The 57,671-nt window shown below is 45.4% G+C and carries 36 protein-coding genes and 1 CRISPR repeat array (2 of these 37 only partly in view); of the genes, 14 read left to right on the top strand and 22 right to left on the bottom strand.

Features of this window, described 5'->3' with window-relative positions:
* The 6 genes from ABQ275_RS04725 to ABQ275_RS04700 form a co-directional block, all read right to left on the bottom strand.
* On the bottom strand, positions 1–19 hold the start of the coding sequence (locus ABQ275_RS04725; RefSeq protein WP_349317125.1) for a sialidase family protein. The gene continues 1,163 nt to the left of window position 1, outside the view; the window shows 19 of its 1,182 coding nt (coding positions 1–19); its start codon is at positions 17–19; the stop codon falls past the left edge of the window.
* 11 nt (positions 20–30) lie between these two features.
* Entirely contained in the window at positions 31–1,146 is a 1,116-nt protein-coding gene (locus tag ABQ275_RS04720) for a hypothetical protein (protein ID WP_349317124.1), read from the bottom strand.
* 12 nt (positions 1,147–1,158) lie between these two features.
* Positions 1,159–3,999, bottom strand: coding sequence for a VCBS repeat-containing protein (locus ABQ275_RS04715; RefSeq protein ID WP_349317123.1), 2,841 nt, complete (start codon positions 3,997–3,999; stop codon positions 1,159–1,161).
* A 116-nt stretch (positions 4,000–4,115) separates the two neighbouring features.
* Positions 4,116–5,288, bottom strand: a complete 1,173-nt coding sequence (locus ABQ275_RS04710) for a sialidase family protein (RefSeq protein WP_349317122.1) — start codon at positions 5,286–5,288, stop codon at positions 4,116–4,118.
* Positions 5,289–5,376: 88 nt separating this feature from the next.
* Positions 5,377–6,885, bottom strand: a complete 1,509-nt coding sequence (locus ABQ275_RS04705) for a RagB/SusD family nutrient uptake outer membrane protein (protein WP_349317121.1) — start codon at positions 6,883–6,885, stop codon at positions 5,377–5,379.
* Between the two features lie 21 nt (positions 6,886–6,906).
* Positions 6,907–10,125, bottom strand: a complete 3,219-nt coding sequence (locus ABQ275_RS04700; protein WP_349317120.1) for a TonB-dependent receptor — start codon at positions 10,123–10,125, stop codon at positions 6,907–6,909.
* A gap of 359 nt (positions 10,126–10,484) precedes the next feature.
* On the opposite strand from ABQ275_RS04700, the gene ABQ275_RS04695 reads away from it, so the two are divergent.
* A complete protein-coding gene (locus ABQ275_RS04695; RefSeq protein ID WP_349317119.1) occupies positions 10,485–11,162 on the top strand; it encodes a GntR family transcriptional regulator in 678 nt (225 codons plus the stop codon).
* 72 nt (positions 11,163–11,234) lie between these two features.
* Here the strand turns inward: ABQ275_RS04695 and ABQ275_RS04690 are convergent, their stop codons facing one another.
* The 6 genes from ABQ275_RS04690 to ABQ275_RS04665 form a co-directional block, all read right to left on the bottom strand.
* Complete coding sequence (locus ABQ275_RS04690; RefSeq protein WP_349317118.1) at positions 11,235–12,551, bottom strand: IPT/TIG domain-containing protein; 1,317 nt, start codon at positions 12,549–12,551, stop codon at positions 11,235–11,237.
* A gap of 37 nt (positions 12,552–12,588) precedes the next feature.
* Positions 12,589–13,500: a phosphodiester glycosidase family protein gene (locus ABQ275_RS04685; RefSeq protein WP_349317117.1), complete on the bottom strand. Its 912-nt coding sequence runs from the start codon at positions 13,498–13,500 to the stop codon at positions 12,589–12,591.
* Positions 13,501–13,536: 36 nt separating this feature from the next.
* Positions 13,537–14,823, bottom strand: a complete 1,287-nt coding sequence (locus ABQ275_RS04680) for a RagB/SusD family nutrient uptake outer membrane protein (protein ID WP_349317116.1) — start codon at positions 14,821–14,823, stop codon at positions 13,537–13,539.
* Between the two features lie 18 nt (positions 14,824–14,841).
* Positions 14,842–18,222: a TonB-dependent receptor gene (locus ABQ275_RS04675; protein ID WP_349317115.1), complete on the bottom strand. Its 3,381-nt coding sequence runs from the start codon at positions 18,220–18,222 to the stop codon at positions 14,842–14,844.
* Positions 18,223–18,316: 94 nt separating this feature from the next.
* Complete coding sequence (locus tag ABQ275_RS04670; protein WP_349317114.1) at positions 18,317–19,501, bottom strand: FecR domain-containing protein; 1,185 nt, start codon at positions 19,499–19,501, stop codon at positions 18,317–18,319.
* Positions 19,502–19,575: 74 nt separating this feature from the next.
* Positions 19,576–20,175, bottom strand: a complete 600-nt coding sequence (locus tag ABQ275_RS04665; RefSeq protein ID WP_349317113.1) for an RNA polymerase sigma-70 factor — start codon at positions 20,173–20,175, stop codon at positions 19,576–19,578.
* Between the two features lie 232 nt (positions 20,176–20,407).
* Between ABQ275_RS04665 and ABQ275_RS04660 the strand changes: the two genes are divergently transcribed.
* From ABQ275_RS04660 to ABQ275_RS04650, 3 genes are all read left to right on the top strand, one after another.
* A complete protein-coding gene (locus ABQ275_RS04660) occupies positions 20,408–20,776 on the top strand; it encodes a YccF domain-containing protein (protein WP_349317112.1) in 369 nt (122 codons plus the stop codon).
* 126 nt (positions 20,777–20,902) lie between these two features.
* Positions 20,903–25,786, top strand: coding sequence for a PKD domain-containing protein (locus ABQ275_RS04655; protein WP_349317111.1), 4,884 nt, complete (start codon positions 20,903–20,905; stop codon positions 25,784–25,786).
* A gap of 20 nt (positions 25,787–25,806) precedes the next feature.
* Positions 25,807–26,589 carry a nucleotidyltransferase domain-containing protein gene (locus ABQ275_RS04650; RefSeq protein ID WP_349317110.1) on the top strand — a complete coding sequence of 261 codons (783 nt, stop codon included), beginning with the start codon at positions 25,807–25,809 and terminating at the stop codon, positions 26,587–26,589.
* A gap of 39 nt (positions 26,590–26,628) precedes the next feature.
* Here the strand turns inward: ABQ275_RS04650 and ABQ275_RS04645 are convergent, their stop codons facing one another.
* The 9 genes from ABQ275_RS04645 to ABQ275_RS04605 form a co-directional block, all read right to left on the bottom strand.
* Positions 26,629–27,762, bottom strand: a complete 1,134-nt coding sequence (locus ABQ275_RS04645) for a hypothetical protein (RefSeq protein ID WP_349317109.1) — start codon at positions 27,760–27,762, stop codon at positions 26,629–26,631.
* Positions 27,763–27,793: 31 nt separating this feature from the next.
* A complete protein-coding gene (locus tag ABQ275_RS04640; RefSeq protein WP_349317108.1) occupies positions 27,794–29,227 on the bottom strand; it encodes a RagB/SusD family nutrient uptake outer membrane protein in 1,434 nt (477 codons plus the stop codon).
* Between the two features lie 65 nt (positions 29,228–29,292).
* Complete coding sequence (locus ABQ275_RS04635; protein ID WP_349317107.1) at positions 29,293–32,439, bottom strand: TonB-dependent receptor; 3,147 nt, start codon at positions 32,437–32,439, stop codon at positions 29,293–29,295.
* Between the two features lie 253 nt (positions 32,440–32,692).
* Positions 32,693–34,210, bottom strand: a complete 1,518-nt coding sequence (locus ABQ275_RS04630) for a M81 family metallopeptidase (protein WP_349317106.1) — start codon at positions 34,208–34,210, stop codon at positions 32,693–32,695.
* A 9-nt stretch (positions 34,211–34,219) separates the two neighbouring features.
* The gene (locus ABQ275_RS04625; protein ID WP_349317105.1) at positions 34,220–35,515 is read right to left on the bottom strand and encodes an aminotransferase class III-fold pyridoxal phosphate-dependent enzyme; all 1,296 of its coding nucleotides are present in this window, start codon (positions 35,513–35,515) and stop codon (positions 34,220–34,222) included.
* Between the two features lie 5 nt (positions 35,516–35,520).
* Entirely contained in the window at positions 35,521–36,762 is a 1,242-nt protein-coding gene (locus ABQ275_RS04620) for a mandelate racemase/muconate lactonizing enzyme family protein (RefSeq protein WP_349317104.1), read from the bottom strand.
* Positions 36,763–36,797: 35 nt separating this feature from the next.
* Positions 36,798–37,574: an SDR family oxidoreductase gene (locus tag ABQ275_RS04615; RefSeq protein ID WP_349317103.1), complete on the bottom strand. Its 777-nt coding sequence runs from the start codon at positions 37,572–37,574 to the stop codon at positions 36,798–36,800.
* Between the two features lie 180 nt (positions 37,575–37,754).
* Positions 37,755–39,179, bottom strand: a complete 1,425-nt coding sequence (locus ABQ275_RS04610; protein WP_349317102.1) for a hypothetical protein — start codon at positions 39,177–39,179, stop codon at positions 37,755–37,757.
* A gap of 175 nt (positions 39,180–39,354) precedes the next feature.
* The gene (locus tag ABQ275_RS04605; protein WP_349317101.1) at positions 39,355–40,764 is read right to left on the bottom strand and encodes a sugar porter family MFS transporter; all 1,410 of its coding nucleotides are present in this window, start codon (positions 40,762–40,764) and stop codon (positions 39,355–39,357) included.
* Positions 40,765–40,992: 228 nt separating this feature from the next.
* Between ABQ275_RS04605 and ABQ275_RS04600 the strand changes: the two genes are divergently transcribed.
* Positions 40,993–41,865: an AraC family transcriptional regulator gene (locus ABQ275_RS04600; RefSeq protein ID WP_349317100.1), complete on the top strand. Its 873-nt coding sequence runs from the start codon at positions 40,993–40,995 to the stop codon at positions 41,863–41,865.
* A gap of 82 nt (positions 41,866–41,947) precedes the next feature.
* On the opposite strand, the gene ABQ275_RS04595 is transcribed toward ABQ275_RS04600, so the two are convergent.
* On the bottom strand, positions 41,948–42,826 hold the full coding sequence (locus tag ABQ275_RS04595) for an AraC family transcriptional regulator (RefSeq protein WP_349317099.1): 879 nt from the start codon (positions 42,824–42,826) through the stop codon (positions 41,948–41,950).
* 118 nt (positions 42,827–42,944) lie between these two features.
* Between ABQ275_RS04595 and ABQ275_RS04590 the strand changes: the two genes are divergently transcribed.
* The 9 genes from ABQ275_RS04590 to ABQ275_RS04550 all read left to right on the top strand — a co-directional run bounded on the left by ABQ275_RS04590 (position 42,945) and on the right by ABQ275_RS04550 (position 56,066).
* Positions 42,945–43,712, top strand: coding sequence for an SDR family oxidoreductase (locus tag ABQ275_RS04590; protein ID WP_349317098.1), 768 nt, complete (start codon positions 42,945–42,947; stop codon positions 43,710–43,712).
* 11 nt (positions 43,713–43,723) lie between these two features.
* The gene (locus ABQ275_RS04585) at positions 43,724–45,067 is read left to right on the top strand and encodes an alpha-L-fucosidase (RefSeq protein WP_349317097.1); all 1,344 of its coding nucleotides are present in this window, start codon (positions 43,724–43,726) and stop codon (positions 45,065–45,067) included.
* Complete coding sequence (locus ABQ275_RS04580) at positions 45,064–46,305, top strand: enolase C-terminal domain-like protein (protein ID WP_349317096.1); 1,242 nt, start codon at positions 45,064–45,066, stop codon at positions 46,303–46,305. The genes ABQ275_RS04585 and ABQ275_RS04580 overlap by 4 nt, the downstream gene beginning before the upstream one ends.
* Positions 46,302–47,948 carry a sodium:solute symporter gene (locus tag ABQ275_RS04575; RefSeq protein WP_349317095.1) on the top strand — a complete coding sequence of 549 codons (1,647 nt, stop codon included), beginning with the start codon at positions 46,302–46,304 and terminating at the stop codon, positions 47,946–47,948. Before ABQ275_RS04580 ends, ABQ275_RS04575 begins: the two co-directional genes overlap by 4 nt.
* A gap of 10 nt (positions 47,949–47,958) precedes the next feature.
* On the top strand, positions 47,959–48,372 hold the full coding sequence (locus ABQ275_RS04570) for an L-rhamnose mutarotase (RefSeq protein WP_349317094.1): 414 nt from the start codon (positions 47,959–47,961) through the stop codon (positions 48,370–48,372).
* 297 nt (positions 48,373–48,669) lie between these two features.
* Positions 48,670–50,433 (top strand): ABC transporter ATP-binding protein, encoded by a 1,764-nt coding sequence (locus ABQ275_RS04565; RefSeq protein WP_349317093.1) that lies wholly within the window; start codon positions 48,670–48,672, stop codon positions 50,431–50,433.
* A gap of 178 nt (positions 50,434–50,611) precedes the next feature.
* Positions 50,612–51,661 (top strand): efflux RND transporter periplasmic adaptor subunit, encoded by a 1,050-nt coding sequence (locus tag ABQ275_RS04560; protein ID WP_349317092.1) that lies wholly within the window; start codon positions 50,612–50,614, stop codon positions 51,659–51,661.
* Between the two features lie 10 nt (positions 51,662–51,671).
* On the top strand, positions 51,672–54,743 hold the full coding sequence (locus tag ABQ275_RS04555; RefSeq protein WP_349317091.1) for an efflux RND transporter permease subunit: 3,072 nt from the start codon (positions 51,672–51,674) through the stop codon (positions 54,741–54,743).
* A gap of 24 nt (positions 54,744–54,767) precedes the next feature.
* Positions 54,768–56,066, top strand: coding sequence for a TolC family protein (locus tag ABQ275_RS04550; RefSeq protein WP_349317090.1), 1,299 nt, complete (start codon positions 54,768–54,770; stop codon positions 56,064–56,066).
* Between the two features lie 32 nt (positions 56,067–56,098).
* Positions 56,099–57,671: a CRISPR direct-repeat array (repeat unit 30 nt; unit sequence ATTTCAATTCCTCTATGGTACGATTAAAAC); it runs 5,280 nt beyond the window's last position.

Here is a 57,671-nt window from a genome sequence, read left to right as displayed (position 1 = left end):
TGTTTCTCTGGTATCGCATGCTAATTGATTTTATTTAATTGTAACAATTGTATTAATTCTTACACCTCCCCGAATTTCTCCACTGATATATGCCCATTCGTTATTCCAATGTACCGTTGGTAAGGTTACACGGGATCTGCTCTTTTGTTCTGCTCCCAGGTATTTCCAGGTATCAGTAGCAGGATCGTATAAAAACGTATTTTTGGAAAGTGCGTGCTCATTGTTGTGATCTGTATTCAGTGCCGTTAAAGCGTTTACACCACCCCAGAAAAAGAAGTGATCGCTTTTCAGGACAGGAACAGGACTGGCGCCGGCAGACATTCCTTCCGGCATAGGCGCCAGCTTTTCCCAGCTGCCGCACCATTTACCATTTACCTTCACAGGAGTGAGCCGGTAGGCATCCTGCAAAATTTCCCTGAACTTAACCTGCGCAGCACTCAGGCCCACCTTTTCACCACTGAAAACGTAAAATTTTCCATCAAAAGCAGTAACCAATGGCAATAAGCGTTCAGGTCCCGGCCAGGGATCAAATTCAAACCATCCCTGTTGTATATTTTCAAGATCAAGGGCATAACATTTTTTTAATGCTGTTCCGGTAGCCGCACTACTGCCGCCTGCAATAATGAACAGGTTCTGTAGCAAGGCACCCGACATGTTAGCCAGTGGCACCGGCAAGTCGGGATATGCAGTTGTTTGCAATCCTTTACCATTCCATTGAAAGCTGTATACTTTATCTGAATAGCTATCTGCATTATTTCCACCTGCAATGATCAGTTGTTGTTTATAAGAAACAGATGTCCCGTATCCCAACGGTACCGGGAGTTTCTCTTTTATCTTTATCCACTGTTTCCCTTTCTCCAGCATATAAATATCGTCGTACCATGTTTTCTTTCCTCCTTCCCATGGCGGCGCCACCGGGAAGTTTGCGCCACCCATACAAAACAACCTGTTGTTACTAACGCCTGCATACATCCCCGCCCAACCGGTTTCTCCGGGAAGAGCAGGTAAATCCGACCATTCAATTTTATCTTGTCCCATTACATTCGATATGGATAGTAAAAAAAACAATAACAAACCCGGCAGGATCCTCTCCAGCTGCGATCTTATCAGTTTACTGCCTGTCTGCATTTTTTTGTCTGCTACCATGTAGTAATCCGTTTATTTAAGTGTGACCGAAACTCTATCCAACACCGGATAACGATCTCCGTTATCAGAAATAAAGTTGACTTTATATTGAAGAAAACGATGCGCTTTTTCTACCTTAAACTGATCCGATTCTACCTGCTGCCAAGCTTTTGTGTCAAGGGTGGCTTTAGTATCCGCACTTCTTACTGCAAAAACAAGTTTTGTACCGGCAGGTATATCCGCTTTGTAATCAATTTTCCCTTCACTATTGTTCCGTTTCCAGTTAAAGACAGCAGAGGTATAAGATTGTTCAAATTTCCGGTTATAAACATGCCCCATGTCCACATTCCACATCCAGTGGCAACCCGGAGAAGGGATATCGTCTACCTTCATGGACTGGCTGGTGAAGCGTTGTCCGTCGTTATAGTATAATTTTGCCATGCCTTTACTATGAAAGCCGTTGGAGGTATGACTGGCAATTAACAGATCCATTTTGCCATCCTTGTTGAAATCGGCTGCCAAGGCATCCGCACCAGAATTGGCAAAGAGTACGGTTTTGCGGCCGGGGTCAAATCCGTTGGGACCGCCCCAATAGAGGTTCATGGGCAGATCTTCCCGTGTTACATCTCCGAGGTAAGCGGGGCAAAAGAGATCCAGGTAACCATCGTTATCAAAATCAGCTGCTACAGGACCCAATGGTGTGAAGCTGGGCAACCATTGTGCATTTGATGAATTAAAACCATCCGCACTGCCCCATAAAATTTCAAGCCCGGTATCGTGATGTTTATTCACTCTATCGTTGTAGCTGCATGCGATGATATCCAGCCACCCATCATTATTCAGATCAGCTGTTTCCAGGTCTATGATAGATGGTACATCCACTGTTTTCTGATGACCGGCATCAAATCCTTTTGGACCACCGTAAAAAATGCGCAACAGATCTTTGCTATAGGAAGCTACGGCAATATCCAGCCAGCCGTCCTTATTGTAGTCGCCGATGGTTGGACTGGTAGACCTGCCCTCACTGCTGATAGCAACGCGGTTCTTTGTTTCCAGCCCGTCTTTGGAACCATAGTAGATAACAAGATCCGTTGTACTGCCATCCATTTTATCAAAAAATCCGATCACGAGATCCAGGTATCCATCCTTGTTCAGGTCCGCAACATTGCCGTTAGCCGCATTTGCCTCTTTCAGTACGGTGTGCTTGTTTTTAAAATCATATCCATCCTTTCCTCCCCAGAAAATATTGGCGCCGGCAGACGGGTCCATCTCGCCGCCGCCATGCATGGAATTCATAGATACCAGGTCCGGATATCCATCCATGTTAAAGTCGGCTGCAAGAGAGTGGTAACCGCTGGTGAAAGGAATATCTGTACGGCGGTCTGTACTGAATCCATTTGCGCCGCCCCAATAGAGATAAAGCGGTACGTTCTCATATAAATTACCTACCATGCGGTTACAGATAACCGCATGTACGGACTTATTTTCCAGTTTATTATTTGCAGGGATGATGCCTATTTTATAAGCGCCTTTTGTTTGAATACCGGATTTATCCTGTTCAAATGTCCGGTTCCCTTTACCCAAAAAGATGGGTGATGTGGCCGCATAAGTTGTTTCGCCATGTTCTACTGCACAGATAATATCCAGCTGGCCATCGTTGTCCAGGTCTGCGATAGCAGTAGATACCGCATAGGGCGCATCCAGTTCCGTTGTACCGGAAGCTGAAAATTCCCCCTTATTACCCCACATAACAATACTGTTGCTCTTCACTGTTTTACTTTCACCCATGCCTGCACCACCCTGTGGGTTGAGCAGTGAGGAGGAAATAACTAAATCAGGGCTGCCATCATGATCCAGATCACCTGCTGTGATGGAGGAGGCATTCACAGGCATAGCGACCGTCTTAATATTTTTCCAGGTCTTGTTTTTACCAGACCCGATGATATGAATCTTTTTTGCTGTGCCGATAATCAGATCCGAAACGCCATCACCATCCGTATCAGCAGCGGTGAGGCAAAGGTTATCTGCTTCCGGTAATTTAATGCCGGAACTATTCAGCTGATCCTGCATGGCAGTTGTCTTTAGTTCTTCTTCACCTGCTTTGGCAGACCAAAGCACTTTAAGTACATCATCCGCCAGTACCGCTACGTCAGCAAATCCATTGGCATCGAAATCGCCGGCGGCCAGGCTCGTACCTTTATCTACGCCCACATCTTTATAACGGGTGAGCATATATCCTTTGGGGCTACCCCAATAAATGCGGATCACATTTCCTTCCGGCTGATTGGGCATCCAGGATGCTGAATTAAGCGTAACAATATCAGGCCAGCTGTCCTGATTAAGATCCGCTACCACTACTGATTTTGCGCCATTCACCGGCAAGAGGCCGTTGCTTCTGGCGGATGACCAGCCATCAGCAGCGCCCCATATAATGGTTAAGAAACGGCGGTCACTCTGCAACCCATTTGAATTGGGACAGAACACCATATCAGGATATCCATCACGGTTCAGATCAGCGATTTCTACTGAAATACTTCCGTCTACCGCCAGGTCTCCTACCTGGATATTCCTGTCTTTCGACATGCTCATTAAAGTGGCCGGAACGTAGTAGTCATAGTTATGGGTGCTATTGAACAACAGATCAATATAACCATCCGTATTGAGGTCGAAGCGGTGAATGTTCCGGATATCTCCTTGTTTTGTTATGTACAGGTTCTGCCCTGCTGCATCTGTTGATCCGGCAGAAAAACCGGCATAGGAATCCTGTGTCCAGGTTTGTGCCAACACCCTGTTGGAAAGAAAGGTCATGGCCAGAAAACAAAAACCACCCAGCAGTAATTTACAATAGGAAGATGTGCTCCTACCGACCTGCATATGCATCACATTTGAACAATCCCATTCAGTTTGTTTCACCGTTCTACTTTTATGAATGATCCGCATACATGTATATGCCGTGTTGAGTTTATATTTTCCAGCCATGATATTCCCTTTTATTTAGTACCTGTTTGTGCGGTTACAAAATCCTTTTCATTCAGTTTTATTCTCAGGTCACACTGCAGCATAGTGATCCACAGTTCTCCGGGTTTCACTTCAAAAATGTAGGGGTAAGACATCCATTTCTTTTTATCCGCGTGAGCCTTGGCAATGACTACCGGTTTGGTCCAGGTATTACCGTCATCATCAGACAGCATCATGGATACTTCTTCCCGTTGCCAGCTGGCAGGCACTTCTGCGAGATTATTATCACCCGGTCTCATCGTATATTCTTTTTTACCTTCCGGATAGAGGCGATTCCATATAAATACCAGGCGGCCACTGTTGAGCCGGTGAATAATGCCGGGAGATGAGCTGGCATCAATATTTGTAGGAGCAAATTCTTTCCAGGTCCAGCCTTCATCATTGGAAAATGCCTGCCAGAAGTTGCCCCAGTTGGTGCGCAGAATCATCCAGAGAGTGCCGTCTTTCAATTGTACCAATGTAGATTCCATTACACCGCTGTGATTACCGATGCCACCCAGATCAATGATATTGCTGGGTACCCATTTTACGCCGCCATTACTGGAGGTATAGGTCATCACCGTGTGGCGGCCCGGGTTATGCAGCATCTTCATAGAAGTGAATACAACACTTCCATCTTTCGTTTCTATAATATCCCTAATCATACCCGTCCATTCGGAATGAAGTTTCTGCAAATCCTGCCACGTTTTACCACCGTCCAGGCTGCGCACCACGTAAGTAGGCAATGTAGCGCCGGGCGAGTCATGCGTGGTATTGTTCCAGTTCCAGTTAGCCATTTCGGCGCCATTTGAGAAAGCAAGGATAATAATGTTCTTGGTGGTCCGGATCATTACCGGTGATCCAATACTGTATTTAGTGCTGTCTGTGAAAATGGCATGTTCTTCTGTCCATGTTTTCCCTTCATCCTTGCTGATCATGCTTTTGTTAGCATTTACAGTCAACAGGTTTCCATCTTCCAGACGGACATAAGGTCCCCAGCCTTTCATGTCTTTTATTTCTTCCACATGCTCCGGTATCCAATAACCTGTTGAGGTGATCGTACCTTCACCCGTACTTTTTTCACCGGCAACTTTTTCCTTTGCTACTTCTTTGCACCCACAAATGGCAAGAACAAATAGCAGCATTAATGAGATTCTAAAATTCATACTGATTGCATTTAAGTGATTAATTGTCCTCCGGGACATTTTGTATCAGAATACAGTTAATAATCTTTACGTATATGCTACACCGTTATCAGTAGCCATCATTTTGCTTCACTTTGGGATCGAGACTTAAAGTAGCTTCAGAAATCGGAAACAGCATGAGATACTTCTGTGCTGATTTCCCCTGTAGTGAAGGCACCAGGTCGAAGGCTTTATCAAACCGGATCAGATCCCACCAGCGTTTACCTTCGAATGCCAGTTCCAGCAATCTTTCTTTCAGAATGGCTGCATCATTATCTGCCGGGGACCCACCTACAAAAGTGTGACCGGACATATTTGATCCATATGCCCTGGCTCTCACTTTATTGATCTCGGTGGAAGGGTCCTGGTTCAATGCATTTTTGGCTTCAGCCTTCATCAATAATATATCCGCATAGCGATACAATATGTAGTCATCATAAAAAGCTCTTACCCCACCACTGATAACTCCCTTGTGTTTGAACTGCACAGAGTATCCATACTTGTCGGGCCCGCCGCCGGGCTCCTTCGTGTAGATGTCCACATAAGAAGCGGCTTTACGCTGATCATCCGTAGAAAACTGGTTGCGTAACAAAGCGGTAGGCATCCACCAAAAATCAGAGAAAGCGGTAAGTCCTACCCCACCCAACGCAGCTTTGGACGCATCCGTAATGTTAGCAGGCATTTTATTGGAGAACATGGTATTATACACGGTCTGTTGTGATTCCAGCTCCTGAAACCGCACTGCCATGATGACTTCCTTATTCCCCTTATTTGTATAATCAAAAACATCTACAAATTTTGGTAACAAGGCTACATCACTTTTTTCTACTTCATTCAGCGCATTTAATGCAGCTGTAAAATCTGTATTTCCACCTCCCAATCTTTTGCCGGTCCATAAATACACATCCGCTTTCAGGGCATTCGTTGCAGGCAATGTCCATAAATACCTGCCGGTTTGATAATTAGCATTCGGATACAATTTGATGGCTGCTTCCAGATCCTGTTTAATAAAGGCAAATATTTCTTCTACCGTTGCTTTTGGTTTTTGTGTGGTTGTTGGGCTATACCCTTCAGTAGGTTCGGTTACCAGCGGAACACCGCCCCAGGTTCTGGCCATTACAAAATAAGCAAAGGCACGCATAGCATAGGCTTGCGCCAGGATATTGTTTTGATCTGCCTCCGATTTGAAATTAATCCCGGGAACATATTTAAGGATCAGGTTTGCGTCGTGCACCAAAGTATACAATCCAAGCCAGGTCGGTGATATACCACCGTAGAGGGTAGCCACATTCACAGCGTTGAGGGTGTTATTATAATAAACTTCATAGCCGGCGGTACCGCCTACTGCGGGCCCCATTATTTCGCTTCTGGCTTCGCCCCAGAAGTAAAAATTCATGGCTGTTTCGTCTCTTAATTTAACATACATACCATATAAGCCACCTTTGGCATCTTCTTCTGTTTTCCAGAAAGAAGCGTTTGAGATCTGGCTTATTGGACTCAACCTGAGATCCCTGGTACAGGATGAGATTAAAAGCACCATCACCAGACTTATCGATAGTTGATTTATCTTCTTCATCATTATACAAAATTTATGATCAGGTTAAAGGGTCACGTTTAGTCCGAAAATAATATTGCGGGGCAGTGGATATCTACCATTGTCGGTTCCACCTTCTTCCGGATTCAGGCCCGTATAATTTGTGAAGTAGTGCAGGTTATGGCCCGACACATAACATCTCAGATTAGCCAGTTTCATCCGTCTCAGCATTTGTTGTGGAAAACTATAGGAGAGTGATACTTCCCTGACAGCCAGGAAATCCCCTTTCTCATAATACCGGGAATTGCCCCTGTATAAGTTATTATGCCATTGCTGGTCTGCCCAATAAAATTTGGGAACATCTGTGATATCGCCCTGCTCTTTCCAGGAACTTAAAACTTCTGTTGACAGGTTGTTGGATCCCTGGAACTGGCCTACACTCGTAGCGCCTGTGTAGTTGTAGATCGTATGACCGGAAGCATAGTCCAGGCGTACAGAAAGACTAAAGTTCTTATAACTGAAAGTGTTGGAGATACCACCGGTCCAGGTAGGATATATGTTACCCATGTAAAAGCGGTCGCGGGTATCAATGGTATCATTCCTATCGCCATCCAGCCAGTTTACATCGCCACCAGATTTGGATTTATCTGCTCTGGTCATGATAACATCCCATGGTGCTGTTGCAGCTTCTTTGTCGGTAGCATAGATACTCATTTGCTTATAGGCATATAAATCGCCTATTGCACCGCCTTCCTGCAAACCGCCTTTCCAGGCGTAATCACCGATTTTCGGATCCCATACATACACACCGCCTATCCGGTTATTCTCCGTACCATTTTCAGGAAGTTTAAGTATGGTGGTTTTCACTTTGGCTACATTCAATGATGCATTCCATTGAAGGGCGCTTGCAGCAGGTAACACCTGCGCAGTGACTTCAATTTCTATCCCCCTGTTTTGCAGCGATCCCAGGTTCGTCAGCACACTTGCAAAACCTGTTGAATGTGGCAAAGAAAAGTTGGTTAACAGGTTCTCGGTGATGCGATTATAATAATCAAACATTACATTGACTCTCCTGTTAAAAACACCCAGGTCAAACCCTGCATCAAAAGTTTTGGATTGTTCCCATGCCAGTCCGGAATTGGACACAACGGTGTTCTGCACCGCTGCATTACCGGCATAGCGGGAACCCACGCTATATTGGCCTTGCGCCTGGTAGGGTCCTAGTCCGCTGATATTACCATTCACCCCGTAGCTTGCTCTCAACTTCAATTGAAACAGGTCTTCGGGAAGGGTCTTCCAGAAGTTTTCCTTATGCATATTCCATCCTACAGAAATACCGGGAAACAAGCCCCACTTCTGATTGTCGCCCAGGTTGGAAGCACCGTCATAACGACTGCTAAGCGATACCAGGTATCTTTGTTGGAAATTATAGTTCACCCTGGCGAAATATCCTTCGGTGACCAATTCAGTTTCAGCGCCACTAACAGATACAGGTTCAGCAGAAGCATTCAATGTAGGAATCAGATCTGTGGCGGCTCCGCGTCCATTGGCCGCTAAGTTGCTCACCCTGGTACCCAGGTAGGAAAACCCTGCGGTGGCGTCTATATTATGACCGTTGAGCAATGATTTGTTATAAGAAAATACAGCATTCACCTGTTTGTTGAGGTTATCATTGTAGCCTGCATTGGCAGCGCGGGAATCTACGTAAGAAGAAACCCCGTTATAATATGCCTGTTGAAATAAGCGGTTGTAACCGGATACTTTATACAGGGACACCTGTGGTTCGAATGCCAGGCCGGGTAATAGATCCCAGCGACCACCCACTACTATGGTGAAGTAATCAATGATATTTTTAACATCCTGTGTACTCGAATAATAAGCAGGATTACCTATTGAGCTGTTCTGGCCCGGGGCCAGTGAGCCATCTTCAAATGCATATTTGGTGGTAGGTGGTGTAGCAATAGATCTTCCGAACATGTTGTTCACACTACCAAATACATCTTTGCTGTCTGTGTTGGTATACATCAGGCGTGCAAAGAATTTCAGGTTATCCCTTACTTTCAGGTCGCCGTTAAAGTTCAGGGAAAGACGGTTGAATTTGGAAGTTAAAGCAATCCCTTTATCGGTAAGATATCCTACGCCCAGGTTAAAAGTGGCCTTTTCTGTACCACCGGAAACAGCGATGTTATGATTGTGGGTAACGCCGGTTCTGAACAATACATCCTGGAAATCGGTGTTTTTAAAAATAATGGTTTTAGATGGATCTAAAGGATCCGGCATACTCTCCCAGCCTTCATTCAGTTTGTATTCATTTTCAGGGGTCAGATATTGGGGCGTAAAAGCAGTTTGATTGGTAAGGTCATTTGCGGTATTGGCTGGTCCTTCAATGTGTTGATCTGCTATTGTCTTTCCTTCCGCCGCATTTCCTAATCGCATATAGTTAATAAAATCCCTGGCAGAAACGAAGTCATACTTCTTGGCGATATTGGAAAAAGTAAGGTTATAGTTATAGGATACCTGTGTGCGGCCGGCCTTGCCGGATTTTGTGGTTACCACTACTACACCGTTGGAACCACGGGCGCCATAAATAGCGGTGGAAGCCGCATCTTTCAATACCTGGATAGATTCAATATCATCGCCGCTCAGGCCATTCATGTCTGTTCTTGTAACACCATCCACAATATATAAAGGTGCAGAGCCATCGGGGTTATTGATGGATGTTCCACCACGAACGATCACCCGGGGAGCAGCGCCCGGTTGTCCGGAAGTACTTTGTACACGTACACCGGCGATGGTTCCTTCCAGTGCAGAGGCCACGTTGGAATAAGGTACATTTTCCAGTACAGCTTTATCCAGTTTTGAAATCGAGCTGGTTACCAGATCTCTTGATTGTTTACCAAATCCTATTACCAGTACTTCATTCAATCCTGAAGCAGCGGTTTGCAGGGTGATATTTAATTTGCTCTGACCACTCACGGGTACTTCCTGTGTCTGAAAACCGATATAGGATACCACGAGTACCGCATCAGCGGGAGTACTCAGGGTGAAAGCTCCGTTGCTTCCGGTAGTGACGCCCTGATTGGATCCTTTTACTTTAACGGTTACGCCTACCAGTTTTTCTCCCGCGGGATCTGAAACCGTTCCGGTAACAGTTGTTTGAGCCATTGTACTAAAAGAAAATAATAACAGCAATAGAGAGAGATAATAGTGCTTGTTCCAGGCGAACATGCGGTGAATACACCCGGAGCTTAAACAAGAAACTATTTGGGTAGTTCTTTTTCCCATTGTTCTAGTTTTTTGATGATTAAGAAGATAATTGGTCATTGATCAAAACGATGCGTTCATTAACTGCCAGCTATAGGCTATCTGTTCATTCACTTGTCGAGGATACCTGGCCTACTCTTTTCACTGAAATTCATTTACTTATCTAATGGTTGATTGTTACCATAGTATGTCAAAACGGATGTTGGTTGAATGCGATTTATTCTTTCTATAAATCTATAAATTCATTTGTAGGACAAACATATTATTTTATTTTTAAAAAAAATGAAAAATTTATTCATGTCATTTAATATTATGACCTATTTTTGCATTTATAAACACTAATCACTCATTTTCAATTCGTTATGGAAACAAGCCCAATATTGAAGCCACTACCAAGTTTGTCTTTAACAGATAGAGTGGAAAATAAACTGCGGGAATTCTTTGAAGAACATGCATTTAAGCCGGGAGATCCACTTCCGAATGAGATGGAAATTGCGGAGAATATGCAGGTTAGCCGGAATGTTGTGCGGGAAGCATTGAGCAGGCTCCGGATGCTGGGAATGATAGAAACCCGTCCGCGCAAAGGCATGATTATGGCCAGGCCGGATATACTGGGAGGAATAGAACGGGTATTAAACCCCTACATACTTGGGAAAAACACCTTGAAAGATATTTTCGAATTGCGGTTGATCCTGGAGATGGGACTTGCGGAAGTGCTCTTTGAACGCAAAACGGCAAAAGGAATAAAAGAGTTGGAAGAAATTGTTGAAAGGCAGATAAAAATGAAATCCCTCACGAAGGAAGACGAGATAGAATTTCATGGCAAGCTGTACGAAATGTCAGGTAATGAAACACTCCGGCGTTTCCAGATATTGCTTTTCCCGATATTTGATCATGTATATAAAAACATTCCGAAGGATCCGAAAAACAAAATCCAGGACCCGATAACACATAAAGATCTCTTGAACATATTGAAAAACGGGACACCGCAGGAGTTCAGAACGGCTATTTACAAACACCTCTCCCCTTATTTTACAGGTACTGTATTTAGTTACTGAGCAGTATTTCATTAAAAATAAAACCCGGTTTGCCTTCCTGCAAACCGGGTTTTATTTTTAATGAACCAGCTATTATTTCAGCGATATTTTCCGGATGCGGTGATTTCCCAGATCAGCCACATAAATATTATCATCTGCATCTACACATACGTCAGTAGGCTGGCTGAACTGCGCGCCACCACCGGCTCCATTTGCAAAACCATTACTGGTACCTGCTACCGTGCTGACGATGCCTTCCGCTGTTATTTTCCTGATCTTGTTGTTGCTTAGGTCCGCCACAATAATATTGCCTGCATGATCTACTGTAATGCCGTATGGATCGGCAAACCGTGCAGCCGCCGCAGCGCCGTCCTTATAACCTGAAACGCCATCGCCGGCTATTGTGGTCACTACACCATCCGGTGCAATCATCCGGATGCGATGATTGGTCCGGTCGGCTACTACCAGGTTGCCGTCCTTATCCATATCAATACCGCTGGGGTTTCTGAGTTTTGCAGCTGTACCTGTTCCATCAGCGAAACCGGCAGTGCCATCTCCGGCAACGGTGCTCACACTGCCGTCTGTAGCTATTTTACGGATACGATGATTCAGGTTGTCTGCCACATAAAGATTGCCTGCTGGATCCAGTGTGATATCAATGGGCTGATTGAACTTCGCAGTAGCAGCAGGACCATCTTCAAACCCCGCAGTACCGGTACCCGCAAATGTGCTTACCACACCTGCCGGTGTTATTTTACGGATGCGGTGATTGTCGCGGTCAGCTACATACATATTTCCCTGTGCATCTACCGCAGCTCTCCACGGCAATTTAAACAACGCTACACTGGCATCGCCATCTTTAAAACCACCGGCATCCTTACCGGCGATGGCGCTTACCATACCATTGGTTCCCAGTTTACGGATCCGGTTATTACCGCGGTCTGTTACAATAAAATTGCCCTGTGCATCTATTGTAATGCCTTCCGGATTTTTAAACCGTGCCATAGCAAAAGATCCTTCAACCGATCCTGAAGTACCTTCACCCGCAAAAGTGCTCACCATATATTCTTCCGGTGGCGCTGTATAAGCAAATGAGGGGCCTACTGCTTCCTGGCTGTTGACCGTTACAGTAACATTTCCGGAAGTGCCGTTCGCCGGACTTACTACCTGTAATTGTGTGGCCGATGCTTCTATAACAATAGCCTGCACGCCGTTAAACTTCACCGTATTATTTTCCCGTACGCCACTAAAGTTTTTACCGTTGATGGTAACGATAGTAGCAGGAATACCGCTGGCCGGCCAGATGGATGTAATCACCAGGCCCTTCACCGCAGCAGTTTCATGATCCTTTTGACAGGATGATAAGACTACCCCTGCCATCAATAACAAACAGCATAAAATATTTCTCATTATCAATGATCTTTATTTTTTGTAAATGAATGAGGTATTAAGGCTTCCCGTTTATTATCATCCACCCGTTACCTACTGCCCTGTTATTACCATCGGAAGGTTTGTTACGCACCTGCCAAACATCTGCCAGCGGATGACGGATCATAAATGTGGAGGATCCGCCGCCATCCAGATTGATCGCTTTGGTAGCGCCACAGGCTTTCAACAACATGCCCATCTCAGGAAGGGTCATACCATTGGAATAATAAAAGCTGCGGCCATCCACTACAGCGAAATACAATACGCCGTTATCACTTATTCCCACAGCAGTACGTGGTTCTATTGACAGATCCGTTTGCGTTTGCAATTCATTTTCTTTTACCAGCATCGGACCACCGCCCAGGGCATCTTTCAGTTGCGGCTGCATTACCGGGAAATCTGCCCGCTCACCAATATATGCCTTGCCGTTATTCAGTACACCCAGGAACGTCTGACTACGAGCATTTGCCCAGGTAGTTTTCATCACTTTGCCATCTTTGATCACCACGCCGCGCGGCTCGCCCGTAGTGCTGAAGAAGTCAGCATTTAAGGCCGCCATTACCCGGTTGCCACTGGAATCGATATACTTTGCCATGTCCGGAACAGTTTGCAGTGCAAAGCCGGTCAGCCCGTAAGGGGTACCTGCCTGTAACCGCACACCCGGATGGTTCATATCTACCTTCAGGATAAATACCCGTGTGCTATATCCTTTCTTATTCAGGAAATGAATATCTGTTTCTTCCACGCCTTCACTCACGGTGAAAGCAGTATCAGAGAATACAGTAGCCACCAGTTGGCTGCTATCCAGAATCAGTTGTGTCAGCGGGCTTTTGATGACCACCTGCTGCGGCGCCACGGTATCTTTTTTACAGGCATAAGCTGTAAAACTCAACAGGGTCAGTATATAAGCAGTTAATTTTATTGCTTGCATATCACTATCTTTTTTCTTTATTAAGAAAGAGGCTTACTAATACAGATCATTCTGTGTTAACAGGTTATTCAGTGCCAGCTCGTTCATAGGGAGCGGAAATTTCGCTTCACGGGCAGCCAGGCCCAGATCGGTCGTTGTTCTTTTCAATCTTACCAGGTCGTACCAACGGAAACCTTCTCCTAAAAATTCGCGTCTTCTTTCCAGTAATACGGCGTTCAGGTAATCCGCTTCACCGCCAGGATTGATGGCTGCTAATCCACGTGTGGTACGCAATTCGTTCAGCCGCGCTAACCCGCTGAGGCCATTCGCTTCTGCACTGATCAGGTACATTTCCGCCAGGCGGATTACTATTAACGGGTCAGTACCGGATTGACCACTGGGATATTTATTGATAACATTCAATCCCTGGTAAGTATCTACTGATACAGGACCACGTTTATCACTGGCATCGAAGAGGTTCATGCTTTCGTTGGTAGGCCGGTATACATAACTGCCTTTCACCGGATGCGCATAGGTATAAAACAATGTGCTGATGTTTATACTGGATTCAATGGTGAGATTTTTAAATGAAAAGATAGTTTCCGCATTTTGTTGTGAACGGAAGATCTTTTCAAAATCATCCAGGCCGAACAGGTTGGAAGTGATCACCTCTTCTGCCAGTACCCCTGCTTCTCCAGCTTTGCCTTGTGCCAGCTTCACCCTTGCCATCAAGGCTTTGGCGGCGATACCGGAAACAAAGTTGTAACCACCGGATGCATATGCAGGTGCATTTTCGATGGCTACCTGCAACTCGTTTTCAATAAATGACCATACTTCCGCTGCTGTATTCCGCGATACTTTTTCCTGGGTATTTTTTTCCAGGATGGGAACACCGCCCCAACGGGTAACCAGGTTGTAATAAATATATCCGCGGAAGAAATGTGCGATTCCCCTGATTTCATTTTTGCGGGTAGATTCAGGTAATACCGTAGTGGCTTCCAGTAAATTATTAACCTGGTATAAAGCAGCATAATATCCATTCCAGGAAGTGCTTATCAAACCATTTTCCGGCCGCAGGATGTTACTGATAAAAGTGTTGATACCTCCATCGGTAGTGGCCCCTGAATTAATGAGGTTACCGCCTACCAGGTCAAAAATAATGTAAGACTCTGCCCCTGGTGCATTTTGCACACGGTTGTAAATGCCCGTCAGGAAAGATTCCACATCTGCCGCAGATAAAGTATTGGTAGCTACTGCAGAATGCGATTTCACATCCAGCAACTTACTGCAGGATGAAAACAGCAGTGTGCCTGATAATAATGCCGTGAATATTTTATGTTTCATAAAAATATTTTTTTCCGTTTAGAAATTCAGGTTAATCCCAATATTGAAAGAACGTGGCTGCGGCAGAATGAGATTATCCTCTCCCATAAAACGCGGGTCCATATCTGAGTTTACTTCCGGATCCAGGCCGGAGTAGCGGGTTAGCAACCACAGGTTATCGGCTTGTGCGTATACCCGTAAGCGTTTTACTTTTACTCTTTCCAGTATCGTAGCCGGTAATTCATATCCCAGAGAAAGACTGCGTAAGCGCAGGAAGGAACCATCTTCCATCCACCTGCTGGAATTATAGATATTATAGCCCTGGTTGTAAATAGCCCTGGGCACGGTATTGCTGGTACCCGGACCCGTCCAGCGGTTGTTGGCTATTTTTTCCAAAGTGTTGAATCCGTTCTGTCCCAGCCTTTCTGTATTAATACGCCAGGTAGCATATACATCAGCTCCCACCGCATAATTCAGGAATATGGAGAGATCAAAATTGCGGTACCGGAATGTATTATTCCACCCACCATAAAAATCGGGATTGGAACTCCCTACGATCTGCCGGTCGTTGATATCGATATTACCATCTCCGTTTACATCTTCATATTTCACATCACCCGCGCGTACACCAATATCATATAAGGGTTGTGGTACTTCTTTATCATCCTGGAATATGCCGGTCATTTTATATATCCATAAGCTGCCGATATCTTCTCCTACTTTTAATCCGCGGTTACCACCGATGGATAGCAGATCACTATTGCCAATCAGGGAAGTGATCCGGTTTTTTATAAAAGAGATATTAAAATCTGTGCTCCAGTTTACTGCACCCAGATTAAGATTGGTATTTACACCCAGTTCAATACCACTGTTCAGCATAGAACCAATGTTGCTGGTGATGCTGGTAAAGCCGGAGGTGCCCTGTATGGGCATATTGTACAACAGGTTGGTGGTATTCTTCCGGAAATAATCCATGGTAAAATTCAGGCCGCCTCTAAAGAAAGAGAGGTCCATACCCGCATCAAACTGCCGTGCTTTTTCCCAGGTAAGCAGGTCATTTCCGTAACCGGTAATGGCGATACCGCTCTTGCCGTCGTAGTTGTAACCGCCGCCTGTAAGGGATTGGTAGGCATAGTTACTCACACCTTCCTGGTTACCCGTAGCGCCGTAGCTCATACGCAACTTCAGGTCTGTTGCATTGGCCTGCCAGAAATTTTCTTTTGACACCTGCCATCCCGCAGATACGGAAGGGAAATAGCCATAGCGGTTCTGGGGGGAAAACCTGGAAGATCCATCAGTACGCATGGATACCGCCAGCAGGTATTTACCATCCCAGGAAAAGTTACCACGGCCAAAATAGGATTCCATCGCGTTGCCATACAGGTTGGTGTTGGCATTATTGATCACGGCAGCTGCGGCCAGCACATCAAAAGAGGGTGCAGGAAAACCGTTACCATCTATTGCACTGGTAGAGGTCATATTACGCTGAAAGGATTGTCCTGCCAGCCATTCAGTTTTCAGTTTCCCGAATTCCTTTGCATAACTCAGGGTGTTTTCTATCAGCAGGTTACTCAGCAAACGCCGGTCATCTATATTACGTCCGTTACCGGTACCATAAGGATGGTTCTGGTTATAATAAATATAGTCATGTGTGTAGATCAGGTCTGTACCCACGGAGGTTTTAAATGCCAGCCCTTTTGCCAGTTTCACTTCTGCGAATACATTTCCCAGCACCCGGTAATTTTCCAGGTAAGCTACTTCTTCGTTCAGGATCTGAAGCGGGTTATGATATACCAGGTCGGAGGTACCGCCTACATAATAACTGCCATCCGGTTTGTAAGGACGGTCAAATGGCCGCTGTGGCAGGCTGCGTCCCATGATAGTGCTGCCCAGGTTGGAGCCGGGTACGCGGTTATTTTTTGAATAGGTAAGGCTAACGTTAACGCCCATACGTAACCAGCTCACCGGTTCGCTCGTTAAATTAATACGGGCCATATATTTTTCCAGACCGTTGGTAATAATAGTACCCTGCTGGTTGAGATAGCCTCCGGAAATATAGTAAGTACTTTTTTCTGAACCACCGGATGCAGCTACATCCACACTTTTGGTATAAGCCTTGCGCAGTACCTGGTCCATCCAGTCGGTAGCGGGCAGACCGGGATAAGGATTATAGATATAGGGAATGAATTTGCTGTTGCCGGGATCGTATCCATATTGATTGTTGTAATTATCAATCCCTTCATTGGCCGCTTCCACATACAGGTCGGGATCGGCCATTTTCAGCTTTTTCATGTTCGGCACTTCCTGCATGCTTGTATAAGCATTTACGCTTACCTGCCCCTTTCCTTTTTTACCACTTTTGGTGGTGATCAGTATCACCCCATTGGTAGCGCGGGAGCCATAGATGGCCGCGGAAGCAGCATCTTTCAATACATCTATAGATTCAATGTCATTGGGATTCAGTTCAGCCAGTGGGTTCATATTCTCCCCAAAGTTGAACATGGCAGCATTATGCGGCATTACCGGCACCCCGTCTATCACATACAATGGTTCATTACTGGCGCTCAGTGAACCAATACCGCGCACGCTTACACGTACAGCGCCACCCGGTGTACCGGAAGCGGAAGATACGCTCACACCGGCCATCCTGCCTTGCAGCATCTGATCAGGACCCAGTACCGGCCTGGCATTCAGGTCATTGGGTTTAAAGGAACTGATAGCACCGGTAAGCTCTGTTTTCTTCTGGGTACCATAACCAATCACTACTACCTGCTGCATGGAACGGCTTTCGCGTTGCAGCAAAACAGACAATGATTGCTGGCTGCTCACGGCTACCTGTTGTGTGGTAAATCCTACATAGGAAAATATCAGTGTAGCCGGTGGCGTTACCCCTTTCATATCAAAATGACCATTCGCATCTGTGATCGTACCTGCGGAAGAACCTTTTACACTCACGGTTACGCCCGGCAATGCTTCTCCGTTAGCGGCATCCTTTACGGTACCGGATATGATCACCTGCGCCACCTGCGATTGTTGTTGTGGTTGTTCTTCCTTCGCAACGAGGATCACCGTTTTATCAACGATGCGGTAATCAAGGGCAGACCCTTCCAGGCATTTATCCATTACCTGCCGGATAGTAGCCTTTTCAACCTGTAACGTTACTTTGGTCCTGGCTTTGGACATATTTTCGTCCTTGAAAATAAAGAGGTAATCACTTTGCTGACGGATAATACGAAACACTGTTTCCAGGCTGGCGTTATTCACCTTCACGGTCAGCGGTTGTTCCTGTGCACGTGCAACAACAGTAGCCTGCAGGAAAATGCCCGCCATCAGCATCACCCAGCACTTCATGCACGCGGATGTAACGATGCGAAAAGGCTTTCCGCCATACCTTCGCTTGTTAGATAAAGTTCCTTTCATGTTATAATGTTTGTGGAATAGCAATGTGTTCCCGTACCGGCATGCGCGTGGCATGACAGCAAGTGTACCATTGCTGGTTACTTATTAAATTAAATTATCTGGAAACGGTCACTGTTCGCCCTGTAACTTTAAAATGAATACCCGCGGTAAGCTCCAGTATTTCCAGGGCCCTGGACAGATACTCCTGCTTACGCATGGCACCACTTACGTGTATAGCTTCTTTATCAACATCTGCTTCATACACTACGTCTACATCATACCAGCGGCTGATGCTGTGCATCACATCCTGTAATGCATCATTTTTAAATGCCAGCAACCCGTTTTTCCAGGCAAGGGCCAGTTCGGGATCACCGGAAGTCATCCGCAGGGTTCCATCCTGCCTGTCAGGGCTGGCCTGTTGTCCGGGCGCCAATACCACGCTGGCCGCGCCTTTTTTCACCCGCACGGCGCCTTCGAGGAGGGTGGTCACCTGCCTATCGTTCGTATATGCCTTCACGTTAAAATGGGTTCCTAATACCTGCACCTGTATATCATTTACGGTTACAAGGAATGGCTTATCCGCATCTTTCGCTACTTCAAAATAAGCTTCTCCGGTCAGTAGCACTTCTCTTGCAGCGCCATTGAATACAGCAGGGTATTGTAATGCGCTGGCTGCATTCAACCACACTTTTGTGCCGTCTGACAGCACCACTTTATACTGTCCGCCATTGGGTGTAGACAAGGTATTGATAGTAGCTCCGGCTGTGTGCCCGCTTGTATGGTCGTACATCAGCGCCGCATTTTCTTTATGGATATGCTCATTGCCTTGTGCAGCGATCGTACCATCTGCCGTTTCTTCCAGCAGGATTTCCTGGCCATTTCCCAGCACCAGTTTCGCTTTATTTCCACCCGGTGCTACCTCTGTACCAAACCGGGAAACCGGCAGCACTGCCAGCCCTCTTTTTTGCGTTTGCTGTTGTGAAAGGATAAAATATCCTGCGCCAAAAAGGAGGACTATCATAGCCGCCACTGCTATGCCTTTCCAGGCGCGGCGATAGAATGGCACCACCAGCGGACCTGCCACCGGTGCAATTTGCCGGTGAATATTATCCAGTAACCTTTGCGACAATGCATGATCAAAGTTAGCAGCCATACCTTCCTCTTCCCGGAAACGCTGCAACAGGTAGCTTTTTAGTTCTCCCGCCGGCGTATTATCCAGGTAAGTCAATAACCAACGGCGCTCTTCGTCCGTCCAGTTATCTTTTTCCAGTAAGATTTTTATTTGTTGATCCAATTCCACCAGGTAAGCTGTTTTACTAAATACACCGGCACAGGCAAAAAGGGGGGTTGTATAAAAAAATATTTTTTTGCAGATCAGTAAAGGAGACAGGCTATCAATGGCATACCGAGTCCCAGCGCCTCTTTCGGATGAAGGCGTACATACTCCCGGATAAAATCATTCGCTTTTACAATATGTTCTTTCACAGTGTATTTGGAGATTTGCAGATCCTCTGCTGCTTCTGCATAGGATTTGCCCTGCATTTTACATAAGAGGAATACTTTTTTGCGTTGAGGCGGCAGGCTGTCAATCGCTTCTTCCAGGGCATGCAACTGCATCTCTGTCATCAACCAATCATCTGTCCCTTCCGCTGTAACAACAGCCGTAAGTTCCTGTATGCCCAGTTTTTCCCGCAACCTTGCACGCAGATAGTTCATACTCCGGTTGTAGCTTACCACAAACAACCAGTTACCTACTGATTGACCGCTTTTAACTGTACTTCTCTTTTCCCACAAGCGGATAAATACTTCCTGAACGATATCCTCTGATGCGGCCGTTTCGCGGGTGATACGCAATATATTCGCATATACGGCCTGGAAATACATATTATACAGGGCGTCGAATGCCGGAACACTGTCGCGCTGTAACTGTTCTATCAGTTCTGTTTCTGTAAGTCGGCTATTTGTTGATGACATGCTGTTTGATATACTTTGTACGTCCACTATCCATAGGTTTTCCCGGAAGGATGAGTTGGCAAAGATTAGATTTATTGGTTGTTACATCAAAAACAAGGTACTAAGTTAATATAAATTTAACGCGACAGCATACTATCTTATGATCCGTTATAATGCGTGTCCGGAATTTCTCCCACCCGAAAATAACGGTAATCATCAATATAGCTTATTTTTAAAGCTACAATACTTGCATATGAATTTAATAGGAAATATAATCTGGATCATTTTTGGAGGGTTCTTCACTTTCATTGAATATATGATAGGTGGTTTGTTGCTCTGTCTTACCATCATCGGCATTCCTTTCGGATTGCAGTGTTTTAAAATTGGATTTTTCTCGCTGATGCCTTTTGGGCAGCATGTAAGGGATGTGCCGGGGCCTACGGGTTGTCTCTCTACTATTTTTAATATCCTGTGGATCTTTTGTGGTGGTATCTGGATTGCCCTTACACATCTTGGATTTGGCATATTGCTCGCCATCACAATTATAGGGATTCCTTTTGCGCGGCAACATTTTAAACTAATGGCACTGTGCTTTACGCCGTTCGGAAAAGAGATCTATTAACATTCAATTCTCAACCGCACTCACCACGAAGCATATACGACCAGGCATAACGGCAGTGCTCGATAAGATAAACGCAAAAAATAGCTGATAATCATGTACATTTAGGCGCATACCATATCCTTTATAATGAGCCTTTTTATACTGTCGAAGCATAAATCGCTTATATCATCGTTGCTTATTCTGCTATCCGCCTGTTTTATTTCATCGGCAGCCGGAGCACAGATTAAAGCTGATTTTAGTGCGTCGTCCACCAGTGATTGTGAATTGTTATTAACAACATTTAGTGATAAATCAACCGGCACTCCCGTCTCCTGGCGGTGGGATTTCGGCAATGGATATTCTTCTACCGAACAACATCCCAGTGCATCTTATGTTAAACCAGGCACCTATACGGTAACGCTTACTGTAAAGAATGCAGCGGGAGAAACAGATGTTGTTACCAAAACCGGTTACATCATTGTGAGATCGAAGCCTGTAGTTGATTTCACAGCCTCCTCAATAACCGGTTGTGCACCTTTTCAAACCACTTTTACAGATAAATCAGATCCGGTAGATGGCACACTAACCACCTATACATGGGATTACGGCGATGGTACCACCGGTACCGGCAAGAGCAGTCAACATACCTATAAAAGGGAAGGACAATATCCAGTAACGTTAGTAGTGACCAACAGCTTTAACTGTACAAGCTATAAGTTAGTGGATAAAATGGTGACCGTAACACCGGCGCCTGTTGCCAACTTCACCGTAGCCGAAAAGATCCTCTGTAAGGCACCTGTTGATGTTCAGTTTACCAATACCTCCACCGGAGACGGTACCCTGACCTATAAATGGGAATTTGATGATGGTACCACTTCCACCCTGAAAGATCCCGGTAGCCATACTTTTACGACCAAGGGCCTGCATAGTATCAAACTAACGGTAACGAATGAACGTCAGTGTACATCGGTCAAAACAATGAGTGACATCAACGTGGCCGGCTATACGACAGATATTACTTTTCCGGCGCCGGTCTGCACCAATGCGCCGGTTGTTTTCAGCGGCGTGTTTCCCACCGGGGACCAGACCAATGTTGCCTGGGAGATTAACGGGCAACCATCACCCACTAATGCAGATAACACCACCACCTATACGCCAACAACAGCAGGGCCTATAAAAGTGAAGCTTACCGCCACCTACGGTAAATGTGTGGAGGTGGTAGAAAAAAATATTGATGTAAAACCTTCTCCGGAAGCTAATGTTACAGTGGCAGTGCCGCCTGTCTGTAACCTGCCTGCAACGGCTACCTTTAATGATAATGCACCTGCTGCCACTTCCTGGAAATGGGACTTTGGCGATGGACAAACGGCAACCACGCAGCACCCTGCGCACGCCTATCAGGCTGAAGGCGTTTTCAACGCCACCCTGGTAGCTACCAATACAGCAGGTTGCAGTGTTACCAGCAGTACCAAGGTCAATATTGCCCCCACAAAAATAACAGCGGTGGGCACCGGCATCAGCGGTTGTGAAGGATTGACCGCCACTTTCAGTGCTTCCAGCAACAACACTGACCTCATTCAAACATATGCATGGGATTTCGGCGATGGCTCTGCTCCTTCCACATCAGCCACACCTTCCCACCTGTACGCCAAAGCCGGTAGTTACCCGGTAAGCCTGAAATATACTACTGTCAATGGTTGTACAGGTACTGTCAAAACAGCCAATAACGTAGAGGTATATACGAAACCGACACCGGAATTTTATTCACCGGATATCCCTACTGTATGCGGCAACAAAGCTGCGGCATTTATCAATAAATCTGACCTGGGCGACAGCTGGAAATGGGATTTCGGTGACAACACCACCGGCACCGGTGAAAAAACAGGCCACAGCTACAAAGCACCGGGAACCTATACCGTACAACTAACCGTAGGTAATCATACCTGTTTTAATACCATTACCAAAGAGAACTATATTACTGCGGTAACGCCATTCCCCCGCTTCAGTGTTAAACCTGTGGATTGTGACCGGAGAACCACCTTTACCTTTGAAGAACGCTCACTGGGTGCTACCAGTTGGGAATGGAACTGGGGAGATGGAACAGATACTTCGTATACTACCCAAACAGGTACATTGACGCATATTTTTCCGGCCAGTGGTACCTATGTTGTAAAACTTACCGTATCAAACGGGCAATGTACGGCCTACGAATCATTAAAGGTAACGGTGATCGCAGCTTCTCCTGTCGTTATCAGCACAGATAAAACAACCTTATGCAGCAATGAACCGCTGGATGCCAGCATCACCACTTACGATCCTGCGATATACAATCCTTCGGCATATAAGTGGATGGCTAACGGCGTTGATTATAATAAAAATGGCAGCCAGGAAAGCTTTGTTTATCGTAACCTGGCGCCGGGCAAACAATTAATACAGTTGTCTGCCACTAATACGCAAGGTTGTGTAGACAAAAGCAATATCGTAACCACAAATGTACGCGGACCGGTAGCGAAATTTATTTCTCCCGCAGCAAAATGCCATGGTAGTGAGCTCACTTTTACAGATGCCAGTGATGTAAGTAATAGTGCAGGTATCCGTCAATGGGAATGGGATTTTGGTGATGGTACGCCCGTACAAACCCTTACCAGCGAGCCATTCCGTCATACTTACGACGAGTCCGGTAGCTATAAGCCCGTAGTTAAAGTAACAGATAAAGAAGGCTGTACCAGCACCTTCAATGGCAAGGCCCTGCTGGTGAACGGTCCCAATGCCGTTTTTGACGCCAGCGCCTATATTGTCAAACCCGGTACTGATGTATATTTCAACAACAAGTCAAATGTAACCGGTGGCACTATCACCAGCGTTAATTGGGACTTTGGCGATGGTAAATCATCCACCGCCACCGGTAATGTGATGAACAATTACGCCAACAAAGGACTTTATAAAGTAAAGCTACAGGTCACAGACAACAACGGTTGTAAAGATGTTACGGAAAACCAGGTGAAAGTTTCTGCTGTTGGCGCCTCCTTCACCTACAAAGCATCCTTTGTAAACGGTAGCAACTGCGCACCCGTACTTTTCCGCTTTACCAACACTTCGCTGGATTATAAAACCAGTCATTGGGATTTTGGCGACGGCGGTACCTCCGATGAAGCAAATCCTTTACATACTTATTCCACATCGGGACGCTACCAGGTGATCCTGACCGCCACCGGGGAAGCCAATTCAGTAGATACGTACATTGATACGGTAGAAGTAAAAGGCCCTTACGCTGAAATCAAGGCCAGTTCCGGCGGTGGATGTATGCAAAAAGAAATTGAATTTACCGTTATCCCTCAGGGAGCGACAGACTTCAGCTGGGATTTTACCGATGGTATTATTCAGCAGACAACAGACCTTAAAGTAAAACATGCTTTTACATCGCCGGGCATTTATAAACCACGCCTTGTACTGAAGGATGCTTCGGGTTGTAAAGGCAGTGCACTGCTTCCTGATCCGATTGTTATAGACAAACTGGATGTATCATTAGAACCGGTATCGGCCACACTTTGCGGAGCAGGAACCATTACCTTCGCACCGGAATTCAACAGCTATTCTATCGACTCCCTGGGCAAACCAGCTACTTACAAATGGACCTACGATCCTTCCCTGGTACCAACCAATGAAACAACCGCTACACCAGGGTTCTATGTTGACAAGCCCGGTAAATATGATTTTAGTCTTACTACCACCACCGCTTATGGTTGTGAACAAACAGTAACAACCAGCACGATGGTATATCCCAAACCCGTAGCCGCCATCACCGGTCCGGACGAAACCTGCATAGCCATACCGGCAGATTTCAGTGGCCAGGTAGCCAATGGCAGCAACGTTACCTGGAAATGGAATATGGGTAACGGGCAGATAGCGGATGTACAGAAACCGGCGTCGCAGTCCTATTCTCAGGCAGGACCAGCAAATGTATCATTGGTTATTACCAATAAGGATGGCTGTACGGATACTGCCAACCACCTCCTGAATGTACTGCCGTTGCCGGCCGCAAAAGCCTCTTCCCTGAGTGAATTCATTTGTTTGCATAACACCACCGTATTGCAGGCAACAGGTGGAAGCTCCTACGAATGGACCCCTGCTACGGGCCTGAGTGCACCGCAAACAGCAAACCCGCAGGCCAATCCTGAAACCACCACCACCTACCAGGTGAAGGTTACTGATAATAAAGGCTGCATCAATACAGACCAGGTAACGCTGCGCGTAGTGCAACCACTCAAGATACAAGCTACACCGGATACTTCGCTTTGTTTGGGCGATGTGCTGTCTTTATATGCATCCGGCGCAGATGCTTATCAGTGGGAAGGTACCGGTCTGACTAATCCTAACGCCAACGCCACTACGGCAAACTTAACAAGCCTGGGCACTTATCCGTACACCGTTACGGGATACGACAAAGAAGGCTGCTTTTCAGACAAAGCATCCCTCCAGGTAAAAGTAGATCCGCATCCTACCGTGGAAATAGGTCCTAACCGTGAAATGATGGCAGGAACACCCTTGTACATTACCGCCAAGGCCAGCAATGATGTGGTACACTATAACTGGTCGCCGGTGGAAGGACTCGACTGCCCTACCTGCCCTACCGTAAAAGCCATTCCTAACCTCACTACAAAGTATACACTGGAAGTAGAGAGTAACTATGGCTGTAAGGCTACGGATCAGATGACAGTGCATATCCTGTGCAACCAGGGAGCGGTATACATGCCCAACGCTTTTACACCTAACGAAGATGGGCAAAATGAATACATCTACCCGAAAGGAAAAGGGGTAAAAGAAATCGCTTTCCTGCGCATCTATGACCGTTGGGGAAGCCTCGTTTTCGAAAACGTACATTTCCAGGTCAATACACCGTCTGCCGGCTGGAATGGCCGTAGTAAAAATAATAAAGAAGCCGCCCTGGGAAGCTATGTTTATTTTATGCAGACCGTCTGCGAAAGTGGGGAAACATATGAATTTAAAGGGAGTGTATTACTCGTGAGATAGGGAAACAGAAAAAATATCTTATGATACAGGAACATTTTATAAGAAATATTTTAACCGTTATTAAAGCAGATGATACCATAACAGGTTTAACGGTGGGCGGCTCGTGGCTCACCAATGAAATGGATGAATATTCAGATCTCGACCTCATCCTGGTCACCAAAGAAAAAGTGTCTGATAACAGGGAAATGATGTTTTCGTACGCCCGTTCTTTCGGGAAATTTTTATCAGGATTTACCGGTGAACACGTAGGTGAACCCAGGCTTTTAATCTGTTTGTATGATGATCCGCTATTGCATGTGGATATTAAATTCCTGACACTAACTGAATTTTATTCCCGGGTAGAAGACCCCGCTATTTTGCATGATACAGATGGTCAGCTGGAAAAAATACTGTCGGAAACAGCAGCCCGTTATCAACTTCCTGATTATCAATGGATGGAAGATCGCTTCTGGATATGGATACACTATGCAACACTAAAAATCGGGAGAGGTGAATGGATGGAGGCGCTCGACTTCTTCGCTTTTATACGCATGACGATTTTAGGTCCGTTACTGCAAATCAAAAACGGGCAGCTGCCAAGAGGGGTGCGTAAAGTGGAAACAGGACTGGTAAAACCCGATCTCGAAAAATTAATATTAACCATCCCTGTATATGAAAGGGCGGCGATTATAACAGCACTGAAAAATAGTATTATACTGTATGATGAATTAAGCAAACAACTTTTTGGGGAAGATATAAAAAGACAGACTGAAACAGCGACGAAAGCAATTGAATATTTAAGAACTGTTGAAGAGAAAAAATAAACCGGCCACAGCATGACCGGTTTATTTTAGTCGCTAAGTTTAAAGCTGGGAAGCATTAATCTGCAGCCCTTCTACCGGCTGATTCCCATACTCAATAATTTGTGAATTACCACCATATCCGGTGATGTTATTGAAAGTTGAATTTTTGAGCGTTCCTACAATCTTCACGGTAGTCTTCGCCCTGGAAAGCACGTTATTCACTATAATATTATACGTTTCGCCCAACACATTCATCCTGGATGACCAATACCTTTCCTCACCGATCCGGATAGCAGCTGCCGGTCTTATTTCATCGGCGGTAGATGTTTCCATCACATCCGACACAAAAATATTATACAGCTTAATACCATCCTGGTTCAGCAATCTTACAATCGCATGCCCGCCTATACACTTGGCCTGGATATTCCTAATGGTTATGTTGTAAATATCATCGTTCTCACGTGGTTCGCGGCCACCTACCTGCATCGTTGTTCTAGCGGTATCGTTGGCAGTTCTCAGTCCTGTTAATGCAATCACATCATCACCGGTTACACCGGTAATATTTTCGATCACAATATCATGACAGCCCTTCCGGATATCCACACCATCCTGGTTAGGGAATTTGTTGGTGTTAGCAAAATGGATGTTGGCAATTCTGCCGTCAGCACAGCCGTTTTCAACGGAGATGGCCCATGCCTGGGTTTCTTCCATCGTAAATCCTTCGATGGTAAAATGCTTTGTATCATACAACAGTATGCCGATGGTACGATAGCCGCTTCTGTCGCCGGCAGGATTAAAATGTGCTTCCAGCCCACCACTTAAAACTGCGTTGCCTTTGCCTATTATCCGGATATGTTGATTTCCTGATAAAGGTTTGGTGCGCGCACCGGCATTGGTAATAATATTATCACCGGTACCTGGCGACAAGCGGATCAGGCAATCATTCAGTATAAGGGTGAAATCTGAAGGCACGAGGATGGCACGGTCTATAAGCCAGATAGCTGTTTTCCGTTGTTGATTGATCCGGGGAATTTCAATTGAATTGGCGCCCGTTCTTATCGCTTCACTAATGGCCGCTTCAATCCTGTCGCTGTCCGTACCTTTCTTAAAATCATTCGGAGTGATCACCGTACCGGCAATGACCATCGCCGGCATGCACCACATCAAAAATGAAAGCATTACTATTATCCGCATATCAGTTGAAATTATTACGCACGTAAAAAATTTAGTTATATCCTGGATTCTGTGTCAGGTTCGGGTTTAAATTCCTTTCCCTGAATGGAACAGGAAACAGCGCCTTGTTTGCATTCACATCATAATACTCTACCAGGTAGGCTATTCCTTTGTATTTTTCTTTGTATGCCGTCATCACCGATACCATGTTCCCTGTACGCAGCAGATCAAACCAGCGATGTCCTTCAAAACACAATTCCACCCTACGTTCCTGCTGGATAGCGGCGCGTAATGCTATCTTGTCCAGGCCCGACAAATCTCCCAGATCCGCACGTTCCCGCACTTCATTCAGTGGTCCAAAAGCGTCATCGGTAGCGCCGTTTTCATTTAATGCTTCCGCATATAAAAGCAACACATCTGCATAGCGCAGCACCGGCCAGTTATTATTCCCTTCATTGGCAGCAATGGGCCTATCCATAAACTTGCGGGTGTACAATGCTTTTGTAAGCGGGTATTCCGCAATCGCCACACTTTTACGAAGATCGCCTGCTTCAAATGCATTGAACAGATCAAGCGTTCCCTGGTTGGCACCCGCCGGATTACCACCTGTTGTAATTTCCGTGCCGGAGCCAAAGGGTGCAAAAGTGATACAGAAATTACTTCCTTCACCGTTTCCATTGCCAAGATACTGTACAGAAAAAAGCATCTCTTTGTTGTTGCGGTTCTCTACTTTAAACAGACCTTCATAACTGTCCTCTAATTTATAATTACCCGATCCGATCACATCTTCCAGTACCGGAATAGCTTTATCGAATTTTTTATGCGTAACATATACTTTTCCTAAAAGCCCCTGCGCCGCACCTTTTGCCGCCCTTCCGATATCAGCACCCGTGTAGGTGGCCGGCAGTCCAGCTATGGCGTCCAACAGATCGGTTTCTATCTGCGCATAAATTTTATCAGACGTTTCCCGGAGATAAGTATACGCTTCGGCTTCTGTTTTTACTTCCTGCAATACCAGCGGTACATCGCCGAAAAACTGGGTCAGGTTAAAATACATCAATGCCCTGACAAATTTAGCTTCTGCTTTGTATTGTTCCTTCAGGGCTGCATCCATAGTAACGCCATCAATCCTTCCCAATATAATATTGGCGCGGGCAATAGCACTATAGGCGCTTAACCATGAACCCTGTATGGAAGAATTATTTGACAACCAGGTTTGCTGATCCATATCAGCAAATCCCAGGGTATACCCATTTGCTTCCGTATTATCAGAAGGGATTTCCCCTACCACGTAAAAGCCGTTGTAGTAAGACCGTAAGTTGCTATATAAGCCGTTTACAGCCGCAGTGAAATCCGACTGCCGTTTGAAGAACTCATCCCTGTTTACAACGGTTGGCGATTTTAAATCTACAAAATCCTTACAACCTATGTGCTGGCAAAGCATGAAAAGGGCAATACCAATAAATTTATATTTACGCGTTTTCATCTTAATATAATTATTTGTGACCGTTTATCATTGCTGTAAACGAACTGTTTTTTCTACAGGATCAATTAAAACCCAATGTTGATACCGAACATGAAACTTTTATTCATCGGATAACCTCCCTGATCTGAGCCCGGCTGGTAAACAGAGGTGCCATACTGACTGGGTTCCGGATTAAAGCCGGGGTAATCTGATATCGTAAACAGGTTTTGTCCTGTCAGGTAAAACCTGGCTGATTGCAACCGCAGTCGTTTTGTAATGGCATCAGGCAGGGTATACCCTACCGTTAGATTCCTTACCCGCAAAAAGGAGCCGCTATATACTGCATAAGAACTTAACTGGCCGGCAGTACTGAATCCTGACCTGTTGCCCACGCGGGCGTATTTCACATCCCTGTCCGGCGCACTGGGTAAAAAATAGTTATCTACCATATCCTTCACAGCATTGAATCTTCCTACCCATAGTTCTGTATGACGACCCGCACCATTGATCACACTGTTGCCAAGTGTTCCCTGGATAATAATACTTGCATCAAAATTTTTGTAAGAGAAATTATTGGTGATCCCATAAATGAAATCCGGAAATCCGTTTCCTAATAAGGTGCGGTCGCCTTCATCTATTTTTCCATCTCCATTCACATCTCTTATTTTATAATCACCCACACCCGATCCTGGCCATTGGCCACCTTTGTTCAACTCTTCTGTATTTTTGATAACACCGTCGATAATAAATCCGTACATATTACCCAGTGGTTCGCCCACTTCTATCTTATACACGTTGGGCCATCCGCCAGTGCCATCATAGGTATTGAGCGATTGTCTGCCACCCAGGTCCAGCACTTTCGATTTATTGTAACTGATATTAAGACTTGTATTCCAGGTAAAGGCGCCTTTCATATTACGGCTGGTGATATCCACTTCAATCCCGGTATTCTGCAATTTGCCAATATTGGTTTGAAAGGCAGATGCATATCCCATTACACCCGGTAATTCTTTGGAGAAGAGCATACCGTCTGTTGTTTTCTTATAAAGATCAACCGTCAGATATATTCTTTCTTTCAGGAAAGATGCTTCCAGTCCCAGATCCACCTGTTTATTTTTTTCCCAGGTAAGATCCCGGTTTACATACCCGGTTTGATATACACCCGGCACACGTTGGTAATTCAAACTGTAGTTAGCATAGCCCACGCCGCTCATCCAGGTAAAATCACCAATATTTGCATTCCCTGTTTCACCGTAGCTGGCCCTGATCTTCAGCTCATCAAAGAAACGCTGACCTGCCATAAACGGTTCTTCTGTAATCCGCCAACCGGCAGAATAGGATTGGAATACACCAAAGCGGTTGTCGGGTCCAAACCTGGAAGAGGCATCTGTACGTATGGATCCGGATACCAGGTATTTGTTTTTATAGTCATAGTTCACACGCGCGGCATAGGAGAGAAAGCTATTCAGCTCATATCCCAATGAACCAATCTGGTCAGTTGCTGCGGTAGGATTATGTACCAGGTCATTGGCAAAGGTACCTGCCCGGCCTCTTGAAGCTGTGCTGGTGCCCTTGTATTTCTGCATGGAATATAGCAGTAACGCGGAGAGATGATGATCATCTCTGAGTGTTTTTGAATAGGTCAGGGTATTTTCCCATAACCAGCCAATAATCCGGTTATTATTAACCTGGCTGGCAATACCTGATAAAACAGGCGATGATAGATTGGCGAAAGGAGCACCACTGTAACCTAAAGTAGAAGGCGTATATTCTTCTACTGTTGTTGAGCCATTCGTAATGCCTCCCTGTGTTTTAAACTCCAGTCCCTTGATAGGTTCCCACTGGAGAAAAATATTACTGAGAAGTCCTGAATATTGCTGTTCATTTTTATACAATTCCAATACGCCCAAAGGATTATGGATACCTGTTTCGGCAAAACCATACTGGGTAAATGGCATTACATTATTTTGTCCGTAATCACCGTTTTCCAGGCGGGCCGGAACAACGGGTGGCATCAGCAGCGCAGCATATACCGGCACATAGGATGCTGGTCCGCCGCTACCAGGAGCGGGTTTGCTGTTGGTAGTGGTAAAGGAAGGCGCTAAACTGGCACCGATCTTCAGCTTTTTTGTAAGTGTAGCATCTATATTTGCTCTTACCGATCCCATTTTATAATCTGTGCCGATCATGGTACCCTGCTGTCTTGTATAATTTCCTGAGATAGAAAATCTTACCATTTCATTTCCACCACGGGCACTTATCTGTACATCAGACATCGGCGCGCTACGGAAAATTTCATCCTGCCAGTTGGTGTTGGCTAACTGTTCCGGGTTGTTAAATATATCCGGATACTGAAGCCCCTGGGCATTCCTGGCATCGATTGCATATTTAATATATTCATCCCGGTTCATCATTTTCATCCGTTTGGATACTTGTTGAATACCGGTGTATGCGCTCACGTTAAAACCGGTTTTACCGGCCTTGCCACGTTTGGTTGTTACAATAACAACACCATTGGCAGCACGGGATCCGTAAATGGCTGCAGACGCTGCATCTTTCAATACATCAATAGATTCAATATCTGATACATTGATCCGCTGAAACTGCGCCACATTTGGCAGCGGGTAGCCGTCTACTACATACAACGGATCATTGGAAGCTCCCAGGGAACCGATTCCGCGGATACGCACAGTAGGCGCTACGCCCGGCGTACCGCCTGCACTCGATTGCACTTGTACGCCCGCAGCTAATCCGGCTAATGCATCACCCGGATTTGTTACCGGTAATTTATTGATTTCTGCACCGGAAACTTTTGTAATAGCGGTAGTTAGTACCCGTTTGGATTGTGTACCGTAACCAACAACCACTACTTCATCCAGGTCGGATAATGCACGATCCAATCCTATGTTTAAAGTGCTTCTTTCTCCGATCAGTACTTGCTGTTCTTTGTATCCTGTAATTCTGACAATCAGCACTTCCCCTTTTGATGCGGGCAAGGTATACCTGCCATCCGCATCCGTTATGGTTCCGCGCTGTGTGCCTTTAATAAATACAGACACGCCTTCCAATGGGTTGCCCTGGGAATCGGTAACTTTCCCTGAAATACCTGATTGGTTTAACTTCCGGATTGCACCCGCATCCCCCGGTGTAAGGTTCATTCCTGTGGCACCTGCTATTCCAGCATTGGCCGTCGTTAAGGAAAAAACAATTAATAAAACTGCTGATACATTCATAGTGAAATACTTCTATTAATCAAAAATTGGGATACCTGACAACCGGATAAAACATACCCGGTTATGTTAAGCTGTTTGCAGATAAACAACTTTTTTCTGGTTGATCATTATTTTTCCTGTACTGATGAAACCCGCTACACAGGCTATCTTTCATACAATCAAAAATACGCTTTGTAAACATGCTAAATGGACACGTAATTTTCATTCTTCGACATCATATTTGCATAATAGTTGGTTTAGGTTAATCAAACCATCAGGCATTGATTCCTTTTTGTGTAGTAAGCGATACTTGTTTATCACCGATATGCTGATACGGCAACCGTTCCAGGTAACTGGTGCAAAGTCCGGGACTATCGATATAAAAACTTCTTTTTGCAATAGGATCATAAGCCTGCTTGTGTGATACCGCTGCTTTGACAATAATAAAAGCGGCTGCTTCCGGTTGTATACCCTGTGAACGTAACTGTCCAATATCCATCGGCGGTGTTTTATGGCTCGTTAATAAAACGATGGCCTGCTCATTTTCAATCACGGCACAAGATCCCATATTTACATATGCTCCTGATATAGATGCCAGGTGAGAATTCTTATTCTCTAATTCAAACCGGCCATCACTGAGATGCCTGATGCTCCCCTGCAACTGAACGGGGTCGCCATGAAAATGATCTGTTTTAGCACCAACAGCCAATGTGATCTCCTTACCGATACCCACACCGTAACATTGTTGAACAGCCACGGCATCATTTATAACAGCAATGATCCCTTTCCTCCCTGTTGCCAGCAAAGGAGCCAGGATACCCGTGCCATCTCCCGGTGTTCCACCACCAATATTATCTGATGCTTCAATAAGGAGTACCGGTGCTGTTACATCCGGTTCGTTACGGAGTATTGTCCATACTTCTTCCAGTGAATTTTCAGGAGGATAAGCACTGATTAAATTTTCTTCCAGCAATGCCATCAGCTCCGCTAAATAAATCCTGGCTTTTTCCGTATCACCTTTTGTATAACAACCAAGACTAAATCCGCAATCAGGAATATCTGCATAGGCATAGCCGCCCATTACATTAATACAAAGCACATCCGGGTCGGATGCTTCTATTGCTGCGGCATGCATCAACAGGGATTTCATGGGCTCAGCAGCTGTACCCAAACCTGTTGGCGGAATAATATGCCGGCTCTGATGATATACTTTTCGTACATCCGGATGCGTTAGTATATGATCGAGTAACTGTGCTGCCCGGATGGCGGCATCCCTTGCATCTGTATGCGGATTTTTCCGGTAGGCATACATACAGGTACTGTAATCCATCATTTTCTGAGATACATTGGCATGAAGATCCAATACCGCTACCACCGGAATATCCCTGCCTTTACGCTGTAAAAAATGATGCAACTCCTCCAGTAAACTACCTTCCACATCAGGGGTATTTTCACTTACCATAGCGCCATGCAGTACCAGGTAAACAGCATCTATGCTATCACATACCTTTTCCAGGCTGGAAAAGAAATGTTTTCTGAAATATGTTATCACGTCTTCTTTTACCGTTCCGGAAGGCATGGCGGCCAGTTGTACGCCGGGGATCACCTGCCACTTTTTCTCCCGCGCATAAGACAGGAAGCCATCCATCGGCGAGCTATTATCCTGGTTATGTTCCAAAATCTCCTGTCCATGATATAATGACACTTCTTTAAAATGTGCCAGCTCCGTTTTATCGCGGAGGAAAGTATGTGTTTCATGAAAAAGGCCGGAAACAAAAATGGTGTTTGTCATATACAATACTTAGCTAGCAGTCAGTTCAGCAAATACTTTTTCTATCGCTCTTTTTGTGTCGGCGAGTTCTGTGTCGGTATGACTGGCGCCTACGTACCAGCGGCCATCGGGCAACAGGTGTATGCCTTGTTCCAGCATCCCCAGCCTGAATTTACCGAACAGGGTCATATCTGCCTGCAAGGTATCTTCATAATTAAGAGGTGGTTTTTTCAGTCCAAAATGCATACTGAAAACAGTTCCCGTACCAGATGTTATTAAAGGGATACCTGCATTTCCGGCTACCTGCGTGATGTGTTGTTTCAGTGCATTACCGTGCGCGTGCATTTTTTCATAGCAGTTCTCTTCCGACAGGATGTTAATGGTAGCCAATGAAGCGGCCAGGTTCACCGAAGCTCCATTGTAAGTGCCTGCATGAATGGTTTTACCATCACGGATCACATCAAACAATACTTTGCGGCCACCGATGGCAGCCATGGTAAAGCCGCCTGCAATCGCTTTGGCATAAACAGACATATCCGGATGTAAGTCGAAATAAGTGCGTGCACCGCCCAGGGCTATACGAAAACCGGTAATTACTTCATCAAAAATGGACACGGCGCCATACTTCCGGCAACAGTCTATCACTCCTTGCAAATAACCTTCCTGCGGCATGCAGCAGCCGGAATTAGCCAGTATTGGTTCTGTAATGACACAGGCAATTTCCTCACCTCTTGTTGCCATTAACTGTTCCAGTGCCGCGATATCATTCCAGGGTAATACCAGTGTATCTTCAAATTCAGCTGCGGGTTGTCCGCCACATGTTGGTGTAGGAACACCCAGTTGTGCAGCCTGCGGTTTATAACTCACCAGTACATTATTCAACCAACCATGATAATGCCCTTCAAACTTTACAATTTTCTTTCGTCCGGTGTAAGTGCGGGCTATACGTATGGCCGATTGAACGGCTTCACTGCCTGTATTGCTGAAAGCCACCTGTTCCACGCCCGGAAGTAATCCCACCAGCTTTTCTGCCAGGGCAACTTCCAGCGGGTGCTGCGCACCAAGTGTATAACTTTTCTGCAACTGATCACATACCGCTTTATTTATTAACGGATGATTACTGCCTGCGATCAATGGTCCCCATGCGAGGGTGTAATCAATATACTTGTTCCCGTCTACGTCAAAGTAATAAGGACCATCTGCCCGTTCAAAAAACAACAGCGGCTTTACATTTTTCCGCATGGAGCTGGAAACCCCACAGGGAATTACTTCGCATGCTGCGGCATAATATTCCTGTGAGTGGGTGGTATTCAGTATAGAAGCCATGTTGTTTAATTTTTTTTGGTGAATGTGGAGACCCGATAAGACGGAGAAGCAGCTGTAAACAATTCCGGCAACCAGGCCGCCCCGATACCGGGCCGTTCAGGCGCCTTTATACAACCGTTTTCCACCACTATTTTCTGATCAATCAACTGCTCATACACCACCCGGAGATGAGCCCGCACACTTTCCTGGAATACCACATTGTGATTACTGATACCTACCTGTATCCCCGCCAGTAAGGTTAATGGCCCGGTACAATCGTGCATGGTAACAGGAATATTATAAGGGCTGGATATTTCTGTGATCCGTCTTGTTTCAGAAATACCACCTACCCAGGTAGGATCAATCATAATATAGTCTGCCGCCTGGGTCTCCAGCACACGGCGGTAATCATCCCTGGTAGTCAACATCTCACTAACGGCAATGGGTACACCGGCTTCGTCGCGGAATTTTTTCACCAGGTCCAGATTATCTACGCGCAAAACATCTTCCATCCAGAGCGGTTTAATTTCCCGCATCATCTCTGCAATACGCATCGCTGCCGGCCATTGAAAAAAGCCGTGACCATCCAGCATGATTTCAATATCATAACCTACCCTTTCCCTGATTTGGAATAAAGGGTCCAACGCTGCCCGCAACTCTTTCCGGGATAAGTGCAGTGCTCCTCCGGGTCTGTGTGCCAATGGGTCCAGCGCCCACACCTTCATAGCGGTATAGCCTTCCTTCAGTAATTCTGCTGCATAATCCGCCGGCCGGTTTATACAGGCCCAGTTATCTTCCAGCGGGCCGTCGAAACCGGGGCTGCCATAGCCCGGCCAGAAATGTTTTGATGGCACTGCTACCTTATCCTTAGCGTAAACGGGAATACCGTAACTGGTGCCTCCTGCACTGTTGTAAGCAGGCAATACATCCCGTGTCCGTCCGCCCAGCAATTGCCATACGGGCAACTGACAACTTTGTGCGAAAATATCCCACAACGCCAGGTCCAGCGCGGAGAGCGCCCTCAGTTCGGCACCGCGGCCTCCGAAATTCATAAAACGTTCGTAAAAAAAACGCCAGTGCTTTTCAATATCAAGTGCATTTTCACCCAGCAGGCGATCCGCCATCCAGTCATGCAATATTGATGCTACTGCGCCAGCGCCATAATAGGTTTCCCCATTGCCGATAATACCGGCATCTGTATGCACCCGCAGTAAAAGCAAATGCGATATCTGTACGGTTTCAATTTTTGTTATCGTAATTTTCGACATACTTTTTGTTATTTTACACAGCAGTGGTGAGGAAATTATCCCATGTACCAACCACCATTAACATGTAATTCATGACCCGTAATAAAACGGCTCTGTTCTGATACCAGGAAATAAACCGCATCTGCTACATCCTGCGGCGTAGCGCGGAATTTCAGGGATTGTCTTTCAAGAATAAATTTGTCCAGCTCTTCGCGGCTGTCTTTCCAGAACTTCCGTTCCATGTTGGTAGGAATAGCACCCGGACTCACGGCATTCACCCGGATATTGAATGGACCCAGCTCCCGCGCCAAAGCACGCGTGAGTCCCAGCAGGGACCCTTTTGACATAGCATATGGCACGCGCGCATTCCATCCTCCACTCAGAATGATACTCATGACATTTACAATCTGTCCGCCTCCCAATTCCTTCATACCCGGACTTAACGCCTGTGAAAGCACAAAGGCTGCACTGGCATTAATCGTTTGTGTACTGTGAAATTCATCTAACGATACTTCATCAAGCGCGCCGATGGTATCTATGCCGCCATTATTAATCAGCACATCAATACCGCCTGTTGCTGCTAAGAGCGGTACACATTGTTCGCGTAAAGCGGGGAGGTCCGACAGGTCGCCTGCAATAAAAGTAACCAGGTCTTCTCCCGCTGTTTTGTTCATCTCTGCTGCCAGCACCGCTCCCGGCGATTCAGGCAGGTCGTGCATGAACACCTGATAACCTGCCAGTAACAAGGTTGTACAAATTGCTGTCCCCAACCCTCCTGCGCCACCCGTAACCAGACATTTTTTTCTTGTTCTACTGTCGTTATCTTGTTTCATTATGCTTAGTTATAATTGCAATCATGTACCAAACAAAAGTATCGTGTAGCAGGCATTTAAACAGCCACTATAGTTTCATTTCACGACACTATATTTGTAATTATCGCTGTAACCGCACAAAAAGAAACGGCCCGGATTTTAATCAGGCCGTTTTCAGGTATAACAGGAAAATGCGTTGAATCAGAAAAGACTGTTTATTGCCGAAATGGTTTCTTCTACCAATATACGCCCGCCATCCGGGCCAACAGGATTGGCCGTGGCACTGTAGCCGCCGCCTTCCAGGGCTCTTTGCGTAGGCAGATAACCGGCATAGTCATCACTTAGCTGTACAATAAAAGTTTGCGCGGCTTTACTCCTCCCTTTAATCATAAAACCATAATCAACGAAAAGCTCGAATGAATTTGAAGCAAAAACTACGTCATCAAGCCGGATGACATGTAGCTCCATATGATAATAAGGATGTTTTTGCTGATGGCTGTATTGCGCTGTTATAATTTCCGCCAGTCTCAAAATACCATAATCGGAATCCTTATTGTCCCAGGGGCCATATTGTTTTAACTTTTCATTCTCCTTCACTTCTGAGAGAAACCTGTTGAAAGCAGTCAGCGGAGAACCAGGATCAGCGGGCTCCCTGGCGCGTATCTTCTTTACAATAACAAGGGCGTTGTTATATTCTGCTTCACTTACTTTCCTGAAAGGAATATCAATTTGTTTAACAAGATGTTTGAAAACAGGTTTTATCTGCCTCCTTTTTTTCGCTTCGGGGTAAGCCTCTTTTACCAGCTGCAGGAGGCTTTCACCTATTGCAACGATACCGGGTACATCCCACATATCGGGTTTATCTGTGGCATATGGCCTGGTCAGGTCGCGGGGAGAGATATCGCCGGCAGCACCGCATTGCGCCAGCACGTACACATCCCGATTAAAATATTGTTTGAGTTGTTTTCTTACTTCACTCCAGTAATCAGCAGAGACAAAATATTTTGCTTCCGTCACCTGCGCGGGACAAGGAACATTCATGATGATGCCGGTTAATTGCTCCGCTTCATCCCAGCAAAAGATCATGTCAGCAGCACTATCTGCTGTTCCTTCTATGCCTATAAAATCCGGGCGGTTGAGCGACCCATACATTTCTGCGGAACCATCTGCATACCGTATCCTTCTATTATGGCCTACCACTGCATATCCTGCGCTACTACCAATTGTAGCGGGCTTTCTGTTTTTCCACGCAGCAGCAATTACATCTGCCAGTTTTTCTACCACCATCTTTCCATAGTCACCTGTTACATCCGGTTCCGGTGCAGAATGTGTGTGCGTGGCATTTACAACCAGGTTATTAACATCAAAGTCAGCTAATATCAATTTTATGCGTTCTTTCAGGCGCGTCTTTAATAAAGCAGTACACCAGATAAGATCCACAGACACCATAATAGCCTGCTCCTTCACGCCATTTTCAGCCACCCTTTCAAATGCACAGGCTGTTGCTGTGAGCGGGCTTTCGATATACTGTGCCAGTCTATCATAATATTGCCCGAATAAAACAGCAGGACCCAAAGGCGTAATATCTTCCATGGCCCAGCCTATAAGCAGATCCTTAAAATTCATAATAAAATATTGCTGATTATTAATAAAAGTAATGTACTGACGTCATTACTTTCTGACTCCCCAATTGATTACTCAATTATATCCAAATCAATCGGGAAAAACAATAGTTTATCAGAATAAATAAGTCAACTTATAGAAATAGATATCCCAGGCAATCGTTGTGATTTCCTATAGTTTACAAGTCAGGGATGGCCGGTTCTTTTTTTTGTGCTTTTGCCGCTACATCATCTAACCAGAACTTACCGATCATTTCCAAACTCAATCCTTTTGTTTCCGGTACTTTTTTCCAGCAAAACACCACGCAGGTAAAACAGATACCGGCAAAGATTAAGTATACGCCGGCAGCATTCCCATAATGTTTAACAAAGAAGTCGGTAATCATGGGAAACAGCTGTGCAATAACAAAAGAAGATACATAGAGGAAAAAGCAGACCACTGCAAGCGCCTTACTCCGTATACGGTTAGGAAATATTTCGGATACAATGATCCAGCTGAGTGGCGCAAATCCCAGTGTAAAGGCACCGGTACCGATAAACATCGGGATCAGTGTAAACATGGGAGGCCAGCCCTGTTGCAGGTTAACCGCCATTACCAGGTGACCGATAGTCATCAGGGAAACACTGGTAATTAACAATCCTCTCCTGCTGAATTTTTTAATGAGCGGGAATGCGGCCAGGGTGCATAAAAAGATCACCAGGTATACAGGGATAGAACTGAGTATGGCATCAGAACCCATGCTGATACCGGCTTCCGCCATGATAGTAGGTGCATACAGCAACATCATATTTACGCCGTTGATCTGTGAGAAGATCATCAGTATGATCGCTATAAAAAAAGCCGTTTTTATGCCCGGCTGAAACAACTCCTTAAACTCACCCGCCGACTCTTTCACGAGGCTCCCCTCAATCTCCGCCAGTTCTTTCGCGGCGATGGCGGCACTATTAATTCTTGTTAATATCCGGAGTGCTTCTGCGTTGCGTTTTTGCGCTACCAACCACCTCGGACTTTCCGGTATGACCAGCAGTCCCAGTATGAGAAAGATAGTTGGTACAGCGCCTGAAATCATCATCCAGCGCCAGCCCCAGCCATCAAAAGAAAAATAGTAGCCGGCAATAACAGCCAGGTTAATGCCTATTACATTCGACAACTGGTTTACATTCACCAATACCCCGCGAAGGTGCGGAGGAGACAACTCAGCAATGTAAATAGGTGAAGACATCATGGCCAGCCCAATTCCCAACCCACCCACAAAACGCCAGAAAGCAAAATCCCAGATACCAAAAGCCAACGCACTTCCTACTGCGGATATCATAAAAAAGATAGCTGCCAGCATCATCGTTTTGCGGCGGCCCAGGCGGTCGGCCAGCCACAACCCGATTAAAGGCCCTGTAATAGAGCCCAATATTGCGCTGCTTACAGCAAACCCTTTCATGGCCGGAGACAGACTAAAAGACTGCCCCAGGAATGGCAACGCACCCGAAATAATAACCAGGTCATAGCCAAACAAAAATCCGCCTATGGAAGCTACCAGGGCTATTATATATATATACGATTTATTCGCTTTCCCACCGGGTGCATTACTCATAGTCTATTCTTATCTTGTTTGTTAATTTTTCAGTCTGTATGATACAGCCTTTATTACTCCTTACCTGCTATTTTGATTGACATTCCGTTTTCACAACAACCCTATTATAGCAAACAAAACTATCGTTTGCCTCACATTTATACAACCTCAATATTCTCCGTTAAGGACACTATATTTGCATGTTTATGCAATATTCCCTATTTTCAGCAACAATATAAATGAGAAACTATGCAGCCGGCGCTTGAAAAGATCTTCCTGAGTGATTCCTCTTCCATTGCAGTAAAACGGGAGATTACTGATTATATGGATTACCCGTGGCATTACCATCCGGAATATGAAATCATCTTTGTAGAAAAAAGTTATGGCATCCGGTTTATGGGAAACCATATCGGCAATTTTACGGATGGAGATCTCATGTTTATCGGTGCGAATCTGCCGCATGTGTGGAGAAATGATAAAGATTTCTATCAGCATAATGAAGACCTGAAAGTAGATGTATATGTGATCCATTTCCAGGACGACTCCCTATCATCAGAATTTTTCAACCTTGTTGAATTTACGCACATCAAAAAATTATTTTTACGCGCACAGCAGGGAGTGCTAATCAATGGAAACGACCACAAAGAAATTTCGGAATTAATAAAACAGGTATATCATTCTTCCGGCATAGACCGACTGACCCTATTCTTAAAAACACTCGACAAAATTGCCAATACAAAAGATTATGAATTGCTGTCCAGCCCCGGATACGCCAATTCAGTAAACATGACCGACACTGAGCGGATAAATAAGGTGATGAATTTTCTGATGAAAAATTATAACCGGGATATAAAGATTGAAGAAGTAGCAGAACTCGTAAACCTCAGCAAAGCCTCTTTCTGCAGGTATTTCAAGTCCAGGACAAATAAAACATGCTTCCAGCTGCTCAATGAAATAAGAATATTGAACGCCTGCAAACTGCTCATAAAAAGCGATATGACAATCACGGAAATTTCTTACGAATCCGGCTATAATAACCTGTCGCATTTCAACAGGCAATTCAGACTGATCACGGGGCTAACAGCCAAAGCTTATGCGAGAAAATACCTGAAAGATATCTGACCGGAAATTATCTCCCGATAAAACAGACCATATAACAATCTCCGCTGCATTTTCTAAATACCTAAATTCCAAAATCAATAAATCAATAAATATTATGCAGTTCTTTTTTGTATTCCCTGGGCGTTTTACCTTTGATCCTTTTGAAGAAACGATTAAAGTTGGTCGTATTATTATAACCCGATTTGACGGATAGTTCCTGCATGGATAAATTTCTCTCCTGCATCAGTTTACAGGCATGCCCTATCCTCAATTCATTAACAAAGCGGGTAAATGATTTTTGTGTCCTGCTTTTAAAAAAACGGCAGAAGGAATGTACGTTAATCCCCGCTACTGCTGCAATTTCCGGCAAAGGAATATCTCTTTTAAAGTGTTGGAAAATGAATGTAAAAATATCATTCATCCTGGACTGATCTTTATCGCTGTAGAGATTTACATAATTGCTGCCTGCCAATAACCGGTATTCTTTAGTGGTTGTCATTTTCTGTAGCAGGGAAATAAAAGAAATGATCTGTTCCATTCTTTTTTGCGTGAGCATCGCCTGCATAATAGCCACGATCTCATTTTTCACTTTCCCCTGAAATTGTATACCCTGCTGCGCTTTTTTGAGCCATAACTTCAGGGAAGCGATATCACCAAACGGAGAAAGATGCTCTACCAATAAATCAGGCGAAATATATACCGCCAGGGAACGGGCTACCAGTTTTTTCTCTCCCGTAAAATATTGTTGTTCATTATGCCATACATGTGGTGTTTCTGAGCCAACAAAGATTAACTCCCCGCTCTCAAAATATTCGATGCTATCTCCTATGATACGGCGGCCGGCGCTTTCTACCACGTACACCAGCTGGCATTCATGGTGAAAATGAAACTCCGTGGAGAAATATGGCTGATTAATTTCCTTTACCTGGAAAACACTTTCTTCCAGACTTTTATCACCCGGTGTAGCAAAAAATGGCTTCATATTGCCAGTGAAAATAAGTAATTGAGTTAAAAAAGTCAAAATAATGCTGAAATAAGTCAATTGTCCTGAGAAGTTATAGCCGATCTACTGTTAATTTTAGCTGTACAAAAACAACAACATGCTCTTACAAGGAAAAGTGATCCTGATCACGGGTGGTGCTTCCGGTATCGGAGAGGCCTGTGCGCTGGCATATGCGCGGGAAGGAGCCGTGGTGGCTGTTATTGATAAAGATCCGTCGGCATTGCGCGGGATACAGGCGCAACTGGGCACCCCACATTCTTTCCTCCAGGCCGATGTGTCGCAGGGTGCAGATGTGGAGCGGGCAATCACGACCGTATTACAACAATACGGAAAGCTGGATGCCATTCACAATAATGCAGGCATTGCGCAACCATCCAAACCGTTGCATGAAACCACCGAAGCAGCCTGGAATGAGGTGATGCGGGTAAATACGAAAAGCATATACTATACAACCTTCTACGGCATCGTTGCACTGAAGGCCACGCAGGGCAGTATTTTAAATACCAGCAGCCTCGTGGGTGAAATAGGCCAGGAACAGCACGCCGCATATGCCGGCAGCAAAGGCGCGGTAAATGCCCTCACCAAAGCAATGGCGCTGGATTACGCACCCTGGGGCATCCGGGTAAATGCAGTTGCCCCGGCCGGTGTATGGACACCGATGTTACGGCAATGGAACCTGGAACAACCAGACCCTGCACGCATGGAACAATACCTGGACAATATTCATGCGCTGGGATATTGTCCAGGCACAGCAGAGATAGCAGACGTATGTACGTTCCTGTTATCAGATAAAGCGCGCTTTATTACCGGATGTATTATGCCGGTAAGTGGTGGCGCAGAATTAGGATACAAACATCAGATTTAAATGAAAGAACTATGAAAAAACTCGTAATTGCCCTGGGGATGCTGCTAACGTTGCATACCGCTACTGCACAAACCAATGCGCAACTCGATCAACATATCCTGACCAGTAAAAAGGTGATGGACGAATTTATGGGATTGCGTTTCGGGATGTTTATCCACTGGGGCCCCATTGCGCTCAGAGGTACTGAAATAGGTTGGTCGCGCCACCGGGAAGTGCCCGCTGCCGATTATGATACCTTATATAAAGTATTTAACCCTACAAAGTTTAATGCGGAAGAATGGGTAAAAGTAGCCAGGGATGCCGGTATGAAATACCTGACCATTACGGCCAAACATCACGACGGATTTTGCCTGTGGCCATCTGCCTATACGGATTATGATATTATGTCTACCCCCTATAAAAAAGATGTGGTAGGCGCGCTGGCGAAAGCCTGCCGGAAGTATGGTATTAAATTCTGTATCTACTATTCTGTGCTGGACTGGCATTATCCTGATTATCCGGTTGACAATCCTTATGATACTACGGGCAAGGGCATACGAAAAGATGCACAGATGGATAAATATGTACAGTACATGAAAAATCAGCTCAAGGAACTGATCACTGCTTATGATCCTTACATGCTCTGGTTTGATGGCCCCTGGGAAAAACCCTGGACGGAAGCGATGGCACTCGACATGTACACCTACCTGAAAACGATTAAGAAAGATGTGATCATCAATAACCGCATTGGTAAAAAATTCTCAGGTGTGGGGATGGCCAGTACAGCAGATTTCCTGGGCGACTACGATACGCCCGAACAACGCATTGGCGGCCTGGATATGAACACACCCTGGGAATCCTGCATTACCATTGCAGATCAGTGGGCCTGGAAACCCCACGATAAAATGAAGTCGCTGAAAACCTGCATTCAAACCCTGGCAAAAACGGCGGCCGGCAATGGTAACCTCCTCTTTAATATCGGCCCTATGCCGGATGGTACGATGGAACCCGCGCAGGTAGCAAGGGTCCGGGAAATGGGCAGCTGGCTGAAAAAATACGGTGCTGCTATTTACCAGACCGCCGGTGGCCCTTATGTGCCCACAGATAATTATGCCACCACACGGAAAGGCAATAAAATTTATCTGCATGTTTTTCAAACATCCGGGCAAACATTAACGGTGCCCGCTTTCCCCGGCGTACACATTAAAAAAGCCTATGTACTCAATGGCACTACCATATCATTTAAACAAACAGCGGCAGACATTGCACTGCAACTGCCTGCCGTTTTACCTGATAGCAATGATACCGTCATTGTATTAGAGATAGATAAACCAGCGATGAGCATCGCTGTGATAAAAAAAGATAACAAAGGATGATTAAAAGCATTGCAGTAAAAGACGCAAGATTTCCACTTGCCGCAGGCGCCGGCAGTGATGCCATACATCAGAACCCTGTGTATTCCTACACCGTTACCTGCCTGTACGACGACAAAGGGAACTGCGGCACCGGCCTGGCTTTCACACTGGGCGCAGGTAATGAACTGGTGTGCGCAGCAGCAAAATTTTATGCAGAGAAACTGGTTGGAAAAGAACTGGCGGAAGTGATGGCTACATTTGGTACCTGGTTTAAAAGCATGTCGGATGAACAGCAATTCCGCTGGCTCGGCCCACATAAAGGCGTTGTACACCTGGCACTGGCCTCTGTTACCAACGCCTGTTATGATCTTTGGGCAAAACAACAACAGGTGCCTCTATGGAAACTGTTGCTGGAGCTGTCGCCGGAACAGCTGGTCAATACACTGGACCTTTCCTACCTGGAAGAAGTACTGCCCCGCGATGAAGCGATCCGCTTACTGACAGACATGGCGGTTTCAAGAAAAGAACGTGATGGTATCCTGCTCAGTGGTTATCCCGCTTACGATACTTCTGCCGGATGGTTTAATTATGCAGATGATCAACTGGAAGAAAATTGCAAACGGGCGGTAGACAAAGGCTTCCTGGCACTGAAACTTAAAGTCGGCGCTAAAAACCCGGAAACGGATATACGAAGAGCGCATATCGTGCGAAACACGGTCGGCAATAATATCAAGGTAATGGTAGATGCCAATCAGCAATGGAATCTGCCGCAGGCAATAGCTGTCAGCAAAAAGCTGGCGGATATCCGTCCTTACTGGATAGAAGAACCCACGCATCCTGATGATGTGCTCGCCCATAAAATACTGGCTGATGCCATAAACCCGATGAAACTGGCGCTGGGAGAACATGTACCAAACAGGGTAGTCTTTAAAAACTATCTACAAACCGGCTGCGCGGGATTTATCCAGGTAGATGCCGTAAGGGTTGGAGGCGTGAGCGAGTTCCTGACGGTAAGCCTGTTGTGCAAAAAATTCGGGGTGCCGGTAGTACCGCATGTAGGCGATATGGGGCAACTGCATCAGCATCTCGTGTTATTCAATCATATCGGCATGGGACATGAAGCCCTGTTTCTCGAACATATTCCGCACCTGCGTACGCATTTTGAGCAACCTGCTATCATTGCTGACGGCTTTTATAAAACACCTGAGCTGCCGGGCAGCAGCTGTGATTTAATAGCAGATAAAAATATTGCCCGATGATTTCTACCATTGATACCGTCATCAGTATTTGTTATGTAGCCTTTATTGTGCTGCTGGGGTTTTGGGCAGGGTTATCCGGGAAAAAGAATAAAAGCCAGAGCAGTGAATATTTTCTTGCCGGTAAATCACTCCGCTGGCCCATGATAGGCATGGCATTATTTGCTACCAACATTTCCTGCCTTCACCTGGTAAGCCTTGCACAGAGTGGTTTTGACACCGGTTTGCTCAGCGGGAATTTTGAGTGGATGGCTTCTTTTACCTTAATATTGCTGGCGGTTTTCTTTGTTCCTTTTTATATCCGCTCCGGGGTAGCTACTTTACCTGATTTCCTGGAACGACGGTATAACCGCGCCTGCCGCGACTGGCTGGCTATTGTTTCCGTCGTATCGGCTATTATCATCCACATCGCTTTTTCTTTTCTGGCCGGAGGTATTGTACTCGAAACTCTGTTTGGCATCCATATGTTTACCAGTATTATTATCATTGCCGTTGTTACCGGTGCCTACACTATTATCGGGGGATTACGCGCGGTAGTGGTAACCGAATCGGTACAAACGGTGGTATTGCTCACAGGCGCCACCATCATCACGGTGTTGTCGTGGGTAAAAGTAGGCGGCTGGCAACCAATGGTACAGATATTACAGGAGCATCAGCAAATGGATAAGCTGTCGATGTTGCGCCCTTCGGGCGATGCCAGCCAACTCCCGTGGTACGCGGTTTTCCTGGGATACCCCGTGCTGGGTATCTGGTACTGGTGTGCCGATCAAACCATTGTACAACGGGTGCTGGGTGCTAAAGATGAAAACCAGGCACGCACCGGTGTTTTGTTCTGCGGTTTTATTAAAATCCTGCCCGTTTTTATCTTCATACTACCAGGATTATTTGCCTATGTCTTATATAAACAGGGCGCACTGGACCTGAGCGGGTTACCACAAATTACTGCCGATGGCCAGCCGGGATTAAATACAAAAGGCATTTATTCCCTGATGATTACAAAACTGGTGCCTTCCGGTTTGGTGGGAATATTGGTAGCGGCCTTGCTATCAGGATTAATGAGCCAGATTTCCGGCGCACTGAATGCGATTGCCACACTGGTGAGCTACGATCTGTACAAGCGGTTTAAACCGGCTGCGAGCGACAAACAGATGATAAAGACCGGCCGTATAGCAGCCACCCTGGCTTCATTGATGTCCATAGCTTTACTGCCATTGCTAAACCAGTATGAAAGTCTGTTTAACGGTATCAATGATATCATTGCACATATTGCGCCTCCTATAACCTGTGTATTTCTGCTGGGTGTATTCTGGAAGAAAGCTTCTGCTACAGCGGCGCAATATACGCTGTGGTGTGGTTCTGCACTGGGGGCGGTTGTTTACACTATCAATAAAATATTCCCTGGCTCCGTGATAGGCACCATTCCTTTTATGATGATGGCCTTTTATCTTTTCTGCGCATGTACATTACTGCTGGTGGTATTATCGTATGCCTATCCTGTGGTACATACCGAAGTAAGCAATAAGCTCTATTGGTCGCATCCTTTAGCCGCCCTGCGCGTAAAAGGATGGCCGGGTATGGCGAACTATAAAGTATTATCGGCTGCATTATTGCTGACGATGGTTGTGTTATACTGGTTTTTCAGATAAAAATAAATGCATGAAAAAGTTCTTATTTGTGGTAGTGGTGTTGGGTACAATGAGCTGTTTATCTCCCCGTCAGGAAAAAGAGAAAGTGCAGCGATACGGCACCATAACCGGTCTCAAACCGGACAAAATAGGTTATTACAAGTCACTGCATGCACAGCCGTGGCCGGCTGTATTGCAGCGGCTGAAGGAATGTAATGTGCATAACTATTCTATCTACCTGCGCCAGATAGATTCCGCCTGGTATCTTTTCAGTTATTTTGAATATACCGGTAAAGATTTTTCAGCAGATATGAAAAAGATGGCAGCGGATACTGCTACGCAGCGTTGGTGGAAAGAAACGGCGCCCTGCCAGTTGCCATTACCGGATGCACTACAAAAAAATGAAACATGGTCGCCCCTGGAAGAGGTGTTTCATACAGATTGAACGGCTCCTTTGCTGTCTGTTGCAGCCGCGTGGCGATACGCCCGACTCTTTCTTGGTAATTATCTTCGTTTATCCCTCTACGTTGGTACACGAACAATGCTTCTCACGGTGAACCGGAATACTTTCACTATCTTTTCTATTTCTTTTATATCCAAAAATCAGCGCATCCACTTGCGGTAAAGTATACCATCATTTAACTTTTTTATGGTATTAATTGTATTTCTGATAGTATATTTTCAGTATAATAGTAATAAAGCCGGAGGAAATCACAACAGGCCCCTTTAAAAGTTAACGCTGATGAATACACTATGGAAATATCTCAGACCACACAAACGGCTGATTTTTTACTCCCTGCTTTTAGCAGGAGCCGCGCAGTTGCTGAGTCTTGTAGATCCGATTATTTTTGGAAAGATAGTAGATAACTATGCAGCGAACCCGAAAGGGCTGTCGGAAAGTGAACTGATTAACAGTGTTTTGTACTGGCTCGGATTGGCTGTGGGCATTGCTTTATTATCCAAACTATTCAAATCATTCCAGGAGTATCTCACCCGCAAAACGGTGGCGCAGTTTGGCATGCATATCTTTAATGACGGATTAAAACAAACCTTGCGGCTCTCCTTCCAGGAATTTGAGGAAAACAGGAGTGGTACTACCCTGTCTATTCTGCAAAAGGTAAAAACGGATGCAGAACGTTTTGTCAACTCATTTATCAACGTCCTGTTTTCATCCCTGGTTGGCGTCGGGTTTCTGTTGTGGTACAGCATTAATAAAAACTGGATGTTAATACCTGTATTTATCATAGGTGTTCTTGTACTTGGTTCTCTTACGGGGCTGTTATCCAGGAAGATAAAAACAGTGCAACGTTCTATCAACCGGCAAACCGATGCCCAGGCGGGTGTTATTACAGAAAGCCTGCGCAATATTGAGCTGGTAAAAAGCCTGGGGCTTACCTTTCCGGAGATCCGGCGGCTCAATGTGCAAACGCTGCAAATTTTCCAGCTGGAAATGTTCAAGGCCAGGAAGGTCAGTTTTCTTTCCTTTTTGCAGGGCACTACCTTGAACCTGTTGAAACAGTCTATCCTGTTTATTTTGCTTTGGCTCATCTTCCGAAAAATACTGAGTACAGGAGAGCTGATCGCCATGCAGTTTATTTCAACCGCTATATTCGGGCCGTTGCAGGACCTCGGCAATATGATTCTGCAATACCGCGAAGTAGATGCTTCTATCAAAAATTTTGACCGGCTCATGAACAAGCCGGTAGAGCGGCGGCCCGACAACCCGGTAGAAATTGGTCCGCTGAACAATCTACAGTTCGAGCATGTCATCTTCCGTCATAAAACAGCAGGTTATAATGCCATCGATGATATTTCCTTTACGGTAAAAACCGGGCAGACCATCGCATTTGTGGGCCCTTCAGGTTCCGGCAAGTCAACCCTGGTGAAGTTGTTGGTTGGCCTCTATGCACCGGTGAGTGGTAAAATTTATTTCAACGATACCTTCTCTACAGATATCCGGTATAATCCATTGAGGCGACAAATTGGATTTGTAACCCAGGATACCCAATTGTATGCAGGCACTATCCGGGATAATATGCTTTTTGTGAAGCCGTCGGCAACAGACGAGGAGATCAAGGAAGCACTGCGCAAAGCGTCTGCATCTGCTTTAATAGCCAAAGCTTCGCATGGTGTAAATACGATGTTGGGAGAAAATGGTATGAAGCTGTCCGGTGGTGAAAAGCAACGCATCTCTATTGCACGGGCACTGCTGCGGCAACCACGACTGCTCATTTTCGATGAGGCTACCTCTGCTTTGGATTCACTGACCGAAGAAGATATCACCCGTACGATCCGGGAAATATCTGCCAGCAGGGAACAGATGACCATCCTGATTGCTCACCGGCTGTCGACCATCATGCACGCCGATGTGATTTATGTGCTTGAAAAAGGGAAGATAGCTGAAACCGGCTCTCATGACGAGCTCCTGGTGCAGAAAGGCTTATACTATGCCATGTGGCGGCAACAGGTAGGTGAAAGAAGGTATACCGTTGCATCAAATACATGATTAAATTAATATAACGTATAAAAGTATTTTTTTATCTCCATTAAACAAAAGGGGGTATTTCATTGTCAGAATAAGGGCTTTGGGATATGTGCCAAACGGAAAACGCTCATCAATACTATAATCACTTCTTTTTGAAGATAGCTATAGAAAGAAGCTGTTTTTAAATTATCTGTTCTGAATGATACGTATCTCGCTGTTTGTTTCAATAATCTGTACAGCCATACTACTGAATGCCTGTCAGCATAAGAAAGCACCCACCCTTAAACAGGATGCTGTTGTATTAGCAGATGTAATTGTCGCTTCCCAACAGGCTATATCCAACATTGTGGAAGCCAATGGCACGGTAGTATCCAATGAATCGGTGCAGTTGCATCCCGAAGCCAGCGGCCGTATTACTTACCTGAACGTACCTGAAGGGGCGGTGGTGCGCCAGGGAACAGTCATTGCACGCATTAATGATGCAGACCTGCAGGCACAACTCGCCAAATCAAAAGTACAGCTGGATCTCGCCATCAAAACAGAAGCCCGCCTGAAAAAATTGCTGGCGATCAACGGCATTAACCAATCTGATTACGACAGCGCACTGAATCAGCTGCAAAGTATTCAAACAGATATTGCCTATTACCAGGCATTGATAGATAAAACGGTGGTGAAAGCTCCTTTCACCGGTACAGTCGGTTTGCGTCTTGTGAGTATAGGCGCCTACGTTACCCCTACAGATGTGATCGCTTCTATACAGCAGCTAAATACTTTAAAAATAGATTTTACCCTTCCGGAAGCATATGCCCCGCTGGTGCGCAAGGGGAATAGAGTCACTATCGCCATGGATATTGCAGACAGTGCCCGGCAGTCAGCAGTAATAATAGCAGTAGAGCCGCAGGCCAACACCATTACCAGGAACCTGAAAGTAAGGGCATCCCTGCAAAACACAAAAGTGAATCCCGGAAGTTTTGCAAAAGTATATGTTGATGCCGGCGCCAACAAACACGCCATCATGGTACCCACCAATGTGTTGATCCCAAATGATCAACGCAACCAGGTAGTGGTTATAAAAGGAGGCAAAGCAAAGTTCATCAGTGTGGAAACAGGCGTAAGACAAGCCAGCAATGTGGAAATTACCAACGGAATAAATCCGGGGGATACAGTGGTAGTAACAGGTGTATTGTTTGCAAAGCCCGACGCGCCACTTAAAGTAAGAAGTGTAAAAAAACTGTCTGATCTGAAATAGATCCTGGCACATGAATATATCTGAGTTGTCGCTTAAGCGGCCGGTGATGGCAACCGTCATGAACCTGGCATTAATCCTTTTCGGTCTGGTAGGATACTCCTTTCTGGCCGTAAGGGACTACCCTGCTATTGACCCGCCTGTTATTACGGTTACTACTTCCTATACCGGCGCCAATGCGGATATTATTGAAAGCCAGATCACAGAGCCACTGGAAAAACAGATAAACGGCGTACCCGGTATCCGCACCATTTCTTCTTTCAGTTCACTCGGTAGCAGCAGCATTACAGTAGAGTTCAACCTCGGTATCGACCTGGAAGCCGCTGCCAGTGATGTACGCGATAAAGTAAGTCAGGCCAGCCGCAATCTGCCACAGGATATTGATGCGCCACCGGTAGTTACAAAAGCAGATGCCAACGCTGATTTTATTCTGATCATGGCTGTGCAAAGCCACACCAAAAGCCTCATGGAACTGAGCGACTATGCAGAAAATGTGTTGCAGCAGCAGTTCCAGACCATCAACAACGTCAGCTCCATTACCATACTCGGGCAAAAACGCTATGCCATGCGCCTGTGGATGAACCCCGATAAAATGAGTGCTTACAACGTCGCATTTACAGATATCACCACCGCATTGGCAAATGAAAATGTGGATCTGCCTCCCGGAAAAATTTACGGTAACAATACAGAGCTTACAATCCGCACATTGGGACGGCTAACAACCGAGCAACAATTCCGCGATCTTATTATCCGGGAAGACAGTACCGGCATTATACGGTTGTCTGATGTAGCACGGGTAGAGCTGGGCCCTGAAGTATATGAGCAAAGCTGGAAGTACAATGGCGTATATGCCGTAGGTATCGCCATCATTCCCCAACCCAGTGCCAATAATATCCAGATTGCGAATGATTTCAATGAGCGGTTAAAACAAATAGAAAAATCAAATAAAGAAGATATCCAGTTCCGCGTATTAGTGGATAATACCCGCAACATACGCCTGTCACTGAAAGAAGTACAGGAAACATTACTGATCGCTTTTAGTCTGGTCGTGCTGGTGATCTTCCTCTTTTTCCGTAACTGGCTGATCGCCGTGCGGCCATTGATAGATATACCTATTTCACTGGTGGCAACTTTTTTTGTGATGTATGTAGCCGGCTTTACGGTGAACATATTAACCTTGCTGGGTATCGTACTGGCAACAGGGCTGGTAGTGGATGACGGTATTGTAGTAACAGAAAATATATTCCGGAAACTGGAAGAAGGATTGCTTATTCATCAAGCGGCGCTGGAAGGCAGCAAGGAAATATTTTTCGCTGTTATATCTACTTCTATTACACTGGCGGTGGTATTTCTGCCGGTAATTTTTTTACAGGGATTTGTGGGCCGCCTGTTCCGCGAATTTGGCGTGGTACTGGCTTCCGCCGTATTGATCTCTTCTTTTGTATCACTAACGATAACGCCTGTATTAAATGTAGTGTTGAACAGAAAGAATGCACAGCATGGCTGGTTCTATGTAAAAACAGAACCTTTCTTTACAGGGATGGAAAAGGGTTACAAACGCCTGCTGGAAAATTTTATGAAGATAAGATGGACCGCCTGGCTGATCATTGGCATCTGCGGGGTAGTCATCCTGTTAACCATTACCAGTCTGAAAAGCGAAATAGCACCGTTGGAAGACAGGAACAGTATCCGTTTCAGCGTTTCTGCTGCGGAAGGTACCAGCTATAGTCATATGCTGGGTCTTACAGACAGGATAGCAGCATATCTCTACGACTCCGTACCTGAAAGGGATTTTGTTTTCACCAGAACACCCAGCGGCGCCGGTGGCGCCGTCAATGCAGCACAGCCGAGAATCGGCCTGGTTGATCCTTCCCTGCGCAGCCGCAGTCAGAATGATATTGCCAATGACCTGCAGAAGAAACTGGGTCGCTTCAATGAAGCCCGCATCTTTGCCGTACAGGAACAAACCATTTCAGTAGGTTCCGGCTCAAAATCATCCGCACCGGTGCAGTTCGTATTGCAAAACCTCGATCTGAATAAACTGAAGGAAGCCATTCCTAAATTCCTCAACGCCGCCCGTGATGATAAAACCTTTACGAATGTAGATGTGGACTTAAAATTCAATAAGCCCGAAGTGCAGTTATCAGTAGACCGTACCAAGTCCAAAGACCTGGGCTTGTCTACCGCAGATGTAATAGGTGCCGCGCAATCGGCTTTTAGTGGCGGCAGAATGGCTTATTTCATCATGAATGGATATCAATACCAGGTATTGGGCCAGGTGGAAAGAACAGACAGGAATAAGCCCGCAGACATAGAGAAGCTATATGTAAGAAGCAGCAGCGGCAACCTCATTCCGCTGGATGCGGTGGTAAACCTGGATGAGAGCAGCAGTCCGGCTATCCTGTATCATTACAACCGGTATAAGTCTGCCACTATTTCCGCTGCACTGGCGCCGGGTAATACCATTGGCGATGGTATCAAAGTGATGCAGGCCATAGCCAATAAAGTACTGGACCCTACCTTCCATACTTCACTGGCCGGTTCTTCCAGGGATTATGCAGAGAGTTCTTCCAATACAGCCTTTGCATTCGGCCTGGCACTCATCTTGATTTATCTCATCCTCGCCGCACAGTTCGAGAGCTTTATCGACCCGCTTACCATTATGCTGACCGTACCGCTGGCATTGGCAGGTGCGCTGTTAAGCCTGTGGATATTCGGACAAACACTCAATATATTTTCAGAGATAGGCATGATTATGCTGATCGGACTGGTAACAAAAAACGGTATCCTGATTGTAGAATTTACCAATCAGAAACGGGCACAAGGTATACCTAAAACAGAAGCCGTTATAGAAGCCGCCGCACAACGATTGCGGCCTATCCTCATGACCAGCCTGGCCACTTCCCTGGGAGCGTTGCCCATTGCATTAAGTCTTGGTGCAGCGGCATCCAGCCGGGTACCGCTCGGCATTGTAGTGGTAGGCGGCATTTTATTTTCTTTGATACTAACACTACTGGTAATACCTGCGGTATATACTTTCATCTCCGGTAAACATAAAGGCGTGACTACAACAACGCCGCAGTAACCAGTGGCTGCAATAACTACAGCTATGATGAAGAAAACTTTATTCCTGTTACTGCTACCCCTTGCCGGGATAGCGCAACAGCAACAACTGGATCTGCCGCAGGCTATCCGCATCGCATTAAAAAACAGCCTCGATATACAACTCGCAAAGAACGACCTGGAAGCCAACACCATCTTTAATAATTATGGCGTAGCTGGCGGCCTGCCACTAGTACAAGCTACCGGTACCGATGTGGCGCAAAGCAGCAACGTAAATCAGAAGTTGAGCACAGGCACCATCATCAAACGCAACGGCTCTTCTACCAATACGCTCAACACCGGTGTTGGTGCCAGTGTGTTGGTATACAATGGTCAGCGTATTGTAGCTACCAAAAAAAGACTCGCCACCCTGGAACAAATGAGTAAAAAAGACCTCGACTCCATGATCATTAATGTTGTAGCCAATGTAGAACTAACCTACTACGATATTGTACGCCAGCAAAGCTATGCCGCCACCCTGCAGAAATCTATTGATGTATCACAACAAAAACTGGATATCGTAAAAGCCAAAAGGGACGTCGGCATGTCCAATGATGCGGATCTTTTTCAGGCGCAGGTAGATATCAATACACAACAACAGGCATTACAGTCGCAACAACTGGTCATCAACCAGGATAAGACGGCCTTATTACGCCTGTTAACACTCAACCCCGATTCCAGTATACAGATAAGAGATACCATCATCGTCGACAGAAAACTAAGCCTGGACACGGTACTCAGCTCCCTGCAATTACACAACCCGCGTCTGCTCGCAGCAGACCTTCAGATAAAGGTGAACGAATTAACAGAACGGGAAACCGCAGCGCAACGCTACCCTTCCCTCAGCGTAAATGCGGGATATGATTACAACCGCACAGAAGCAGGTGCAGGCAATGTATTATTCAATCAGAACAACGGTCCTTATGTAGGTGCAGGCATTACCATCCCCATTTTTAACGGTACTATCTACAAACGACAGCAACAGGTAGCCAGTATCGCCACCTATAATGCTAAAATCGAGAAAGATATCTTCACCCGCGATTATACCGCCAACGCAGTAAAACTATGGCAGGCATACACCATCAACCTGCAACAGGTAGCAACAGCTGTGGACAACTATAATTTGTCTTACCGCCTGCTTACCCTGGTGTTGCAACGCTTCCAGCTGGGGCAAGCAACAATCATTGACGTAAAAACAGCCCAGCAAAGTTTTGAAAATGCGGGGTATCTGTTGGTCAACCTCACGTATGCCGCAAAGGCCGCAGAGATACAGTTGAAGTCATTGGCGAATATGCTGGATTATTAGGGGTTAAAATTTGGTGGAGGTAAATTTTATTTATTTCAATTCCTGAATGGTGCGATTAAAACAAGCAATACCTTGAAAGCATTGGAACTGGGGGCTGAATTTCAATTCCTTTATAGTGCGATTAAAACCATCAGATGCAAATACATAAAAGTCTGGTGTTAATGTATTTCAATTCCTCTATGGTACGATTAAAACTAAGCTCTGCATCATTAAGACTGGCTAAAGATTCCAATTTCAATTCCTCAATGGTACGATTAAAACAGCAAATTGCCCGATTTAGGAGGTGACTTTTCTAGCTCATTTCAATTCCTCTATGGTACGATTAAAACGATCACATGGAGGGATAAATTCTCACCTGAACGCACATTTCAATTCCTCTATGGTACGATTAAAACTTCCGCGCTATGGGGATTCTGGCTGACAGAAACGGATTTCAATTCCTCTATGGTACGATTAAAACTGTATAGGCGTTTGCCTGTGCATTAATCGTAAAATAATTTCAATTCCTCTATGGTACGATTAAAACTAGGTAAGTGGATGGATGTGAGATCTAAATACATATTTCAATTCCTCTATGGTACGATTAAAACAAAAACCTCTTGACTTTAGAAGTCAGGGGTTTTTTCAAATTTCAATTCCTCTATGGTACGATTAAAACGTATTGGAAGAAAGGGATACAGCCTTCTTGGTTTTTAATTTCAATTCCTCTATGGTACGATTAAAACACGGCTAGCACAAGCTACCAGAGAGTTTGACAATAATTTCAATTCCTCTATGGTACGATTAAAACTGGGAATGTACGTTCCGGCGCCAGGGTTATAGCAAAATTTCAATTCCTCTATGGTACGATTAAAACCGATTGGCTATCTTATCGAGTATTTCCGCAAATGTAATTTCAATTCCTCTATGGTACGATTAAAACCCCGTAATGGGCTTGTTTGGTAAATTATTAAAATAGATTTCAATTCCTCTATGGTACGATTAAAACCTCTTCTTCTGTATACATCAATATTTATTTGCGACATTTCAATTCCTCTATGGTACGATTAAAACTAATCGGCCACTCAGGGTAAGACATGCCAATTTTAATTTCAATTCCTCTATGGTACGATTAAAACCTCCACCCGTAGGGGTTTCGTAGAAGCTACGCCCTATTTCAATTCCTCTATGGTACGATTAAAACTTTATTGCCATAACAATTGGAGGTAGCTCCCCATCGCTATTTCAATTCCTCTATGGTACGATTAAAACGATCCGGTGGCGGGGTAGGCTTACTGCCTTCATCTCATTTCAATTCCTCTATGGTACGATTAAAACCGTAGGCTGGAAATCTTCAATTTCATCGGGTTTCTCCATTTCAATTCCTCTATGGTACGATTAAAACATTGATATGGTTGTAAGTGCCTGTATTTTTTATCTCATTTCAATTCCTCTATGGTACGATTAAAACCAGACAATGCACTCCACTGTTGTGCGCTCATTTATCATTTCAATTCCTCTATGGTACGATTAAAACCCAATATTTCGACCATTGTATCTACTTCCGATAACCATTTCAATTCCTCTATGGTACGATTAAAACTTAAATGAATCACTTTTTAAGTT

Source organism: Chitinophaga sp. MM2321 (assembly GCF_964033635.1).
Classification (GTDB): Bacteria; Bacteroidota; Bacteroidia; order Chitinophagales; family Chitinophagaceae; genus Chitinophaga.
The sequence above is the reverse complement of the archived record's forward strand: the minus strand, read 5'-3'. Positions and strand labels throughout refer to the sequence as shown.

What these genes read in the sequence shown, in the direction of transcription:
- ABQ275_RS04720 (WP_349317124.1), bottom strand. Translation starts at nt 1,146, where the DNA reads ATGGTAGCAGACAAAAAAATGCAGACAGGCAGTAAACTGATAAGATCG.
- ABQ275_RS04715 (WP_349317123.1), bottom strand. Translation starts at nt 3,999, where the DNA reads ATGCAGGTCGGTAGGAGCACATCTTCCTATTGTAAATTACTGCTGGGT.
- ABQ275_RS04710 (WP_349317122.1), bottom strand. Translation starts at nt 5,288, where the DNA reads ATGAATTTTAGAATCTCATTAATGCTGCTATTTGTTCTTGCCATTTGT.
- ABQ275_RS04705 (WP_349317121.1), bottom strand. Translation starts at nt 6,885, where the DNA reads ATGATGAAGAAGATAAATCAACTATCGATAAGTCTGGTGATGGTGCTT.
- ABQ275_RS04700 (WP_349317120.1), bottom strand. Translation starts at nt 10,125, where the DNA reads ATGGGAAAAAGAACTACCCAAATAGTTTCTTGTTTAAGCTCCGGGTGT.
- ABQ275_RS04690 (WP_349317118.1), bottom strand. Translation starts at nt 12,551, where the DNA reads ATGAGAAATATTTTATGCTGTTTGTTATTGATGGCAGGGGTAGTCTTA.
- ABQ275_RS04685 (WP_349317117.1), bottom strand. Translation starts at nt 13,500, where the DNA reads ATGCAAGCAATAAAATTAACTGCTTATATACTGACCCTGTTGAGTTTT.
- ABQ275_RS04680 (WP_349317116.1), bottom strand. Translation starts at nt 14,823, where the DNA reads ATGAAACATAAAATATTCACGGCATTATTATCAGGCACACTGCTGTTT.
- ABQ275_RS04675 (WP_349317115.1), bottom strand. Translation starts at nt 18,222, where the DNA reads ATGAAAGGAACTTTATCTAACAAGCGAAGGTATGGCGGAAAGCCTTTT.
- ABQ275_RS04665 (WP_349317113.1), bottom strand. Translation starts at nt 20,175, where the DNA reads ATGTCATCAACAAATAGCCGACTTACAGAAACAGAACTGATAGAACAG.
- ABQ275_RS04660 (WP_349317112.1), top strand. Translation starts at nt 20,408, where the DNA reads ATGAATTTAATAGGAAATATAATCTGGATCATTTTTGGAGGGTTCTTC.
- ABQ275_RS04655 (WP_349317111.1), top strand. Translation starts at nt 20,903, where the DNA reads ATGAGCCTTTTTATACTGTCGAAGCATAAATCGCTTATATCATCGTTG.
- ABQ275_RS04650 (WP_349317110.1), top strand. Translation starts at nt 25,807, where the DNA reads ATGATACAGGAACATTTTATAAGAAATATTTTAACCGTTATTAAAGCA.
- ABQ275_RS04645 (WP_349317109.1), bottom strand. Translation starts at nt 27,762, where the DNA reads ATGCGGATAATAGTAATGCTTTCATTTTTGATGTGGTGCATGCCGGCG.
- ABQ275_RS04640 (WP_349317108.1), bottom strand. Translation starts at nt 29,227, where the DNA reads ATGAAAACGCGTAAATATAAATTTATTGGTATTGCCCTTTTCATGCTT.
- ABQ275_RS04635 (WP_349317107.1), bottom strand. Translation starts at nt 32,439, where the DNA reads ATGAATGTATCAGCAGTTTTATTAATTGTTTTTTCCTTAACGACGGCC.
- ABQ275_RS04630 (WP_349317106.1), bottom strand. Translation starts at nt 34,210, where the DNA reads ATGACAAACACCATTTTTGTTTCCGGCCTTTTTCATGAAACACATACT.
- ABQ275_RS04625 (WP_349317105.1), bottom strand. Translation starts at nt 35,515, where the DNA reads ATGGCTTCTATACTGAATACCACCCACTCACAGGAATATTATGCCGCA.
- ABQ275_RS04620 (WP_349317104.1), bottom strand. Translation starts at nt 36,762, where the DNA reads ATGTCGAAAATTACGATAACAAAAATTGAAACCGTACAGATATCGCAT.
- ABQ275_RS04615 (WP_349317103.1), bottom strand. Translation starts at nt 37,574, where the DNA reads ATGAAACAAGATAACGACAGTAGAACAAGAAAAAAATGTCTGGTTACG.
- ABQ275_RS04610 (WP_349317102.1), bottom strand. Translation starts at nt 39,179, where the DNA reads ATGAATTTTAAGGATCTGCTTATAGGCTGGGCCATGGAAGATATTACG.
- ABQ275_RS04605 (WP_349317101.1), bottom strand. Translation starts at nt 40,764, where the DNA reads ATGAGTAATGCACCCGGTGGGAAAGCGAATAAATCGTATATATATATA.
- ABQ275_RS04600 (WP_349317100.1), top strand. Translation starts at nt 40,993, where the DNA reads ATGCAGCCGGCGCTTGAAAAGATCTTCCTGAGTGATTCCTCTTCCATT.
- ABQ275_RS04595 (WP_349317099.1), bottom strand. Translation starts at nt 42,826, where the DNA reads ATGAAGCCATTTTTTGCTACACCGGGTGATAAAAGTCTGGAAGAAAGT.
- ABQ275_RS04590 (WP_349317098.1), top strand. Translation starts at nt 42,945, where the DNA reads ATGCTCTTACAAGGAAAAGTGATCCTGATCACGGGTGGTGCTTCCGGT.
- ABQ275_RS04585 (WP_349317097.1), top strand. Translation starts at nt 43,724, where the DNA reads ATGAAAAAACTCGTAATTGCCCTGGGGATGCTGCTAACGTTGCATACC.
- ABQ275_RS04580 (WP_349317096.1), top strand. Translation starts at nt 45,064, where the DNA reads ATGATTAAAAGCATTGCAGTAAAAGACGCAAGATTTCCACTTGCCGCA.
- ABQ275_RS04575 (WP_349317095.1), top strand. Translation starts at nt 46,302, where the DNA reads ATGATTTCTACCATTGATACCGTCATCAGTATTTGTTATGTAGCCTTT.
- ABQ275_RS04570 (WP_349317094.1), top strand. Translation starts at nt 47,959, where the DNA reads ATGAAAAAGTTCTTATTTGTGGTAGTGGTGTTGGGTACAATGAGCTGT.
- ABQ275_RS04565 (WP_349317093.1), top strand. Translation starts at nt 48,670, where the DNA reads ATGAATACACTATGGAAATATCTCAGACCACACAAACGGCTGATTTTT.
- ABQ275_RS04560 (WP_349317092.1), top strand. Translation starts at nt 50,612, where the DNA reads ATGATACGTATCTCGCTGTTTGTTTCAATAATCTGTACAGCCATACTA.
- ABQ275_RS04555 (WP_349317091.1), top strand. Translation starts at nt 51,672, where the DNA reads ATGAATATATCTGAGTTGTCGCTTAAGCGGCCGGTGATGGCAACCGTC.
- ABQ275_RS04550 (WP_349317090.1), top strand. Translation starts at nt 54,768, where the DNA reads ATGATGAAGAAAACTTTATTCCTGTTACTGCTACCCCTTGCCGGGATA.